At 72.3% G+C, this 57671-nt stretch carries 39 protein-coding genes; 27 read left to right on the top strand and 12 right to left on the bottom strand.

What is annotated here, in order from left to right:
* The first annotated feature begins 678 nt into the window (after positions 1-678).
* The 9 genes from ACFYX4_RS34990 (at position 679) to ACFYX4_RS34950 (ending at position 23687) form a co-directional block, all read left to right on the top strand.
* Positions 679-2364 (top strand): ribonuclease J, encoded by a 1686-nt coding sequence (locus ACFYX4_RS34990; protein WP_389342233.1) that lies wholly within the window; start codon positions 679-681, stop codon positions 2362-2364.
* 1028 nt (positions 2365-3392) lie between these two features.
* Positions 3393-5312 (top strand): RiPP maturation radical SAM C-methyltransferase, encoded by a 1920-nt coding sequence (locus ACFYX4_RS34985; protein ID WP_389342406.1) that lies wholly within the window; start codon positions 3393-3395, stop codon positions 5310-5312.
* Positions 5309-6253, top strand: a complete 945-nt coding sequence (locus ACFYX4_RS34980; RefSeq protein WP_389342230.1) for a TauD/TfdA family dioxygenase — start codon at positions 5309-5311, stop codon at positions 6251-6253. The genes ACFYX4_RS34985 and ACFYX4_RS34980 overlap by 4 nt, the downstream gene beginning before the upstream one ends.
* Positions 6254-6275: 22 nt before the next feature.
* Positions 6276-7595, top strand: a complete 1320-nt coding sequence (locus tag ACFYX4_RS34975; protein WP_389342227.1) for an MFS transporter — start codon at positions 6276-6278, stop codon at positions 7593-7595.
* Entirely contained in the window at positions 7573-7827 is a 255-nt protein-coding gene (locus ACFYX4_RS34970; RefSeq protein WP_389342224.1) for an MbtH family protein, read from the top strand. Before ACFYX4_RS34975 ends, ACFYX4_RS34970 begins: the two co-directional genes overlap by 23 nt.
* 49 nt (positions 7828-7876) lie before the next feature.
* Positions 7877-11320, top strand: a complete 3444-nt coding sequence (locus ACFYX4_RS34965) for an amino acid adenylation domain-containing protein (protein WP_389342221.1) — start codon at positions 7877-7879, stop codon at positions 11318-11320.
* Entirely contained in the window at positions 11317-18279 is a 6963-nt protein-coding gene (locus ACFYX4_RS34960; RefSeq protein WP_389342218.1) for an amino acid adenylation domain-containing protein, read from the top strand. The genes ACFYX4_RS34965 and ACFYX4_RS34960 overlap by 4 nt, the downstream gene beginning before the upstream one ends.
* On the top strand, positions 18276-22214 hold the full coding sequence (locus ACFYX4_RS34955; protein WP_389342215.1) for an amino acid adenylation domain-containing protein: 3939 nt from the start codon (positions 18276-18278) through the stop codon (positions 22212-22214). Before ACFYX4_RS34960 ends, ACFYX4_RS34955 begins: the two co-directional genes overlap by 4 nt.
* A gap of 366 nt (positions 22215-22580) precedes the next feature.
* Positions 22581-23687: an NAD(P)/FAD-dependent oxidoreductase gene (locus ACFYX4_RS34950; protein WP_389342212.1), complete on the top strand. Its 1107-nt coding sequence runs from the start codon at positions 22581-22583 to the stop codon at positions 23685-23687.
* Positions 23688-23695: 8 nt separating this feature from the next.
* Here the strand turns inward: ACFYX4_RS34950 and ACFYX4_RS34945 are convergent, their stop codons facing one another.
* Positions 23696-24265 (bottom strand): MarR family winged helix-turn-helix transcriptional regulator, encoded by a 570-nt coding sequence (locus tag ACFYX4_RS34945; RefSeq protein WP_389342209.1) that lies wholly within the window; start codon positions 24263-24265, stop codon positions 23696-23698.
* 126 nt (positions 24266-24391) lie between these two features.
* On the opposite strand from ACFYX4_RS34945, the gene ACFYX4_RS34940 reads away from it, so the two are divergent.
* The 9 genes from ACFYX4_RS34940 (at position 24392) to ACFYX4_RS34900 (ending at position 34402) form a co-directional block, all read left to right on the top strand.
* Positions 24392-24907 carry a YceI family protein gene (locus ACFYX4_RS34940; RefSeq protein WP_389342206.1) on the top strand — a complete coding sequence of 172 codons (516 nt, stop codon included), beginning with the start codon at positions 24392-24394 and terminating at the stop codon, positions 24905-24907.
* A 120-nt stretch (positions 24908-25027) separates the two neighbouring features.
* Positions 25028-25417 carry a cell division protein SepF gene (locus tag ACFYX4_RS34935; protein WP_389342203.1) on the top strand — a complete coding sequence of 130 codons (390 nt, stop codon included), beginning with the start codon at positions 25028-25030 and terminating at the stop codon, positions 25415-25417.
* A 109-nt stretch (positions 25418-25526) separates the two neighbouring features.
* Entirely contained in the window at positions 25527-26702 is a 1176-nt protein-coding gene (locus tag ACFYX4_RS34930; protein ID WP_389342200.1) for an ATP-binding protein, read from the top strand.
* Positions 26699-27025, top strand: coding sequence for a nucleotide pyrophosphohydrolase (locus tag ACFYX4_RS34925; RefSeq protein WP_389342197.1), 327 nt, complete (start codon positions 26699-26701; stop codon positions 27023-27025). The genes ACFYX4_RS34930 and ACFYX4_RS34925 overlap by 4 nt, the downstream gene beginning before the upstream one ends.
* Positions 27026-27227: 202 nt before the next feature.
* A complete protein-coding gene (locus tag ACFYX4_RS34920) occupies positions 27228-27689 on the top strand; it encodes a DUF6099 family protein (RefSeq protein WP_389342194.1) in 462 nt (153 codons plus the stop codon).
* A 491-nt stretch (positions 27690-28180) separates the two neighbouring features.
* Positions 28181-29104 carry an LLM class F420-dependent oxidoreductase gene (locus ACFYX4_RS34915; protein WP_389342191.1) on the top strand — a complete coding sequence of 308 codons (924 nt, stop codon included), beginning with the start codon at positions 28181-28183 and terminating at the stop codon, positions 29102-29104.
* Between the two features lie 156 nt (positions 29105-29260).
* Positions 29261-30277, top strand: a complete 1017-nt coding sequence (locus ACFYX4_RS34910; RefSeq protein WP_389342188.1) for a DUF4232 domain-containing protein — start codon at positions 29261-29263, stop codon at positions 30275-30277.
* A 106-nt stretch (positions 30278-30383) separates the two neighbouring features.
* The gene (locus ACFYX4_RS34905) at positions 30384-31853 is read left to right on the top strand and encodes a 3' terminal RNA ribose 2'-O-methyltransferase Hen1 (protein ID WP_389342185.1); all 1470 of its coding nucleotides are present in this window, start codon (positions 30384-30386) and stop codon (positions 31851-31853) included.
* Positions 31850-34402 carry a polynucleotide kinase-phosphatase gene (locus ACFYX4_RS34900; RefSeq protein WP_389342181.1) on the top strand — a complete coding sequence of 851 codons (2553 nt, stop codon included), beginning with the start codon at positions 31850-31852 and terminating at the stop codon, positions 34400-34402. The genes ACFYX4_RS34905 and ACFYX4_RS34900 overlap by 4 nt, the downstream gene beginning before the upstream one ends.
* Positions 34403-34481: 79 nt before the next feature.
* Here the strand turns inward: ACFYX4_RS34900 and ACFYX4_RS34895 are convergent, their stop codons facing one another.
* Together ACFYX4_RS34895 and ACFYX4_RS34890 are read right to left on the bottom strand one after the other, a co-directional pair.
* Positions 34482-35384 (bottom strand): hypothetical protein, encoded by a 903-nt coding sequence (locus ACFYX4_RS34895; protein ID WP_389342178.1) that lies wholly within the window; start codon positions 35382-35384, stop codon positions 34482-34484.
* The gene (locus ACFYX4_RS34890) at positions 35381-36625 is read right to left on the bottom strand and encodes an SPFH domain-containing protein (protein WP_389342175.1); all 1245 of its coding nucleotides are present in this window, start codon (positions 36623-36625) and stop codon (positions 35381-35383) included. The genes ACFYX4_RS34895 and ACFYX4_RS34890 overlap by 4 nt, the downstream gene beginning before the upstream one ends.
* Before the next feature lie 138 nt (positions 36626-36763).
* Here ACFYX4_RS34890 and ACFYX4_RS34885 point away from each other — a divergent pair, with 138 nt between their 5' ends.
* The 3 genes from ACFYX4_RS34885 (at position 36764) to ACFYX4_RS34875 (ending at position 40787) form a co-directional block, all read left to right on the top strand.
* Complete coding sequence (locus ACFYX4_RS34885) at positions 36764-37987, top strand: arginine deiminase (RefSeq protein WP_389342172.1); 1224 nt, start codon at positions 36764-36766, stop codon at positions 37985-37987.
* A gap of 140 nt (positions 37988-38127) precedes the next feature.
* A complete protein-coding gene (gene argF, locus ACFYX4_RS34880) occupies positions 38128-39135 on the top strand; it encodes an ornithine carbamoyltransferase (protein ID WP_389342169.1) in 1008 nt (335 codons plus the stop codon).
* A 134-nt stretch (positions 39136-39269) separates the two neighbouring features.
* Positions 39270-40787: an amino acid permease gene (locus tag ACFYX4_RS34875; protein WP_389342403.1), complete on the top strand. Its 1518-nt coding sequence runs from the start codon at positions 39270-39272 to the stop codon at positions 40785-40787.
* On the opposite strand, the gene ACFYX4_RS34870 is transcribed toward ACFYX4_RS34875, so the two are convergent.
* The gene (locus tag ACFYX4_RS34870; RefSeq protein ID WP_389342166.1) at positions 40741-41196 is read right to left on the bottom strand and encodes an ATP-binding protein; all 456 of its coding nucleotides are present in this window, start codon (positions 41194-41196) and stop codon (positions 40741-40743) included. The two genes, ACFYX4_RS34875 and ACFYX4_RS34870, sit on opposite strands and share 47 nt — an antisense overlap.
* A gap of 333 nt (positions 41197-41529) precedes the next feature.
* Between ACFYX4_RS34870 and ACFYX4_RS34865 the strand changes: the two genes are divergently transcribed.
* Both ACFYX4_RS34865 and ACFYX4_RS34860 read left to right on the top strand, forming a co-directional pair.
* Positions 41530-42357, top strand: a complete 828-nt coding sequence (locus tag ACFYX4_RS34865; RefSeq protein ID WP_389342163.1) for an enoyl-CoA hydratase family protein — start codon at positions 41530-41532, stop codon at positions 42355-42357.
* A 218-nt stretch (positions 42358-42575) separates the two neighbouring features.
* The gene (locus ACFYX4_RS34860; RefSeq protein ID WP_389342160.1) at positions 42576-44855 is read left to right on the top strand and encodes a bifunctional salicylyl-CoA 5-hydroxylase/oxidoreductase; all 2280 of its coding nucleotides are present in this window, start codon (positions 42576-42578) and stop codon (positions 44853-44855) included.
* 1 nt (position 44856) lies between these two features.
* Here ACFYX4_RS34860 and ACFYX4_RS34855 read toward each other — a convergent pair whose 3' ends face one another.
* Positions 44857-45681: a PaaX family transcriptional regulator C-terminal domain-containing protein gene (locus ACFYX4_RS34855; RefSeq protein ID WP_389342157.1), complete on the bottom strand. Its 825-nt coding sequence runs from the start codon at positions 45679-45681 to the stop codon at positions 44857-44859.
* A 15-nt stretch (positions 45682-45696) separates the two neighbouring features.
* Entirely contained in the window at positions 45697-47364 is a 1668-nt protein-coding gene (locus ACFYX4_RS34850; protein WP_389342154.1) for an AMP-binding protein, read from the bottom strand.
* Between the two features lie 169 nt (positions 47365-47533).
* Here ACFYX4_RS34850 and ACFYX4_RS34845 point away from each other — a divergent pair, with 169 nt between their 5' ends.
* A complete protein-coding gene (locus ACFYX4_RS34845) occupies positions 47534-48778 on the top strand; it encodes an acyl-CoA dehydrogenase family protein (RefSeq protein ID WP_389342151.1) in 1245 nt (414 codons plus the stop codon).
* Positions 48775-49182 carry a RidA family protein gene (locus tag ACFYX4_RS34840; RefSeq protein WP_389342148.1) on the top strand — a complete coding sequence of 136 codons (408 nt, stop codon included), beginning with the start codon at positions 48775-48777 and terminating at the stop codon, positions 49180-49182. The genes ACFYX4_RS34845 and ACFYX4_RS34840 overlap by 4 nt, the downstream gene beginning before the upstream one ends.
* Here the strand turns inward: ACFYX4_RS34840 and ACFYX4_RS34835 are convergent, their stop codons facing one another.
* Positions 49183-49392 carry a DUF5999 family protein gene (locus ACFYX4_RS34835; protein WP_389342145.1) on the bottom strand — a complete coding sequence of 70 codons (210 nt, stop codon included), beginning with the start codon at positions 49390-49392 and terminating at the stop codon, positions 49183-49185. It lies immediately after the preceding gene.
* Between the two features lie 228 nt (positions 49393-49620).
* On the opposite strand from ACFYX4_RS34835, the gene ACFYX4_RS34830 reads away from it, so the two are divergent.
* Positions 49621-50064: a DUF6299 family protein gene (locus ACFYX4_RS34830; protein WP_389342142.1), complete on the top strand. Its 444-nt coding sequence runs from the start codon at positions 49621-49623 to the stop codon at positions 50062-50064.
* Between the two features lie 75 nt (positions 50065-50139).
* On the opposite strand, the gene ACFYX4_RS34825 is transcribed toward ACFYX4_RS34830, so the two are convergent.
* From ACFYX4_RS34825 to ACFYX4_RS34810, 4 genes are all read right to left on the bottom strand, one after another.
* Positions 50140-50934, bottom strand: a complete 795-nt coding sequence (locus ACFYX4_RS34825) for a M23 family metallopeptidase (protein ID WP_389342139.1) — start codon at positions 50932-50934, stop codon at positions 50140-50142.
* A gap of 84 nt (positions 50935-51018) precedes the next feature.
* Positions 51019-51939, bottom strand: coding sequence for a C40 family peptidase (locus tag ACFYX4_RS34820; RefSeq protein ID WP_389342136.1), 921 nt, complete (start codon positions 51937-51939; stop codon positions 51019-51021).
* A 219-nt stretch (positions 51940-52158) separates the two neighbouring features.
* Positions 52159-52797: an RNA polymerase sigma factor gene (locus ACFYX4_RS34815; RefSeq protein WP_389342133.1), complete on the bottom strand. Its 639-nt coding sequence runs from the start codon at positions 52795-52797 to the stop codon at positions 52159-52161.
* Between the two features lie 101 nt (positions 52798-52898).
* Entirely contained in the window at positions 52899-53558 is a 660-nt protein-coding gene (locus ACFYX4_RS34810; protein ID WP_389342130.1) for a M15 family metallopeptidase, read from the bottom strand.
* Positions 53559-53936: 378 nt separating this feature from the next.
* Here ACFYX4_RS34810 and ACFYX4_RS34805 point away from each other — a divergent pair, with 378 nt between their 5' ends.
* A complete protein-coding gene (locus ACFYX4_RS34805) occupies positions 53937-57158 on the top strand; it encodes a BTAD domain-containing putative transcriptional regulator (RefSeq protein ID WP_389342127.1) in 3222 nt (1073 codons plus the stop codon).
* Positions 57159-57218: 60 nt separating this feature from the next.
* Here ACFYX4_RS34805 and ACFYX4_RS34800 read toward each other — a convergent pair.
* Positions 57219-57671, bottom strand: a 453-nt coding sequence (locus ACFYX4_RS34800; protein ID WP_389342124.1) for a transposase, incomplete at its 5' end; no start/stop codon positions are given.

Raw genomic sequence — 57671 nt, 5'->3', positions numbered from 1 at the left:
CCCACCCATTTAGGTGGCTGGACACATAAATACCGTAACAGCAAACATGTGGCTAGCCAAGTATTTGCTGCCGCTCGAGCTGCGCAAGATCGGTAGCGACCGCGTCGGTCTCCTCGGAACGGTGGTCGAGGCGGGAGGCGCCCCGCCGGAGCGCGCCTTGCGCGGCCAAGGGCTTACCTCGACCGGAAGCTGGACGACCGGGCCGGACCGGAAGCTGGACGACCGGGCCGCCCAGACCCCAGCGGTCCGCGGCCCGCTTGTGCCGGCTGCCTGGTCACCGCGGCCTTGGACGTCATGGAGTCGAGTGGCAGCGCGCCTTCACGGACGCCGTGATTACCGCCCAGCCGAGGGGCGGCGGGCACCCGGGCAACATCGGGCGCACCTCCCGCACAGTGCCGACGGCGCTCGGGCACAGCTGTACACCGAGTGGCCCAGCGGCGAGGCGCACCAGGAGGCCGCGGAGGCCGGCCACCACGACGGGGGCACGAGATCTTCGCCGGCGCCACCGGGCGCACGGCTGACCCACCGAAGGCGGTACCGCCTTGACCCCTCCCTGTCCGGCCGCCGGCGTCATCGGATCGTCCCCGGTAACCCGTTGTGGTGCCCCGACCCTGTCGGGAGGAAGAGATCGCACAGGTAGTGGATCACCCTGTCCCGCTCTCCGGGTACCGTCAGGGTATGAGTCATCCGCACCCCGAGCTGAAAGCCGCACCGCCCCTTCCCGAAGGAGGGCTGCGGGTCATCGCCCTGGGCGGCCTGGGTGAGATCGGCCGCAACATGACCGTCTTCGAGCATGCGGGCAAGCTGCTCATCGTCGACTGCGGCGTGCTGTTCCCCGAGGAGACCCAGCCCGGCGTGGACGTGATCCTGCCGGACTTCACCTCGATCCGGGACCGGTTGGACGACATCGTGGCCGTGGTCCTCACCCACGGCCACGAGGACCACATCGGCGGCGTGCCGTACCTGCTGCGCGAACGGTCCGACATCCCCGTCGTCGGCTCCAAGCTGACGCTGGCGTTCCTGGAGGCCAAGCTCAAGGAACACGGCATCCGGCCGCGCACGGTGCGGGTGCGGGAGGGCGACCGGCGTGGCTTCGGGCCCTTCGACTGCGAGTTCGTGGCGGTCAACCACTCCATCCCCGACAGCCTCGCGGTCGCGATCCGCACCCGGGCCGGGATGGTGCTGCACACCGGCGACTTCAAGATGGACCAGTTTCCTCTCGACGACCGCATCACCGATCTGCGGGCTTTCGCCCGTCTCGGCGAGGAGGGCGTGGATCTGTTCCTCACCGACTCCACCAACGCCGAAGTACCCGGCTTCACCACCTCCGAGCGTGAGCTGAACCCGGCGATCGAGCAGGTGATGCGCACCGCGCCACGCCGGGTCATCGTCTCCAGCTTCGCCAGCCATGTGCACCGCATCCAGCAGGTCCTGGACGCCGCCCACCAGCACGGCCGCAAGGTCGCCTTCGTCGGCCGGTCGATGGTCCGCAACATGGGCATCGCCCGTGACCTGGGCTATCTGAAGGTCCCCTCCGGTCTGGTCGTGAGCACGAAGGAGCTGGAGAAGCTCCCGGACCACAAGATCACTCTGGTGTGCACCGGCTCCCAAGGCGAACCGATGGCCGCGCTGTCACGGATGGCCAACCGCGACCACGTGATCCGCATCGGCAAGGGCGACACCGTCCTGCTCGCCAGCTCCCTCATCCCCGGCAACGAGAACGCCATCTACCGGGTGATCAACGGACTCACCCGGTGGGGCGCCCACGTGGTCCACAAGGGCAACGCCAAGGTGCACGTATCCGGGCATGCCAGCGCCGGCGAACTCGTCTACTGCTACAACATCGTCAAACCCCGCAACGTCATGCCCGTGCACGGCGAATGGCGCCACCTGCGGGCCAACGCCGACCTCGCCATCCGTACCGGTGTCGACCCCGAGCGGGTCGTCATCGCCGAGGACGGCGTCGTCGTCGACCTGGTCGACGGGCGCGCATCCATCACCGGCAAGGTCCCCGCCGGCAACGTCTACGTGGATGGCATGGAGGTCGGCGGCGCCACCGAAGCGTCCCTCAAGGACCGCCTCGCCCTTGCCGCCGAAGGTGTGGTCACGGTGGTGGCGATCGTCGACGCGGACACCGGCGCCCTCGCCGAGGCCCCCGACTTCCTGGCCCGGGGCTTCGTCCACGACGACGCCACCTTCGAGCCGGTCGTCCCCGTCATCGAGAAGACCCTGGCCACCGCCGCCGAGGAAGGCGTCGGGGACGCACGCCAACTCGAACAACTCGTCGCCCGCGCCGTGGCGAACTGGGCATTCCGCACCCACCGCCGCAAGCCCCTCATCATCCCCGTCATCATCGACGCCTGAGCCACACCCGGGCAGGCGTCCGGGGGGCGGACGCCGATGTGCACGAGGTGAAACTCGGCGACGAGTCGGTCCTGATGTCCAGCCTCATCACCGGCCCACCGTGTCGGCCCGTACGAATCGCGCCCGGGTTTCGCCCGGACGCGTCCGGGGCGGCCCGGTGGCGAGCGCTGCGCCGGGCATCCCGCAGCGCCTCCAGCGGCTGACCAGCCGGCCGAGCAGCAACATGACGGCCACGGGGATCAGAAACCCGGACAGCCCGGTGTACCGGGCAAAGGAGGAGAGAGAGTCCGTCAGACACAGATTCTCCCGTCCACATACCTTGTGACGGGTTCCCGATGACGCATCATGTGGAGTGCGTGGCGATCCTGGAGCCGGTGACGAAGGGCGACCGCAACTCGCCGGAACCCAAGGGACACCCAGTCAATTACCGCCTCCGACATACGGGTTCACTGCTGGAACACGGGACCGTGACGGCACAGGTCAGGACGCGCAGAGACTGCCCGTGCCACGTCGGGCATCGCTGTGCCGGTCGAGCCCATCAAGACGGAGAAGTCGGACTCTTCGGCGAACGCGCACCCCGGGATCGTGGGCTTTGTCGGCGTACGCGGCTCGCGCCAGGACCCCTCGCCCCGACGGTCGACTGACGAGGACCTGCCACGCCGTACTTCACGACGCCCGCTTCCGCGACATCGTCCACTGTGCGCTGACGAGGCGTACGTCCAGAGGTCGGGCCTCCCATCCGCTGGCGCAAGCGCTTGTTGCACATGGCCAGATCATTACCCCCGCCCCGACCGCGTCATCCAGCGTGAGGTCCAGCCGCCACGCCCGCGAAATCTTCGGCGAACACACGTCGGACCACTGCGAACGCATCTGTGCGGCAGCAGGAAAAGAACCCGAGTCCATCCGGACCCCGTCCCGCGCCCGTCGGAATCCCCGTTGGCCTGAACATCTCTGCCGACTAAAGCCATGGCGCACTAGACTCGGAACGAACGATCACGGGGAGGCCACAGTTGTTGCATGTCGCTTTAGTGAACATGCCATTCGCCGACTGGAATCGTCCGTCATTCGCCCTGGGGCAGTTGTCGACTCTCGTTCACCGGGAGTTCGCCGACCGGGTGCAAGCGCACGTGTGCTATCTCAACCAGGACATGGCCGAGTTCTTCGGGACACGACTGTACGAGGCCCTCTCCGTGAGTCACGATCATGTGGACACAGGGATCGGGGACTGGCTGTTCCGGCACATTGCCTTTCCAGGCGAGGCCGACACTGCCACCGAGTACTTTCAGCGCTACTATCGGGGTGCCCGGTGGGCCGACTTCCGTGAGCAGATCCTCTCGGCGCGGGACGGACTTCGGGAGTTCTGCGAGGAACTGATTGGCCGATACCGGCTTGACGAGGCCGACATCGTGGGGTTCAGCTCGATGTTCGCCCAGCATGTGCCGAGTATCGCCCTGGCGTGGCTGATCAAGGAACGCAGCCCCCAGACGCTCGTCGTGCTCGGTGGGGCGAATTGCGAGGCGCCCATGGGCTCGGTGGTCGCCGAGCATGTGCCGGCCGTCGACTTCGTCTTCTCCGGGCCCGCGCTGAACACTTTTGGCGAGTTCCTGCGGTGTGTCCTCGACGAGGATCTGGAGCGCGCCGATGCCGTTCCAGGAATCCTTTCCGAGCGGAACTGCGGAGACCCGCGCTTCCGCAAGGCAATCGGCGCGGAACGCGATATCGACGACTTTTTCCTGCCCGACTACGACAGTTTCTTCGAGGCGCTGGAGGGCCATCCGGAACTGCGGCGCACGGGTACCAGCAAACCCATGCTGTTCTTCGAGACGTCCCGCGGCTGCTGGTGGGGACAGCGTTCGCACTGCACCTTCTGCGGGCTGAACGGCGAAAGCATGGCTTTTCGGGCCATGGCTCCGGACCTGGCAGTCAAGCAGTTCGAGTGGCTATTCGGCTTCGCGCCTACCTACACCTCGCTCTTCTGCACGGACAATGTGATGCCACGCAATTACTCGCGTGAGGTATTCCCTCGACTCGACCCGCCGCCGGGGGCCGAGATCTTCTACGAGGTCAAGCTCCCCCTGAGCCGTCAGGACCTGCGCGCCATGACGGACGCGGGCGTCACCGTCGTCCAGCCCGGCATCGAGGCGCTGTCCTCCTCGACGCTCAAACTGATGGGCAAGGGCACGACCGCGTTCCAGAACCTGCAGTTCCTCAAGAACTGTGAGGAGTTCGGGATCAAGCCCGAGTGGAACCTGCTGATCGGCTTCCCCGGCGAGGACCCGACGGTCTACCGCAAGTACGCCGAGGAACTGCGCGACTTCGTCCACCTGGTGCCGCCGCACGGCGTGTACATGGTGCGCTTCGACCGCTTCAGTCCCTACTTCAAGCGGAGCGACGAGTACGGGCTCGTCCTGAAGCCAGTGGACTATTACTCCCTCACGTATCCCTTCGAGGAGTCAGCGCTGGCCGATCTCGCGTACTTCTTCGCCGACCAGAACCTGGCGCCGTACATGCTCGACGCGGTCGAGTGGCACGACGAGTTGAGCGGGCTGGTCACCCAGTGGCGTGCAGCCTGGTACGAGGAGGACGGAGCGGCCCGTCGCGAGCTGCGGCTGGTCGCCGATGACGACGGCCGGCTCACGGTCCGTGATTCCCGTTCCGGGGCTCTCCGGACGCACCCGGTCGACTCGGTGACCGGTCGGCTGCTGCGTCGACTGTCCTCGCCGGCCAAGCCCGAGCAGCTGGCCCGGGACTGGCCGGAGGGGCCAGACGATCTGCGGCAACGCCTGGGCACGCTGACCGAACAGCGGTTCCTCTTCGCGGAGAACGGCCGGGTGATGAGCCTGGTGCTGACCGGAGCGGACGGTGAGATCGAGGAACCCGCGCGGGAGGAGCGCGCCACGTCCGGCGCCCGGCGGCTGCTGCCGCTTTTGTCGGAGGCGCCGCGATGACGGTCGAGACCACCCCGATGCTCCCGCTGGTCCTCGAGGGACACGGCGAGTCGGCCGTCGAACGGCTGCGCGCCCGGAGGGAGGAACTCCGGGCCGCGCTGCGCGAACGCGGTGCGCTGCTGCTGCGCGGCTTCGACGTCGGGGGAGCCGACGGCTTCGCGGACGTCGTCCGCGCGCTCTCCGGCGAGCCGCTGCCGTACACCGAGCGTTCCTCCCCCCGGAGTGTGATCAAGGGGAACGTCTACACGTCCACCGACTACCCGCCCGGTGAAGAGATCTTCCTGCACAACGAGAACTCGTACCAGGCGAGTTGGCCGCTGACCCTGTACTTCCACTGTGTGCGCCCGCCGCTGACCCGGGGCGCCACGCCGCTGGCCGACACCCGGCGGGTGCTGGCCGCCATCGACGACGAGGTGCGCCGGGAGTTCGACCGGCGCGGCTGGACGGTCGTACGCAACTACGGCGACCTGGTCGGCCTGCCGTGGCAGGAGGCGTTCGCCACCGAGGACCGCGCGGAGGTCGAACGGTACTGCCGGGAGCGGGACATCGAGGCACAGTGGCTGCCCGGCGGCGGGCTGCGCACCCGGGCGGTACGGGAGGTCGTGCACCGGCATCCGGTGACCGGCGAGCCGGTGTGGTTCAACCACGCGACGGTCTTCCACGTCACGACGCTGGCGGAATCAGTCCGGCTCGGGCTGCTGGAGATGCTGGGCGAGGAGAATCTGCCCAGCCAGACCTACTACGGCGACGGCGGACCCATCCCGGACGCCGTCATGGACCATCTCCGGGCCTGCTACCGGGCCGCGGCGACCCGTTTCGACTACCGTGCGGACGACGTCCTGGTGATCGACAACATGCTGGTCTCGCACGGCCGCGAGCCGTTCACGGGGCCCCGCCGGATCGCGGTCGCCATGGCGGAGCCGTACACCCCCGACCGCTAGCCCCAGGACGGAAGACCCTCGCATGGTCGCGCGTTCACTCTGGTCCAACCGGGACTTCTCCGTCTTCTGGGCGGTCCAGGCGCTGTCCGAGGTCGGCAACGCCTTCTCCCTGGTGGCGCTTCCGCTGCTGGTGCTGCACACCACCGGGTCGGCGGCTCAGATGGGGCTGCTCACGGCCGTCGCCGGCGCCACCTCGTTGCTCACCGGTCTGGTCGGCGGCACCTGGGCCGACCGCTTCGACCGGCGGCGCCTGCTGATGCTGTGTGATGCCGCCCGGCTGGTGCTGTACGGCGCGATCCCGGTCTGCTGGGCCCTGAGCCCGCAGATCTGGCTGCTGTACGTGGTCATGGCGCTGGCCTCGCTCTTCGAGATGCTGTTCAAGATCACATATGTCACCGCCGTGGCGAACCTCGTCGACAAGGAGCAGATCGTCGCGGCGAACGGCCGGCTGGAGGCGACGAACGCGATCGCGTACATCGCCGGCCCAGCCCTGGCCGGTGTGGTGGCCGGGTTCTTCGGGCCGACGGCCGCCGTCGCGATCAATGCGGGCAGCTTCGGGATCTCTCTGGTGGGCCTGGCGTTCATCAGGTTCAGGCCCATCGCGCGGCCGCCGGCCAACGAGGCCGAGAGCAAGGCGGCCCGGGCCCAGGACCTGCGCTCCGGCTTCCGGGTCGGCGCCGCGTTCCTGTGGCGCACGCCGGTGCTGCGGGCGCTCACCGTGCTGCTGACCGTCACCACCTTCCTCAGCCTGGGCATGACCGACGTCTTCATCTACCACCTGCGGCACGGTCTTGGCCAGGACGAACGCACGGTGGGCTACGTCCTCGCGCTGGCCGGGACAGGCACCTGCGTGGCTGCCGCCGCGACCGCCTGGCTGCGCCGCTCCTGGGGGTTCGGCCCCTGCTGGCTCGGCGCGATGAGTCTGTGCTCGGTGTCGGTGCTGGTGCTGGGCGGCACCGGGCAGGTGTCCGTGGCGGCCGTGACGATCTGTCTGTACTCCTTCGGCATGGCGCTGGCGGGCGTCTGCTCGATGTCCCTGCGGCAACAGGTCACGCCGGACCATCTGCTCGGCCGGGTCACCTCTGCTTTCTGGACGATCCACGGCAGCCTCGCGCCCCTCGGCGCGGCTCTGCTCACCGCCCTGGTCGGCCGGCTGGGGACACGTGGGCCGCTGACCGCGGTGGCGGTCGTCTTCCTGGCCGTGGTGGTGGCCGCCGCCTTTACTCCCATTCGACTGCGCCGGCCGGAGCAGACCGCCGTACCGCTCCCGCAGACGCGGCCCACTGATGCGCCGCTACCACGAGAGGAGAGTCACGGGGATGACGCCGAAGCCCGACGATGACGACCGGCTGTACAAGGTCGTGGTCAACCATGAGGAGCAGTACTCCGTCTGGCCCGCCGATCGGGACAATCCGGCCGGATGGTCGGACGCGGGCAGGACCGGCCCGAAGTCCGAATGTCTCGCTCATATCGAGGACGTGTGGACCGACATGCGTCCGCTGAGCCTGCGCCGTCGCCTGCGGGCGGGCGAACAGGACGCACCGGTGGCGGAGGGCTCCGACCGGGCGGGCTGACCCTCGGTCCGTCACCGCACCCCCGTACCGCGAACCAGGGAAGGCCATCGTGCACGACGACCTGGAAACACGACCGACGGCCCGCTCGGCGGGGGCGCCCCGGCTGCCGCTCTCCCACGGCCAGAAAAGACTGTGGTACCTGGAGCAGATCGCCGTCGCCGCCCCGGTCCACCACGTGTCCTCCGCCACTCTGATCAAGGGCCCGCTGGACGCCGGTCAACTGGAGTCTGCCCTGCGGGACTGTGTCTCCCGCCACGAGCTGCTCCGCAGTACCTTCGACGATCGTGGGGACGGGCCGCGCCGTACCGTCCGTGCGACGGCCGACGTGCCGCTGCGGCACCTGGACCTCAGAGCAGGATCCACGCCGGGGACGAACGCCCGGAACGGATCCGTGCCCGAGGCGGAGCTGCGCGGTGCACTCGCCGAGGAGAGCGGTCGGCCCTTCGCCCTCGGCAGCGGGCCCGCACTGCGTGCCACCCTGGTGCGCACCGACGAGGAGCGGCACGTGCTGCTGCTGACAGCGCACCGCATCGTCGCCGACCGGGCGTCGCTCACCGTGCTGGAGCATGAACTTGCCCGCCGTTACGCGGCATCGAGCGAGGGCCCGGCGCAGCTCCCGCTCTCGCACGCGGAGCGGACGCCCCTGGACCGGACGCCCCTGGACCGGGCGGTCCTGGAGCGGGAAGTCCGGGATGAGGTGCTGCCGTACTGGAAGCGGCGGTTGGCGGGTCTCCCGCCGCTCGACCTGCCGGTCGACCGGATGCGGCCGAGGACACCGACTCACCGGGCGACGGGCCGCGGCCTGCTCCTCGACGCCCGGCACGCCGAGGCCCTGCGGCGGCTCGCCCGCGAGGAAGGCGTACCGGCGTGGACGGTGCCGGCGGTCGCCTTCACCGTGCTGCTGGCGCGCTGGACGGGTCGGCACGACGTGGTGTTCGGTACCCCCGTGGACCGTCGCCCGCCGGAGTCCACGCGGACAGCGTTCGGGCCGTACGAGGATCTGCTCCTGCTGCGGGTCGACCTGGCGGGCCGTCCCTCATTACGAGAAGCGGTGCGTCGCGTCGCACGCACCCGGGACGAGGCGGAGCGGCACGCTGATGTCCCCTTCGGACGGCTCGTCCAACTTTTCGGTCGAGAGCAGGACTTGAGCCGCCACCCGCTCTGCCGGGCGGTCTTCGCCGTGAGGGGGGCGCGGCGTACGGGCTTCACCGCCGCGGGACTCACCACGTCCGCGCTCACCCTGGACGACGCGACCGTCCCCTACGACCTGCAGTGCACGGTGACCGATGGCGATGACGACCAGCGGGGCGACCTCGCGATCGAGTTGCGTCTCGCGTCCGACCTGTGGCTGCCGGAGTCGGCCGACCGCATGGCGACCGCCTTCCGCGCGCTGCTCACCGCCCTCGCCGAGACTCCCGACCGTCGGATCGGGGACATTCCGGTACTGTCGCCCGAGGACCGGGTTCAGATCGACGCGTGGAACGCCACCGACCGTCCCCTGCCCGAACCGGCCACCGTGGACGGCCTGTTCCTGGCTTGGGCGGACTGCACCCCGCAAGCCGTCGCCCTCACCGACCGCACCGGAACCTGGACGTACGCACGGCTGCGGGAGCGGGCCGAGCGTGTCGGTCGGACCCTGATCGCGGCCGGCGTCACCCCGGACTCCGTCGTCGCCCTGCACATGCCGCGCTCCGCCGACCTGGTCACGGGCATGCTCGGCGTACTCCTGGCCGGGGGCGCCCCCCTCGTCCTGGACCCCGGCCACCCCGAGGAACGACTGTGGTTCATGGCCGGCGACGCCGAGATCTCGGCCGTCGTCAGCCGCGCCGAACCCCCTGCCTGGCTGCACGGTCTGGGCGTACCCGTACTGCGACTCACCGACGCCGAACACGACAGCGCCGATACGACCACCCCGCGGCGGCGGGGGCTCCCCGCGGCGGGCCCGGCACACGACACGCCTGTGGCAGGTGGCCCGGAGCACGTCAGGCAGGGCCGCCACAGCATGCTTCCGCGGTCCCGCTCCCACCCCGTCGGGCTGGCCGCCGTGGTGCACACCTCCGGGTCGACCGGGCGGCCCAAGGCTGTGGGGATACCCCATCGGGCCGTCGTGCGACTGATCACCGCGACCGACTACGTGTCCATCGGCCCCGGCGACGTCCTGCTGCACCTTGGCGACCCTGCCTTCGACATCACCGCCTTCGAGGTGTGGGGGGCGCTGTGCAACGGCGCCCGGGTGGACGTGCTGCCCGGCGACGAACCCCTCGGGCCCGACGAGGTGCTGGCCGCGCTGCGTGAGCTGCGGCCGACGATCGTCGCCCTCACCGGCACCCTCTTCAACCGGGTGGCCGACATCGACCCGAGGGCCTTCGGCGGGCTGCGCCACCTGTTCGTCGTCGGAGAGGTGATGGACCCCCGACGCACGCGCGCGGTGCTGCGCGGCGGCGCGCCGCCCGGGCACCTGCACAACGGTTACGGCCCGAGCGAGAACGCGACGTTCTCCACGACCCACCTGGTGGACCGGCTGCCCGAGGACACCCCGAGCGTGCCGATCGGCTCCGCCCTCACCAACACCACGCTGCACGTGCTGGACCAGGAACTGAGCCAAGTACCGATCGGGGTGACAGGCGAGTTGTACGTCGGCGGGCTGGGGGTCGCCCGGGGCTATCTGGGCCGCCCGGGCCACACCGCGGAGCGCTTCTTGCCGGATCCGTTCGCCTCCGGGCCAGGGGCGCTGATGTACCGCACCGGAGACCTGGTGCGAAGGCTCCCGGACGGGGCGCTGGACTTCCTCGGCCGGGCCGACCAGCAGGTGAAGATCCGTGGCTACCGCATAGAGCCGGGGGAGGTCGAGGCGGCGCTGCTGGACCGCGACGACGTGCGCGAATGCGTCGTGCGGGCGGTCGACGTCGCCGGGGACCGGCGGCTCGTCGCCTACGTGGTCCCCGGGCCGGGGCGCCGGCCGTCCCCGCCGGAGGTGCTGGGTGGGCTGCGGGACCGGCTGCCGTCGCACATGGTGCCCGGCCATGTCGTCCTGCTCGACGAGCTGCCCACGACGCCCAGCGGGAAGATCGACGGACGGGCGCTGCCCAGCATCGCCGAGGGCGCGGCCGGCCTGCCGGACGCCGACACCGTGCCGCCGAGGACGGCGACGGAGCACGCCCTGTGGGAGATCTGGGCGGATGCCCTGCGCGTGCGGTCCTTCGGGGTGCACGACAGCTTCTTCCTCATAGGCGGTCACTCGCTGCTGGCCTCGGTGGTGCGCACCTCGGTCCGCGAACGACTGGGCGTAGCCCTGCCGTTGCGCACCCTGTTCGACGTACCGACCCTGGCCGGCCTCGCCGTCGAGGTCGAGCGGGCCGCCGACGAGGCGGCGGCCGTACCGGCGTCCGCGCGAGCGGACGGCGACTCGGAACAACTCGATGGCCTGGTGGCCGAACTGGAGCGGCTAGCCGAGTCCCGGCGCGCCGAGGGACGAGCAGGGGGAGCCGCATGACGCGCACCACGAAGACGGCCGACGCGATCGACGCGGATCTGCGGGGCAGGATCGAACGCCTCCCTGCCGGGCAGCGGGCCCTGCTGCGACAGCGTCTATGGGAGAAGGGCGCCCCGACCGGGCTGCCCGCCCTGGACGACGACGGGGAGGCCCCCGCCTCCTTCACCCAGCGACGGATGGCGTTCCTGTCCGGGCTGGATCCGGACAGCCCGGCCTACCACAGCCCCGTCGTGCACCGCCTCACCGGACCACTGGACGACACCGCCCTCGAAGCCGCCCTCAACGACCTGCTGCGCCACCATGCCGTCCTGCGCACCGTCCTTCCGGTACGGGACGGCCGAACGGTGCAGCGGGTTCTGCCGCACCGGCATCGCGCGCTGCCCGTCGTCGACCTGTCCGAGCTGCCCGGGCACGACCGGCAGGCGGAGGCCGAGCGACTCGCGCGGGCGGACGCCGAGGAACGGTTCGACCTGGCCGAGGGACCGCTGATGCGGTTCCGGCTGCTCCGCCTCGCCGCCGACGACGCGGTCCTGGTACTCACCTTCCACCACGCGGTCGTCGACGGCTGGTCGCTGGGCGTCCTCCTGAGCGATCTGGGCACCGCGTACGGGGCGCGCCTGGACGGGCAGGCGCCCGAACCGCCCGCCCACACGGTGCAGTACGCCGAGTACGCCCGCTGGCAGCACGAGTGGGCCGAAGGCGCCGAGGCCGCAGGCCAGTTGTACTACTGGGAACGCCAGCTGGCCGGTGCTCCGGACCCGATGCCGCTGCCCGCCGACCGTCCCCGGCCCGAGCGCCCCCAGGGGCGCGCCGAGTCCACGGTGTTCACCGTTCCCGCGCCCGTGACCGACGAGTTGCGGAAGATCTCCGCGCGCACCGGCAGCACCCTGTTCATGGTGCTTCTCGCGGCGTTCCAGATCGTGCTCGCCCGGTACGGCGGCCACGACGACGTGGTGGTCGGCACCCCGGTTGCCAACCGGCGCTACCGCGGCTTCCACGATCTGGTCGGCTTCTTCGCCAACTCGGTCCCGCTGCGCTCGCGGGTCGCACCGGAGGCGTCCTTCGAGGACTTCCTGGCCGAAGTCCGCACGACGTGCCTGGAGGCGTACGAGAACCAGGACGTGCCCCTCGACCTGATCGCCCGGCGGCTGCACCCAGAGCGCAGCCCTGGCCGGAACCCGATCTACCAGGTCAACTTCACCCTGCACAACACGCCGCCGCGTCCGGTTCGTACCCTGCCGGGCGGGATCGAGCTCGTTCCACTGGACCACCTGGACCACGACGCCGCCCGCTTCGACCTCGACCTGAACATCTGGGAGACCGACGCCGGACTGGAGGGCCGGCTCATCCACGCCACGGACCTGTTCGACACGGCGACCGGTGAGCGGCTCGCCCGATCGCTGGGTGTCCTGCTCGACGCCGTGACCGCCACCCCCGACACACGGATCGATGAACTGCCGCTGCTGACGCCCGTGGAGAGCGAGCAGGTCCTGCGCGAAGGCCATGGCGCACCTGCCGACCGCCCCGAGGACGCGCGCGTGGACCGGCTCTTCGCCGAGCGGGCTCGCACCGCGCCCGACGCGGTGGCCGTGTCGGCGCAGGGACGCGCCGACCTGACCTTCCGAGACCTCGACCGCCGCGCCAACGGCCTCGCCCACCGGCTGCGTGGCCTCGGTGCCGGGCCCGGCCGCGTGGTCGCGGTGCTGCTGCCCCGCACGCCCGAAGCACTGGTCGCGCTGCTCGCCGTCCTGAAGAGCGGCGCCGCGTACGTGGCGCTCGACCCGGCCTATCCGAAGGCCCGGCGCGATCACATGCTGCACGACAGCGGGGCCGTGCTGCTGGTCACCGACGCACGACCGGAGAACCCGGCGGTCCCGGACATCCCGACCGTCGTGCTGGACATGGACCGGGTGACCGAGGAGGCGACCGGGGCCCCGCCGGAAGGTGACGGCGGGCCCGACGACCTGATGTACCTGATGTACACCTCCGGCTCGACCGGCGGGCCCAAGGGCGCCATGCTCTCCCACCGTCAGGTCGCCAACTACCTGCTGTGGGCGGTGGAGACCTACCTGCCGCCCGGGGCGGACGGCGCTGTCCCCGTGCATTCCTCGCTCTCCTTCGACCTGACCGTGACCAGCCTCTTCGCCCCGCTGCTGGCTGGTCGGCGCCTGCTGCTCGCCGACGACTCCGGCACACCCGGCGAGGCCCTGCGCGCCTCGGCCGAGGCGGACACCGGCCTCGCCTTCGTCAAGCTCACCCCCTCCCACTTGAAGATGCTGGAGGGCTCCACGGCCCCCGCGCGTGCCGGGGCGTGGACCCGCACCCTGGTCGTCGGCGGCGAGGAACTGCACGAGGAGCAGCTCGCGGCCTGGCGCACGGCCAGCGGAGCGCCCCGGATCGTCAACGAGTACGGCCCGACGGAGACCGCCGTGGCCTGCGCTGCGTACGACAGCGCGCACCCGGCCGGCGGCTTCGGCCGCGTGCCGATCGGCAGGCCCGTGCACCACGTCCGGCTGTACGTGCTCGACGAGGCGATGAACCCGGTGCCACCGGGCGCGCCCGGAGAGCTGTACGTCGGCGGGGCGGGTGTATGTCACGGCTACTGGAACCGCCCCGGCCTGACGGCGGAGCGCTTCGTCCCCGATCCCTTCGGCGGCGAGCCAGGCGGACGTCTGTACCGGACCGGTGACCGGGTGCGCCGGCCGGCCGGCGGAGACCTCGAATACCTGGGCCGCCTCGACGACCAGGTGAAGATACGCGGTCACCGGGTCGAGCCGCAGGAAGTGGCCGCCGAGCTGGCCCGGGATCCGGCGGTCCGGGAGGCCGCCGTGATCGCACACGGTCCCGCCCCCGAGTCCCGGCAGCTGGTCGCCTTCGTCAGCCCCGACACCGAGGCCGGCGCACCGCCCGACGCGGCGGCCGAGACGGACTGGGTGAGCCGCTGGCAGACGCTGTACGAGGACACCTACGGCTGCGCGGAGCGCCCCGCCGACCCGTCGTTCGACCTGGCCGGCTGGAACAGCAGCTACACCGGCGATCCGATCGAGGCCGACGCGATGCGCGAGTGGCTCGACACCACGGTCGACCGCATACGCACGCTGCGGCCGAACCGGGCCCTGGAGATCGGCTGCGGCACCGGCCTGATCCTCGCCCGGGTCGCCCCCGACTGCGACTTCTACCAGGGCGTCGACCTGTCCGAGCAGGTCATCGAACGGCTGCGGCGTGAGATCGGCACCACCGTCGCCCCCGAGCGGATCGGGCTGCGGGTCGGCCCCGCCCATCTCGCGATCCGCCCGGGAGAGACGTACGACACCGTGATCCTGAACTCCGTCGTCCAGTACTTCCCGTCCGTGGACTACCTGTTGGCGGTGCTGGAGCGGGCGATCGACGCGCTGCCCGCCGGCGGCCAGGTGTTCCTCGGCGATCTGCGCAACCTCGCCCTACTGGACGCCTTCCACGCCTCCGTCGCCGCCCACCGGGCGAAGCCGGGCACGCCCGACGCCGTCCTGCGCGCCGAGACCGCCTGGCGCGTGGAGACCGAGAACGAACTATGCCTCGATCCCCGGTTCTTCGGCGGACTGACCGCACGGTGGCCGCGGGTCGGCTCGGTAAGGGTCCTGCCGAAGCCGGGAAGGGCCGACAACGAACTGACCCGCTACCGCTACGACGTCGTGCTCACCGTCACCGGCGAGCGCACGGCGGACGACGGCCGCGGGGCCGGGCCGGCCGGGTCACCGCCGGAGCGGGACTGGCAGGCGGAGGGTCTGGATGCCTACGGCCTGGACGCGCTGCTCGGCGCCGAACGCCCCGATCGGCTCGTGCTGCGCGGCATCCCCAACGCCCGGCTGGCGGAGGACCTGCGGTTGCTGGCCCGGCTCTCCGGCGCGGCACCGGACGCCGTACGGCCGGGCGACGACCCGGAGGAGCTGTGCCGCCTGGCCGGGCGCCACGGGTACGAAGCCGAACCGAGCTGGGCCGAGGGGCGGCCCGACGGCTCCTACGAGTTGCTGCTGCACCGCCGGGGAACGCCGCCGGCGGCCCTACCGCCTGTCGTCACCGCGGCGGAACCGCACCGGCTCGCCACCGCACCGCTGTGGCGCCCCGCGGCTCTTGCCGCACTGCCCGGGATCGAGTCCCGGCTCGCCGAACGCCTGCCCGGTCCCCTTCTCCCCGCCCGCTACGTCGTACTGCGCCGGATCCCGCTCAACGCCAACGGCAAGGTCGACCGCGCCGCGCTCACGGACCTGCTGCTGACAACCGAGGACGAGGACGGCACCGCGGACTACGGGGTGCGGCAGCCGGAGGCCGAACTCACGTCCACGCAACGGCGGATGGCCGCCATCTGGAGCGAACTGCTCGGCCGCGACGGTATCCGTGCCGAGGACGACTTCTTCGACCTTGGCGGGCACTCCCTGCTCACCTTCCGCCTCGTGTTCCGGCTGCGGGAGGAGTTCGAGGTGGAGGTGCCGATCCGCGGGCCGTTCGACGCCTCGACGCTCGGCGCACTGGCCGCCCTCGTCGACGGCCTGGTCACCGAGAAGAACCGGCCCGTACTGCCCGCTCTGGCCCCCGCCGAACGGGACGGGACCGTACCGGCCTCCTTCGCCCAGGAACGCCTGTGGTTCCTCCACCAGATGGACCCAGGCACCGCCCAGTACAACTTCCCGGTCCTCGCCCGGCTGACGGGCGAACTCGACGTCGGCCTGCTGCGCCGGGCGGTCGCGGAGATCGTACGGCGGCACGAGGTACTCAGGACCGTGATCACCGCCCGCGACGGGCAGCCGTTCCAGACCGTACTGCCCGCCGAGCCTCCCGCGCTCCCGCTCACCGACCTGACCTTCTACCCGCCGGAGCGACGGGAACCGGAGGCGCGGAGGCTGGCCAGGGAGCAGTACGCCGAGCCCTTCGACCTGGCCACAGGGCCCGTACTGCGGGCCGGGCTGCTCCGGCTGGGCGCGGAGGACCATGTTCTGCTGCTGACGGCCCATCATGTGACGGTGGACGGCTGGTCGGCCGCCGTCCTGCTGGACGAGCTGGCTGAGCTGTACACGGCGGGCCGCGAGCACCGAGCGCCCCGCCTGCCCGAACTGCCCGTGCAGTACGCCGACTACGCGGTCTGGCAGCGCCGGCTCGCCGAGGCCGGCCACTTCGACCGTCTGGTGGATCACTGGACGGCACGCCTGAGGGGCATCCTCGACCTGCCGGGGTTGCCCGTGGACCGGCCGCGCCCGGCGCACCCCGAAAACCGGGGCGAGAGCCTGCGTTTCCGTATCCCGGCCCCGACCACGGACGGGATACGCACGCTGTGCCGGGAGGAGGACAGCACCCTGTTCATGGCGCTGCTCGCTGCCCTGTACGCGGTGGTGAATCGGCGGACCGGGGAGACCGATCTCGTGGTGGGCTCGGACGTCGCCGGCCGCTCCGACAGCAGGACCGAACCGCTGATCGGCTTCTTCGTCAACCAGATCGTGCTGCGCGCCGACCTCACCGGTGCTCCGACCTGGCGCGAACTGCTGGGCCGCGCCAAGGACGTGGCGTTGGACGCCTACGCGCACCAGGACCTGCCGTTCGAGGAGGTCGTCAAGGCGCTCAGCCCGCCCCGCACCCGCAACCAGAGCCCGCTGTTTCAGATAAAGCTGGTCCTCAACAGCAACCGGCGGGCTGCCGACGCCATGGCCGGCCTGCGGCTGAGCCCGTTCACGCTGGACCTCATCGACACCAGCCGCTTCGACGTCACCCTCGTCCTGGAGGAGGACGACGACGGGGTCGCCGGGTTCCTCAACTACGATCCCGACCTCTTCGACGCGTCGACCATGGAGGAACTGCGCGAGCAGTACGTCGCGCTGGTCGCGGACATGGCCGCCAGGCCGGACGCCTCGATCGCCGAAGCGCCCCTGCCCACGACGGCTCCCACGGCCCGTTCCGCTCCGGGCCGGGTCAGGCGGCGCGGCCCCGGGGCCCTGCGCGGGATCAAGCCCACCAAGGTCGCCGTGGCCTCGGACGACGTGGTCGTACGGGAGCCGCTGCGGGACGGCGCCGACCTGCCGCTCGTGCTGCGCCCGGGCCGCCCCGACGTCGACCTGGTGGCCTGGGCCCGCTCGCACCGCACCCGGCTCGACACCGACCTGGAACGGCACGGCGCCCTGCTGTTCCGGGGCTTCGCCGTCACCGACCCGGACGCCTTGGAACGCTTCGCCTCCGTGTTCGTCGACGACCTCTTCGGCGAGAACGGCGAGCACCCGCGAGCCGCACTCAGCGGCAACGTCTACACGCCGGTGTTCTTCCCGCCGGAGGAGAAACTGCTCTGGCACAACGAGAACTCCTTCAACGACGAGGGCCCGACCCGCATCTGGTTCTGCTGCGCCCGCCCGGCCGCCTCCGGCGGCGAGACACCCCTGGTCGACAGCCGCGCCGTCCACCGAAGGCTGGACCCGGCGGTGCGCGAGGAGTTCACCGCCAAGGGGGTCATGTACGTCCGCAACTACGGCACCGGACTCGGCCTCGACTGGCGGGACGTCTTCCGGACCGGGGACCGGGCCGAGGCCGAGGCCCGCTGCGCCCGACAGGGACTGTGCTACGAGTGGCACGGCGACCGGTTGCGCACCACCGCTGTACGGCCCGCCGTGCTGCGCCATCCGCGCACCGGCGAGTGGTCCTGGTTCAACCAGGCACAGCACTGGCACACCGCCTGCCTCTCCGCGGAGGTACGGGAGTCGCTGCTGTCCACCATGGCCCTGGAGGAACTCCCGCGCAGCTGCCGGTTCGGCGACGGCACCGAGATACCCGACGAGGCGATGCACGAGATCATACGGGTCTACCAGGAGCTGGAGGTCTCCTTCCCCTGGGAGCGCGGTGACGTGATGCTGCTGGACAACATCCTCACCGCCCATGCCCGTAATCCCTTCTGCGGCGAGCGGGAACTCCTCGTCGCCATGGGCGACATGGTGAGGTACCAGTGACGGCGGAGGCGGAGCAGGCGCCGCAGGTGGAGGGATTCCGGCTGTCGTTCCGGCAGCGGCGGCTGTGGGAGCTCGTAGAGCGCGGCGTGCTGTCCTGGGCGCAGGTGCTCGTCACCGTCGACGGCGAGTTGGACACGGACCGGCTCACGGCCGCGCTGCACGACACGGTGGCCCGGCACGAGATTCTCCGCTCGGTCTACCGGCGGGTGCCGGGCGCCCGCAACGCGCTGCTTGTGGTCGACGACGCGGACCGCCTGGGTCCCCGCTGGTTCCACGCAGAGCTGAGCCACCTGGATGAGACGGGGCGCCGCCGCAGGATCGACGAGGAGGTCCGGGCCCGGCGGAAGCTGCCGCACGGTGGGCCGGACGACCCGGTGCTGCGGGCCGACCTCTTCGCCCTCGGCCCCCGCCGGCACGCGCTGCTGCTCACCACCACCGCCTTGGCCGCAGACGGTCACACGCTGCGGCTGCTCGTCGACGAGCTGGCCGAGCGGTACGCGGGCACACCGCCCACCGACGAGGTGCTGCAATACAGCCAGTTCGCCGAGTGGCAGCACCAGGAGTTCGGCGAGGAACCACCGCACCCGGCACTGGGCGGACCCACCTCACGGCTGTCCTTGCCGCTGCGTCGGCCTCCCGGCTCCGGCCGACCGGAGCGCCGTACTGTCACCGCGCCCCTGCCGGACGCCGTCACGACGGCCGTCCACGACTACGCGCGGCGGCGGCGCGTGCGGCCGGGGGCTGTGCTGCTCGGCTGCTGGCAGACGCTGCTGGCCAGGATCGGCGGACAGCGCAACATCACCGTCGACGCGCTGCTCAGCGGCCGGGAGTTCGAGGAGACGGCCACCGTCCTCGGCCACTTCGCCCAGTGGGCGGAGATCACCGCTCGGATCGACCCCGGTCTGGTCCTCGACGCCCTCGCAGCCCGCGCGGAACGCGCCCTGTCCGACGCCGAGGAGACCCAGCAGGACGCCCCGTCCGCCGGTGCCGCGGATCAGGCGGGGCGCGACATCGGTTTCGTCTGCGTGGACACCCCGGCACTGCGGTGCGCCAACGGTGTCACCTTCGCCGTGGCCTGGGACGACGTCGAGGCCGAGTCCCACGCCCTGCGGCTGACCTGCGCCCTGGGCACGACGGAAGGCCGCACGACCTGGCACTACGACAGCCGGCAGTTCGACGACGCCTATGTCCGGGTGCTCGCCGACCAGTACGTCATACTGCTCGCCGAGCTGCTGGCCACGCCCGCCACCCCCGTGCGCGAGGTGAGCCTGCCTCCCGCGGCTGGCGCTGCCCAGCTGCGGTCCCGCCCCCCGAGGACGGCGGACGGCCGGTGTCTGCACGGCCTCGTCGAGCAGCAGGCCCGACGTTCCCCGGATGCCCTCGCCGTCGTGGCCGGAACCGATCGGCTGACTTTCCGGGAACTCGACACGCGGGCAGACCGGTGGAGTGGCGTGCTGCGCGCCCGGGGCGTCCGCGTCGAAACCCCGGTGGCGGTGCGGGCAGCCCCCTCGACCGCGCTGGTCGTGGCCCTGCTGGCCGTGCTCAAGGCCGGAGGGACGTATGTGCCGCTCGATCCACTCCTTCCGCCCCTGCGGACCCGGGAACTGCTGGAGCGGGCCGGATGCCGCACGCTGCTCACCGACCGTCCGGACGAGGCGGTGGCGGCCGAGGGCGTCGCGTGCTTCGACCTGCGCAACCTGCCACCCGCCAGTACGGACGCGGGAGCCGAATCCGGACGGTCGTGCGAGGCAGGCCCGGACAACCTCGCGTACATCATGTTCACCTCCGGCTCCTCCGGGACACCCAAGGGGGTGATGCTGCCCCACCGGGCCGTGTGCGATTACCTGTTGTGGAGCGCTCGAACGTACCTCGCTGCGGGTGCCGTTCGCGACGGCGGCGAGGACGGCAGCCAGGGCGACGGCGCGTACGGACGGGGCGGCGAGGGCGGAGCGATGGCGCACTCCTCGATCGGCTTCGACCTCACCGTGACAAGTCTGTTCCTGCCGCTGGTCACCGGTCGCCCCGTCCTCCTCGACCCCGCCTGGCGGGACGCCCTCGCCCTCTCCGCGGACCTGGCCGACCGGACCGGCCTGGACCTGCTCAAGCTGACCCCGTCGCACCTCAAGGTGGTCAACCAGTCCGTGGAACCACGAGACATCACCGGTACCACTGGCTCCCTCATCCTCGGCGGTGAGGCCCTCGACAGGAGTGCGGTCGACACCTGGACGGCACACGCCCCGGGGACGAGGATCTTCAACGAGTACGGGCCGACCGAGACCGCCGTCGGAGTGTGCGTGCACGAGGTGGGCGCCCACGACGGCCCCGGCCCCGTCCCCATCGGCCGGCCCATGGACCACGCCGAGGTCCTCGTCCTGGACGAGGACCTCGCCCCCGTGCCGGTGGGTGTGCCGGGTGAGATCTACATAGGCGGCACGAGCCTCGCCCGCGGATATCTGGGCGCCCCGGCCGCCACCGCCGAACGGTTCGTACCGCATCCCTTCTCACCGGAGCCCGGACGCCGTCTCTACCGCTCTGGCGACCTCGCCTGCGTCGGCCCGGACGGCCTGATCCGGTACCTGGGGCGAGTGGACGACCAGATCAAGGTCAACGGGGTACGGGCGGAACCCGAGGAGATCCGGGCCGCGCTGCTGCGGCACCCCGGTGTGCGGGACGCCGCAGTCGTCCTGGTCGCGGACGAGGAATGCGGCGACCACCTGGCCGCCTGCATCGTCGCCGACGACGTCCACACCACGGCGACGCAGGCCCTACGCACTCACCTGGCCGAGCGGCTGCCGGCCCAACTGGTACCGACCACGTATGCCAGGACCGAGGCGATACCCCTCACATCGAACGGCAAGGTGGACCAGGCCGCGGTGCGATCCCTCGTCCAGGCCGGCCCCACCGGGTCCCCGGTCTCGTCGGCGGACGGGGCCGACACACCGCCGGCCGACCCGGTGGAGGCCGCCGTGGCCCGGGTCTTCGAGGAACTGCTCGGTGTCGCCCCCGTCGGCGCGGACGACGACTTCTTCACGCTCGGCGGCCACTCCTTGCTGGCCGTACGGCTGATCGCACGGCTCAACGGGGAGTTCCACGCCGAGCTCCCGGTCCCCGTGCTCTTCTCAGAACCGGAGGCGAGGCCGGGGCCGGATGACGAGGTGGGGCGGCTCGGAAGGGCGGCCACGCCGAAGTATCTGGCCCGGCTGCTCAAGGCACGCAACACCGTCCCGCACACGCTTCCGGACGACATCGTGGCACTGCGATCCCGGGGCGAGGGCGCCCCGCTGTTCTGCGTCCACCCGGCAGGCGGCGAGGCCACCGGCTTCCGCCATCTCGCCGCCTGTCCCGAGCTGCGCGGCCCGCTGTACGCCCTCCAGACATCGGCGGACGGTGCCGACCACGAGGATCAGAGCGTCGAGGCGCTGGCCGCCCGCTATCTGGCGGCCGTACGCGCGGTGGCGCCGACCGGCCCGTATCTGCTGCTGGGCTGGTCCATGGGCGGGCTGGTGGCCTTCGAAATGGCCCGGCTGCTCGAACTGCAGGGTGAGCGCACGGAGATGGTCTTCCTCGTCGAGAGCTACCTCTCCGCACAGCTCCCGGAGTTGGACGAGGACGACGAGCGGGAGAAGCCCGGTCCCGTAGCGGAGGAGGACATGAGCGCCGCCGAGTTGCTCCGGCTGGACCTCCGGCGGCGCGCCAACCGCGCCCATCTGCGGGCCGCCCGGGCCTACCGCCCGTCGCGGTACGCCGGCCCGGTCGCACTCGTCCAGGCCGACAAACAGGATGCGGACTTCCGGCGCACCGCGATCCGCTCCTGGTCCTGTGTCTGTGCCCCCACCCGGCTGACCCACCACGTCCTGGAAGGAGACCACCTGACCCTGTTCGAGCCACCGTACGTCACCGAACTCGCCCGCCTGATCGACCGGACGACGCAGTAGTCCACCGGCCGCAGGAGCGTCGTTCTCATCGGCGCCGACGCTGTGGCCGTCGGCTTCCGGTCCACCGCGGCTGACGCGAGGTAGTCCATGGCCGTGTCCTCGGTGATCCCGAAGACCGGCATCAGGTGAACCGGATCGGCGTCGCCCGGGCCTCGTCCACGGGTGCGCCGATGGCGCGGTTGTGCCCACTCGTCGTTCTGCTCGGCCGGCACCGCGCCGACCAAGGTTCGTGGCATCGCTTCACAGAACGCACACAGATCCCCAGTTGAACTTTAAAGTTCAAGCGCTACGCTCGTTCACGGTCGAGTGCCGGGGGAAACCCACGCCTCCCGGCACTCGCGTCCTCACCAGACACGGGAGAGTCATGTGCGCGACGCCGACGTAGTGGTGATCGGTGGCGGATACGCGGGCGTTCGTCTGGCGAAGCGGCTGGACGCGACGGCGCGGGTCACCCTGGTGGACCGCAAGGAGATCTTCTTCCACCGCGTCGCCTCCCTGCGCGCCGGGGTGCGCCCGGAGTGGACGGTGACTCCGTTCATCCCCTACGACCGGCTGCTGCGCGACGGCCGGGTGGTCCTGGGCAAGGCGGTCCGGATCGACACCGTCGAGCGGCAGGTCGTGCTGGCCACGGGGGAGCGGCTCCCGTACGACGTGGTGGTGATCGCCACCGGCGCCGACTACCCCGAACCCGCCCGCTTCCTCGGCACCACCGCCGAGGAGGCGGTCAAGGCGTTCACCGCGCACCAGCAGAAGATCGCCGCCGCCGAGCACGTCCTCGTCGTCGGCGGCGGCCCCTCCGGCGTCGAGCTGAGCGCCGAGATCCGCCTCGCCCGGCCCGACGCGCGCATCACGCTGGCCCACTCCGGGCCGGCGCTGCTCGACTCCGCGGGGAGCGAGAAGGCCTCGCGCAGGGCGCAGGCCTGGCTGGAGGCGCACGACGTGGAGGTGCGGCTCGACTCCTTCATGTCGCCCGGCCACGACTTCGGCGCCTACCGCGACGCCCGCGGCGGCGTCATCGAGGCCGACCTCTCCTTCTGGGCCACGGGCACCACCCCCAACACCTTCTGGCTGCGCCTGGCCGGCCACGGCGACTGGCTGAACGCGGCCGGGCACATCAAGGTCGACCGCACGCTGCGGGTCGAGGGGCGGCTCGACGTGTTCGCGGTCGGCGACGTCAACGACGCGACCGAGCTCAAGATCACCCCCGCCGCGCTCGCCCAGGCGGACCTCGCCGCCTGGAACATCCGCACCTACCTGAGCAGTTCCGGCCGGCACCGCAGGGAGCCCCGCCTCTACCGGCCCATCCACCGCACCCCGGTCATCGTGCCGTTCGGGCACGCCGACGGGCTGACCATGCTGCCCGTGCCGGGCGGTGAGACCGCGGTCCTCGGCGGCCGTACGTCCGTGCTGGCCAAGGCGAAGACCCTTATGACCCCGTACATGAGGCGTCAACTCGGTTACACCGCGACCTGACGATCCGGTCACACCGTGACCTGAGGCGGCTCCGTATCCGGTGCCAGTGCCGGTGGCGGTGCCGATTCCGGTTCCGTCTTCTCCCCGGACGTCATTCCCGGCAGCAGTCCGCACACCGCCGCCCGCTGGTCCGGGCCCATGACGTGGGCCAGGGCCTCGGAGACCGTCGAGGCCAGGGCGGCCGACGCCTCCCCGAGCAGACGGCGGGCCTTGTCCGTGAGGGCGACCTCGACGCCCCGCCGGTCCCCGCACACCGACCTGCGGCTGACGAGGCCGGCGTGCTGGAGGCAGGCGATCTGGTAGGTGAGCCGGGTCTTGGGGCGGCCCAGGAGTTCGGCGACGCGCGTCATGCGCAGGCCCGCCCGGGGCTGTTCCGCCAGCAGGCACAGGACCAGGAACTCGTCGTGCGAGACCCCGAGCCGTTCCTTCACGACCGAGTGCAGCCGCTGCTCCACCGCTCCCGTCGCCGCCAGCAGCAGCATCCAGGCGCGCAGCTCGGCCGGCAGCAGGCCGGTGCCTGCGCCTTGCGCGGACGGGCATTCGGGCAGGTCGTGGGCGTGCTCCTCGGGGTCGGCCATGGTCCGAGTGTATCCGTTGTCCAATTTTGGAGGACGGACGGGCGAAAGGGTTGTTCAGATTTGGATGACCGGCTAGCGTTGAGTCATCCAAATTTGAATCACTCGTCCGCTCATCAGGAGAGAACCATGACCGTCGCCGTCGAAACCGGGCTGTGGCAGCTCGACGCGGGCGCCTCCACCGTCGCCCTCCGGCACAGGACGATGTGGGGCCTGGTCACCGTCAAGGGCGCCTTCGCCGCCGTCGCCGGACAGGGCGAGGTGCGGGCCGACGGATCCGCCGTGGGGACCCTGACCCTGGACGTCGCCTCCCTCGACACCGGAAACGCCAAGCGGGACACCCACCTCCGTTCCGCGCACTTCTTCGACGCCGACCAGCACCCGGAGGTCACCTTCGCGGCCCGCAGCGCCGAACTCCGCGACGGTGACGCCGTGCACGTCGTCGGTCAGTTGACCGTGCGCGGCATCAGCAGGCCGCTGTCCTTCACCGCGCGCCTCGTCAACGCGCGCGCCGACGCGCTCACCCTCGACGGGGAGTTCACCGTGGACCGCGCCGCGTTCGGCATGGGATGGAACCAACTGGGCATGATCAGGGGTCTCACCTCGGTGACCGCCTCTCTCCGCTTCACCCGAGTCGGGGGTTGACAACCGGCCTCGATCGGGCTTGACCGGTCGCGGACCGTGTCGCTGTTGGGCCGAACGGGTGACTTGGCGTAAGAATTGGCTGGTGCAGGCATTGAGTGCGAGTCAGTTCTGGGGGTCCCGGTGAACCGCTACGACGTCACCGATGAACAGTGGGAAGGGCTCGCTCAGGTCGTTCCGCTGCGCGGCCGGGACGCGTGGCCGTCGGCGGTGAACCACCGTTCGCTGCCCGAGGCGGCGACGGAGACCCGTCGCCGGTTCGTCGTGCTGCGGGTCAACGTCTTCGCGGACGCCCGCGACGTCGCGGAGACGCTGATGGCCGGGATCCCGGTCCTCCTCGATCTGACGAGCGCGGAGACGGAGGTCGCCAAGCGCGTCCTGGACTTCTCCACGGGCGTCGTCTTCGGCCTGGCCAGCGGGATGCACCGGGTCGACCGGAACGTGTTCCTGCTGACCCCGCCCGGGACGGAAGTGAGCGGGATCATGGAGGGGGCGGGGATTCCCGGGGTGTGAGCGGGGCCCGTCCGGGGGTGAGCAGTCGTCAGCGGGCGGGGTCGCCCGTTCGTAGGAAGCTGGCGAGGGTGGAACGGTTCGCCTGACGGCGGAGTCCTACGGTCCGCTTATGCCCGTGCCGTCTGCGTCTGCGTCTGCGTCTGCTTCGTCTGAGTCCGTATCGCGTCCCCGTCCTACCCGTCCCTGTCTCACCGAGCTGCGCCTCTCCGCCTTCGCGCGGCATCGGCGGGCCGGGTTCCCGCTGGGGCCGGTGACGCTGTTCGCCGGGGTCAGCGGCAGCGGGAAGACGAGTGCGCTGCGGGCGTACGAGGCTCTGGCCCGGCTCGGCGGCGGGGCCGGGCTCGACGAGGTGTTCCCGGACCCGGTCGCCTGTGTGCCGGAGGGGGCCCGGCCCGACGCCCAGCGGCGGCGCGGGTTCCGGATCGGCTGCACGGCCGACGGGCCCGCCGGCCCGGTCCGGCTCGACGTCGCCGTCCAGGCCGAGCCCGAGCTGCGCGTCGTGGGGGAGCGGCTGAGCGCGGGCGGGCAGGTGCTGCTGGAGACGGCCCTGTGCGATCCGGCGCGGCGCACGGTGCAGGCCGCCTGGCGCACCGCCGGATCCTCGCTCTTCACCCACGCTCACCTGCCCGACGACCGTCTCGGCACCGCGCTGCTGCCGCTGCGCGTGGCCGGCCGGACCGAGGCCCAGCGCCATGTGCTCGCCGCCGCCGAACAGATGCTCGTGGCCCTGCGCTCCGTCTTCGCCTGCGATCCCCGGCCGGACCGGATGCGCGCCCCGGTGCCCGTCGGTCCGGGCCGGCTGCTCGGCGGCTGCGACAACCTGGCCGACGTGCTGTGGCGCACCCGCACGGAGTGCGTGCGGCGGCACGCGCTGCTCATCGCCGCGGTGCGGGCCGGCTGTGCCGGGCCGGTGACCGACGTGCTCGCCGAACCGGTCGGCGACGGCACCGTACGCGCCCGGCTCGACCGGGGCACGGGGCCGGGGCCGGAGCTGGCCCGGCTCGGCGACGGCGAACTGCGCTACCTCGCCCTGGCCCTGGTGCTGTTGACCGGGCCCGGCGTCCTGGACGTCGACCCGCCCGGCGAGGTGCCCGACGCGATGCGCGCCCTCACCGTGCTCGCCGACGGCTTCGACCGGGCGCTCGACGCACGTCAGCGGCGTGAACTGCTGCGGCTCGCGGTGCGGATGGGCGAGCGCGGGCACATCCGCTGTGTCGGGGCGGTGAGCGACGCCTCCTGGGCCGCCGGGACCGACGGCGTCACGGTGGTACACCTGGACGCGTGACAGAACATCTCGACGTGGCGACGTTGCAGCGCAGGCTGGCCGAGTTCGCGGCCGCGCGCGACTGGCAGCCGTACCACACCCCCAAGAACCTCGTCTCCGCGCTCAGCGTCGAGGCCTCCGAACTGGTCGAGATCTTCCAGTGGTTGACCCCGGAGGAGTCGGCCCGCGTGATGGACGAGCCGGACACCGCGCACCGGGTGACGGACGAGGTCGCCGACGTGCTCGCCTATCTGCTGCAACTGTGCGAGGTGCTCGGCATCGACCCGCTGGCGGCCCTGGACGCGAAGATCGACCGCAACGAACGGCGGTTCCCGGCGTCGTAGGTCGCGTGGGCCGAGTGGGTTGACGGGGAACTCGGCACTCCGATATCACTCTCCGGAGTCGTTCGAGGGGTCGAAACAGATTTGTTGTCCACAGATTTCCCCCTTCCTCTGGCTTTTCGCCCCACACGCCTTCACTCTGGGTAGTGGACAAGGGAGTTCGGGCGGACGTGCGAGAAGCACGTCGGGACAGACGGGGGCGGCCATGGACGCGGTGCGGCTCATCCTGACGAGCAGACGTGCTCTCACAGGCGGTGACGACGGGTCTCGGACACTGGAGGAGGTATGGCAGGCGCAGGCGTTGGCCCAGGCGATCGGCAGTCGGCTCGCGGTCTCGGGGCCGCCCGAACTGCGCGGTGAGGCACTGGGGTTGACCGAGCTGGCGGGCCGGGGCTGCGGGGTGCTGGACGCCCCCGACCTAGACCCCGGCGATCTGCGCGCCGCCCAGCTCACGGAGCTGGACGACGCCCGCGAGGCGCTGCTCTGCCTCGGCGTGCTGCTCGCCGAGGTCGGCATCGCCCTCGTCGGCATCGCCAGCGCGGCGGCCGACGAGGGCACGTACTGGCAGTGCATGGAAGCGATCGACGCGGCAGACGAGTCCAGAGACCGAGTCCGAGAGATGCTGCGCAAGCTGGCGGCGAGGGAGGGCGCACTGCCGGAGAGGTGAGCGGGGCCCTGCGGGGCTGGGGCGGCGGTCCAGCGGGCCCCGGCGGGGCAGGAGCCCGGCGGGGCAGCCGGACCCGACGGGGCAGCGGCCCCCGGCGGGGCAGGGGATCGGCGGGGCAGCGGCCCCCGGCGGGGCAGGGGATCGGCGGGGCAGGGATCGGCGGGGGGACCGGCGGGGCGGCTGGACCCGGCGGGGCAGGGGGACGGGCGGGCGGGGCAGCGGGCCCCGGCGGCGCAGCGGAGCGCGGCGAGGCAGGGGGGGGCGGCGGGGCGGCGGGCCCGGGTGGGGCAGCGGGCCCCGGCGAGGCGCCGGCCCTCGGTGGGGCAGCGGCCCCCGGTGGGGCAGGGGGCGGCGGGCCCCGGTGGGGCAGCCGGACCCGGTGGGGCAGCGGGGCGGCGGGGCGGCGGGGCGGTGGCCCCCGGCGAGGGCAGGGGGCGGTGGGGCAGGGGGACCGGTGGGGGTGGTGGGGGTGCGGGTGCAGGATGGAGGGCATGGATCTGCGTATCTTCACCGAGCCCCAGCAGGGCGCCACCTACGACACCCTCCTCACCGTGGCCAAGGCCACCGAGGATCTCGGCTTCGACGCCTTCTTCCGTAGCGATCATTACGTGAAGATGGGCGACGTGGACGGGCTCCCCGGGCCCACCGACGCCTGGATCACCCTCGCCGGTCTCGCCCGGGAGACCAGCCGCATACGCCTCGGCACTCTGATGACCGCCGCCACCTTCCGGCTCCCCGGCGTCCTCGCCATCCAGGTCGCGCAGGTGGACCAGATGTCCGGCGGCCGGGTCGAACTCGGCCTGGGCGCGGGCTGGTTCGAGGAGGAGCACACCGCGTACGGCATCCCGTTCCCGAAGGAGAAGTTCGGCCGCCTGGAGGAGCAGCTGGCGATCGTCACCGGCCTGTGGGGCACCGCCGCCGGCCAGAACTTCGACTTCCAGGGCGAGCACTACCAGCTCAAGGACTCGCCCGCGCTGCCCAAGCCCGCGCAGTCCAGGATCCCCGTCCTGGTCGGCGGCACCGGCGCGAGCCGTACGCCGCGGCTCGCCGCCCGCTACGCCGACGAGTTCAACATGCCGTTCAGCTCGGCCGAGGACAGCGAGCGGCAGTTCGGCCGGGTCCGGGCCGCCGCCGAGAAGGCCGGCCGCCCGGCGGACGCGATCACCTACTCCAACGCCCTCGTGGCCTGCGTCGGCAAGGACGACCAGGAGGTCGCCCGCCGCGCCGCCGCGATCGGCCGCGAGGTCGACGAACTGAAGGCCAACGGCCTGGCCGGCAGCCCCGCCGAGGTGGTCGAGAAGATCGGCCGCTACGCCGAGGCCGGCTCGCAGCGCATCTACCTCCAGATCCTCGACCTGGACGATCTGGACCACCTGGAGCTGATCTCCGCCCAGGTGCAGTCGCAGCTGTCGTAACCCTTCCCGCGCCGCCGCCCGCGTGCGGGACGCCGGACGGCCCTCGCCCGGCGTCCCGCACGCAGCACACCCCCCCCGCCTCTCTGTGACAGTCCTGTGACCGGAACTATGGCTTCCGCCACAGTCGGTGGCCGGGTGCCCTGATGAGGTGGCCGGATGCGCAGACCCGCACCCCTCCTGCTCCCGGCCCTCGCCGCCGCCTTGCTGCTCTCGGCGTGCGGATCGGAACGCGCCGACGATCAAGGCGGCGGTTCCGGCGCGGCCTCCTCGCCGTCCCGGATCCAGGTGACCGACCCCGTTGTCGACGGCGTCCGGATCACCTCGCTGACGCTCCCCCCGCCCTCCTCGCCCTCCTCGTCTCCCTCGTCCTCCCGGCCCCCGTCCGCCGCCCCCTCCGAACCGGGCGACTTCACCGTCACCGCCGACAGTCTCGACGGCTTCGACGAGCCCGCCCGTTCCGGAACCTCCGGCGTCTCCGCCGGCTCGGGCGTCTCCGCCGCCTTCGAGGTCACCAACGAAGGCGCCGAAGCGCTCACGTACACCATCCTCTTCGACTTCACGACCGGCTCCGGCGAGGTCATGGCCAACAAGCGCGAGACCGTGCGCTCGGTCGGCCCCGGCCGGACGGTGCGCGGGACCGTGCAGCTGGGCGAGCTGCCGCCCGGCGCGTCCCCCGTGACCCGGGTGAAGGTCGCCGAGGTCGACAAGGTCCCCGCGGGCGAGGCCCCGGCCGCGGCCGGCGACTGCCCCGCCTCCGGCATCCGCGTCTGGGCCGACGAGGGCGACGCCGCCATGGGCCTGCGCGTCGTCGGACTGCATCTGGAGTACTGCGCGAAGAGCGGCCGTTACACCGTCGACGGCTACCCGCTGCTGGAACTGCTGGACGACGCCCGCGAACCCGTCGACGGCGTGCGGATCCTCCAGGGCAGCAAGGAGATCACCACCGGCATCAGCACCGACGGGCCGCCCCGGCCGGTCGCCCTGAAGCCCGGCGAGAAGGCCGTCGCGCACCTGGTGTGGCGCAACACCACCGAGTTCGGCACCCCCGTGAACGTCCCCTACGTACGGGTCCGCGCCAAGGCCGGCGCCGACCCGGTGACGGTGAACCCCCGCCTCGACCTCGGGACGACCGGCAAGCTCGGGGTCACCCCCTGGACGCGGCCGAAGGAGTGAGGCGGAAATTCCGGGGTGCCGCCGCCCGGTTCTCGGTACGTTGGTGAGGCGCACAAGCGCACGACCAGCGCTTTCGCTTCTTCCGAACCCTTTCGAGGCACCCACCGTGTTCCTGACGATCAGTACCACAGGCACTCCAGAACGCCCCGCCACCGACCTGGGCTACCTGCTCCACAAGCATCCCGACAAGGCGCAGGCGTTCTCCACCTCCTACGGCACGGCGCACGTCCTCTATCCCGAGGCCGACGCCGAACGCTGCACGGCGGCGCTGCTGCTGGAGGTGGACGCCGTGGCGCTGGTCCGGCGCGGCAAGGGCAAGGGGCGCGGAGGCGCTCCCGACGCGGCGCTCGCGCAGTACGTCAACGACCGCCCCTATGCGGCCTCTTCGCTGCTCGCGGTCGCGCTGAGCGCCGTCTTCACCAGCGCCATGCGCGGGGTGTGCACGGCCAAGCCCGAACTCCCGGCGCAGACGCGCCCGTTGCGGATCGAGGTGCCCGCGCTGCCCGCCCGCGGCGGCCCGGACCTCGTACGGCGTCTGTTCGAGCCGCTCGGCTGGGCGGTGGACGTCGAACCGGTCGCCCTGGACGCCGAGTTCCCCGAATGGGGCGACTCGCGGTACGTGCGCCTCGTCCTGGAGTCGGAGGCGCTGACCCTCGCCGAGTCCCTGCGCCACCTGTACGTGCTGCTGCCGGTCCTCGACGACGCCAAGCACTACTGGGTCGCCCCCGACGAGGTCGAAAAGCTGCTGCGAGCCGGCGACGGCTGGCTGCCCGAGCACCCCGAGCAGAAGCTGATCACCAGCCGCTACCTCTCGCGCCGCTGGTCGCTGACCCGGCAGGCGATGGAGCGGCTGGAGCTGGTGCGGCTCGCCGAGGCCGACGACAGCGAGGTCGAGGAGATCGACAACGCGGTCGAGGCGGAGACGGAGACGGAGGAGAAGCCGACCCCGCTCGCCGTGCAGCGCCGGGACGCGATCCTCGCCGCGCTGGGCGCGACCGGGGCCGCCCGTGTGCTCGACCTCGGCTGTGGACAGGGCCAGTTGGTGCAGGCGCTGCTCAAGGACCCGAAGTTCACCGAGATCGTCGGCGTCGACGTGTCGATGCGCGCGCTCACCATCGCCTCGCGCCGGCTGAAGCTGGACCGCATGGGCGAGCGGCAGTCGTCCCGCGTCAAGCTGATGCAGGGCTCCCTCGCCTACACGGACAACCGGCTCAAGGGCTATGACGCGGCCGTGCTCAGCGAGGTGATCGAGCACCTCGACCTGCCCCGACTGCCCGCCCTGGAGTACGCGGTGTTCGGCGCGGCCCGCCCGCGCACGGTCCTGGTGACCACCCCGAACGTCGAGTACAACATCCGCTGGGAGTCCCTCCCGGCCGGACACGTCCGGCACGGCGACCACCGATTCGAGTGGACCCGCGAGGAGTTCCGCACCTGGGCGCACTCCGTGGCCGAACGGCACGGCTACGCGGCCGAGTTCGTGCCCGTGGGACCGGACGACCCCGAGGTCGGACCCCCCACGCAGATGGCCGTGTTCACCCTGGACAGCAGCAACGAGAAGGAGGCGAAGGCAGCATGACCGACACTCAGGTATCCCCGAAGCAGGGTCGCGTCCTGCCCGTCACCGACCTCTCCCTCGTGGTGCTCATCGGCGCCTCGGGCTCGGGCAAGTCCACCTTCGCCCGACGGCACTTCAAGCCGACCGAGGTCATCTCCTCCGACTTCTGCCGCGGCCTCGTCTCCGACGACGAGAACGACCAGGGCGCCACCCGGGACGCCTTCGACGTCCTGCACTACATCGCCGGCAAGCGGCTCGCGGCCGGGCGGCGCACGGTCGTCGACGCCACCAGCGTGCAGCAGGAGTCCCGACGGCAGCTGATCGACCTGGCCAAGCAGTACGACGTGCTGCCCATCGCGATCGTCCTGGACGTGCCGGAGGCGGTGTGCGCCGAACGCAACGCCGGCCGCAGCGACCGCGCCGACATGCCCCGCCGGGTCATCCAGCGCCACACCCGCGAACTCCGCCGCTCCCTGCGGCACCTGGAGCGCGAGGGCTTCCGCAAGGTGCACGTCCTGCGCGGCGTCGAGGACGTCGAGCACGCCACCGTCGTCACCGAGAAGCGCTTCAACGACCTGACGCACCTCACCGGCCCGTTCGACATCGTCGGCGACATCCACGGCTGCGCCGCCGAACTCGACGCGCTGCTCGGCAAGTTGGGCTATGTGGACGGCGTCCACCCCGAGGGCCGCACCGCCGTCTTCGTCGGCGACCTCGTCGACCGCGGCCCGGACAGCCCCGGTGTGCTGCGCCGCGTGATGTCGATGGTGAAGTCGGGCGACGCGCTGTGCGTCCCCGGCAACCACGAGAACAAGTACGGCCGTTACCTGCGCGGCCGCAAGGTGCAGCACACGCACGGCCTCGCCGAGACCATCGCGCAGATGGAGGGCCAGAGCGAGGAGTTCCTCGCCGAGGTGCGGGAGTTCCTCGACGGCCTGGTCAGCCACTACGTGCTGGACGGCGGCAGGCTGGTCGTCTGCCACGCCGGTCTGCCCGAGAAGTACCACGGCCGCACCTCCGGCCGGGTCCGCTCGCACGCGCTGTACGGCGACACCACCGGCGAGACCGACGAGTTCGGGCTGCCGGTGCGCTACCCGTGGGCGGAGGACTACCGGGGCCGGGCCGCGGTCGTCTACGGCCACACGCCCGTCCCGGAGGCGACCTGGCTCAACAACACCATCTGCCTCGACACGGGCGCCGTGTTCGGCGGCAAGCTGACGGCGCTGCGCTGGCCCGAACGGGAGCTGGTCGACGTACCGGCCGAGCGGGTCTGGTACGAGCCGACGAAGCCGCTGCGCGCTGAGGCGCCCGGCGGGCGGGACGGGCGGCCGCTGGACCTCGCCGACGTGCAGGGCCGGCGGGTCGTCGAGACCCGGCACCAGGGCCGGATCTCGATCCGGGAGGAGAACGCGGCGGCGGCGCTGGAGGTCATGAGCCGGTTCGCCGTCGACCCCCGGCTGCTGCCCTACCTCCCGCCGACCATGGCCCCCACGCCGACCAGCGACGCCGACGGCTACCTGGAGCACCCGGCGGAGGCCTTCGCGCAGTACGCGCGGGACGGCGTCGAGCGGGTCGTGTGCGAGGAGAAGCACATGGGCTCGCGGGCGGTCGCCCTGGTGTGCCGGGACGCGGAGGCGGCGCGCGAGCGGTTCGGCGCGGACGGGCCGACGGGTTCGCTCTACACTCGCACCGGCCGTCCCTTCTTCGACGACGAGTCGGTGACCGAGGAGATCCTCGGGCGGCTGCGCACGGCGGTCGGCGAGGCGGGACTGTGGGCCGAGCTGGACACGAACTGGGTTCTGATCGACGCCGAGTTGATGCCGTGGTCGCTGAAGGCGTCCGGGCTGCTGCGCTCGCAGTACGCGGCGGTCGGCGCCGCGTCCGGCGCGGTCTTCCCGGCCGCGCTGTCCGCCCTGTCCGGCGCCGCCGCGCGCGGTGTCGACGTCTCGGGGCTGCTGTCCCGCCAGCGTGAACGCGCCTCGGACGCCGCCGCGTTCACGGACGCGTACCGGCGCTACTGCTGGACCACGGACGGCCTGGACGGCGTACGCCTGGCGCCGTTCCAGATCCTGGCGGTTCAGGGCCGCAGCCTCGCCGGGATACCCCACGACGAACAACTGGCCCTCCTGGACCGGCTGGTGGAGCACGACACCACCGGGCTGCTCCAGACCACCCGTCGTCTGTACGTCGACACGGCCGACCCCGAGTCGGTGCGCGCCGGCGTCGACTGGTGGCTGGAGATGACCGGACGCGGCGGCGAGGGCATGGTCGTCAAGCCGATCGGCGCGCTGGTGCGGAGCGGCGAGGGACGGCTCGTCCAGCCGGGGATCAAGTGCCGGGGCCGCGAGTACCTGCGGATCATCTACGGTCCCGAGTACACCCGCCCCGACAACCTCGCCCGCCTGCGGCAGCGCTTCCTGAACCACAAGCGCTCCCTCGCGATCCGCGAGTACGCCCTCGGCCTGGAGGCCCTGGACCGCCTGGCGGAGGGCGAACCCCTGTGGCGCGTCCACGAGGCGGTATTCGGAATCCTGGCCCTGGAATCAGAACCAGTGGACCCTCGCCTGTAACGTCCCCTCACGGACAGACACCCACCGACGGGACGGGGGCGGGGGTGCGTGAGCCGGGTGCGGCTGCGGTCGGTGGGAGTCAGCCCACCAGCCGCAATCGCTCCTCGCACACCCCCACCGTCACCCGTTGTCCCCACGTCAGCTCCACCGCGTCGCTCTCGATGCCGTCGCCGAAGGCGATGAGGCGTTCTGACTCGACGGTGAGGCTCAGGCGGTGCGTGGCCGACAGTTCGCCCGCCACCAGGGACGTCCCGGTCGCCGGGGACGGCCATGCCTCGCGGACGAACCACAGGAGCCGCCGCTCCGACGGGGCCGGCAGGTCCAGGCCGTCGCCTCCCCGCTCCTGCCAGACCGAGCGGATCCAGCCGGTCGCCCCCGTGCCGGTGCCGACCAGCACTCCGGAGGAGGCCTGGGCCTCGGCGACACCCCCGTCGCCGTCGAGGCCCAGGCGGTACCGGGCGGTCTGGTGGCCGGCCGCGCCGAGATAGATCTCGTTGAGGGCCACCAGCCGTTGGGTGTCGTCGGCGACCGCCTCGACCATGGTCAGCTCGGACATCCCCGTGCCGGCCGCCAGCACCGACGGCAGCAGGACAGCGGCGTCCCGCGGACGGTGGCGGACCAGGACGCCCGGATTGCGTCCGGGGTCGGTGTCGATGCCCACCACCGGCTGTCCCGCGAGGTACTTGGCGACGTTCGCCACCAGCCCGTCCTGGCCGACCACCACGACCACGTCCTCCGGGCCGAAGAGGAAACGGTCCAAGTCAGCACGCTCCAGCGACGTCTGACGCCAAGTCAGAGGAATCGCCGCGGTCACCTCCGCCAGCGCCCGCCGTGTGCGGCGGTGGCGTTCGGCGACCTCCTCGATGTCCCGGCCCCGTGAGGCGAGGAAGAAGGCGGCCTGGCCGTGCGTGCCGTGCCGGGCCACCAACTCCTTGTACTCCGTGGTCCGATGGACCAGCACGGCGCGCGGGGCGAGGCTCACGCCCGGTCCCCGGCGCCGAGCCTGGCCAGCAGACCGGTCAGCACGTCCGGCGAGATCGTCACGCTGTCGATCTGCGGCAGGCTCTCCGCGAGCCGTGCCGCCGCGTGCGCCTGAAGGGTGGCCACGCCGTCGACCCCGGCGTCCGCGTGCACGCGCAGCCAGGCCGCCTGGGCCTGCGCCCGCGCCTCGCCCACCTCGCGCGCCGCCTCCGCCTCCGCGCGGGCGAGCCGTACCGAACGGGCCGCCTCCGCGTCCGCGAGGACCACCGTGCGGGCGGCCTCCGCCTCCGACAGCCGCTGGGTGCGCCGCGCCTCGGCGTCGGCGAGCCGGAGCTGCTTGTCCGCCTCCGCCTCGGACAGCTTCACGGCCCGCGCGGCCTCCGCCTCGGCGAGCCTGACCGACCGCTCCGCCTCGGCCTCCGACAGCTTCACCGACCGGGCCGCCTCGGCCTCCGCCAGCCGTACCGTGCGCGTCGCCTCCGCCTCGGCCCGCACCTTGTCCGCCGCCGCGCTCTCCTCCGCCTCGCGGCGCGTGTTGGTGCCGCGCTGCTCGACCAACTGCTCCTCACGGCGGGCGAGTTCGATCTTGCTGGCCAGTTCGTTCTCGGCGATCGTCCGCTCCCGCTCGACGGCCACCGCCCGCCGCTCGTACGTCGCCCGGTCGGCCTCCTGCTGGATCTGCTCGCGGGCCGGGGTGCGCAGCGCCCGCTCCACCTCCGGCTCGGGCCGCAGCGCGACCACGCGCACGGCGACGATCTCGATGCCGGTGGCGGGCAGCCGCGGCTCCGCCGCCAGCCCGGCCGCCACCCGCTCGCGCACCGACGTCACCCCGTCCACCAGCGCCGCCGACAACGGCGTACGGGCCAGGACGTCCAGCGCGTGCTGCTGCGCCGTCTCCGTGAGCAGCGTGCCGAGCTGCTCCAGCGGCGCGCCCCGCCACACGCCCGTGTCCGGGTCGATGGAGAAGTCGAGCCGGGCGGCGGCCACGGCCGGGTCGCTGACGCGGTAGGTGACCGTCGCCTGCACCGCCACGTCCTGGAAGTCCGCCGTACGGGCGTGGAACGTCATGGCCAACTCGCGGTCGTCGACCGGCACTTCGGAGAGCGCGGCGCTCAGCGAGCGGAACCAGAAGCTGAGTCCGGGACCGTCGTGCGCCAGCTTGCCGGAGCGGTGGTGACGGATGTGCGCCGTGGGCGCGCCCCGCAGATGGCGCCAGCCAAGGCGCCGGGTGATGTCGGCCATGGAGTCCCCTCGGGCGAACCGTTCTCGTCAGTGCGACGATAATCGATCGGCCGTTTGTCGTCAAGAAGACGAAAACAAGCTCGGTCGGAATCGGTCCACAAGCGGGTGAAGGCGGTCCCCGACGGCCAGGATGGAGGCATGGGATTCCACGTCGACTCCGAAGCCGGGCGGCTGCGCCGCGTCATCCTTCACCGGCCGGATCTGGAGCTCAAAAGGCTCACCCCCAGCAACAAGGACGCCCTCCTCTTCGACGACGTGCTCTGGGTGCGCCGGGCGCGCGCCGAGCACGACGGCTTCGCGGACGTCCTGCGCGACAGAGGCGTCGCCGTCCACCTCTTCGGCGACCTGCTCACCGAGACCCTGGAGATCCGGGCGGCCAGATCGCTCGTCCTGGACCGGGTCTTCGACGAGAAGGAGTACGGGGTGCTCGCCACCGACCACCTCCGCGCCGCCTTCGAGAACCTGCCCGCCCCCGAACTCGCCGAGGCCCTCGTCGGCGGCATGACCAAACGGGAGTTCCTGGACGAGCACCCGGAGCCGACGTCCGTGCGCTTCCACGTCATGGAACTCGACGACTTCCTCCTGCCGCCCCTGCCCAACCACCTCTTCACCCGCGACACCTCCGCCTGGATCTACGACGGCGTCTCCATCAACGCGATGCGCTGGCCCGCCCGGCAGCGCGAGACCGTGCACTTCGAGGCGATCTACCGGCACCACCCGCTCTTTCGCGCCGAGACCTTCCACCTCTGGTCGGAGGGGCAGGCCGACTACCCCTCCACCATCGAGGGCGGCGACGTCCTCGTCATCGGCAACGGCGCGGTCCTGATCGGCATGAGCGAGCGCACCACGCCCCAGGCCGTCGAGATGCTCGCCCACAAACTGTTCGACGCCGGCTCGGCGGAGACCATCGTCGCCCTCGACATGCCGAAGCGCCGCGCCTTCATGCACCTCGACACCGTGATGACGATGGTCGACGGCGACACCTTCACCCAGTACGCGGGCCTCGGCATGCTCCGCTCGTACACCATCGAGCCGGGCGTCGGCGAGAAGGAGCTCAAGGTCACCGACCACCCGCCGGAGCACATGCACCGCGCGATCGCCGCCGCCCTCGGCCTGAGCGAGATCCGCGTGCTCACCGCCACCCAGGACGTGCACGCCGCCGAGCGCGAGCAGTGGGACGACGGCTGCAACGTCCTCGCCGTCGAGCCCGGCGTCGTCATCGCCTATGAGCGCAACGCCACCACCAACACCCATCTGCGCAAACAGGGCATCGAGGTGATAGAGATCCCGGGCAGTGAACTGGGCCGGGGCAGGGGCGGGCCGCGCTGCATGAGCTGCCCCGTCGAACGCGAGCCCGTGTAGCGCGCGCCCGTGTAGCGCGCGCCGCTCGGAAGCGTCGGCGAAGGCGCTGTACAGAAATGCGGCCGGCGGAGCGCTGTATAGAAATGCCACTTGTCGTATAGACTTCCAGCGTCCTGTTCTCGTATCCCTGGAGCGCCCCCATGGCGACGTCCCCGACCGCCCTCGCCGGCCGCCACTTCCTCAAGGAGCTCGACTTCACGGCGGAGGAGTTCCGCTCTCTCGTCGAGCTGGCCGCCGAGCTGAAGGCCGCGAAGAAGGCCGGGACCGAGGTGCGCCGGCTGCGGGGCAGGAACATCGCGCTGATCTTCGAGAAGACCTCGACGCGCACCCGCTGTGCGTTCGAGGTCGCCGCCGCCGACCAGGGCGCCTCCACCACCTACCTCGACCCCTCCGGCTCCCAGATCGGGCACAAGGAGTCCGTGAAGGACACCGCGCGCGTGCTGGGCCGGATGTACGACGGGATCGAGTACCGCGGCGACAGCCAGGACAAGGTGGAGGAGCTCGCCGCGTACGCCGGCGTGCCCGTCTACAACGGGCTCACCGACGACTGGCACCCCACCCAGATGCTCGCCGACGTGCTCACCATGACCGAGCACACCGCGAAGCCGCTGCCCGAGATCTCCTTCGCCTACCTCGGCGACGCCCGCTTCAACATGGGCAACTCCTACCTGGTCACCGGCGCGCTGCTCGGCATGGACGTGCGGATCGTCGCCCCCAAGAGCTACTGGCCCGCCCAGGAGATCGTCGACCGGGCCCACGCGCTCGCCGAGACCAGCGGCGCCCGCGTGACCCTCACCGAGTCCCTCGCCGACGGCGTGCGCGGCGCAGACTTCGTCGCCACCGACGTGTGGGTCTCCATGGGCGAGCCCAAGGAGGTCTGGAAGGAGCGGATCACCGCTCTCGCCCCGTACGCCGTGACCATGGACGTCCTGCGCGCCACCGGCAACCCGGACGTGAGGTTCCTGCACTGTCTGCCGGCCTTCCACGACCTCGGGACCGAGGTCGGCCGCGGGATCCACGAGACGTACGGCCTGGACTGCCTCGAAGTGACCGACGAGGTCTTCGAGTCGGCGCACTCGGTCGTCTTCGACGAGGCGGAGAACCGCCTGCACACCATCAAGGCCGTGCTCGTCGCCACACTCGCCTGACCGGTCGGCCCACCTGACCCACCTGGCCTTATGCTGTCCGGCGGCCCGGAGCCACCCCTTCCGCGGCCGTCGCGCGACGTCACCCCGTCGCACCCGCACCACCAGAAACGAGCACCACCCGTATGCCCGCTCACCTGCCCGCCCGTCGCGTCAAGTCCCCCGCCCGCCTGGTGGCCGAATCCGGCGCCGACCGCGAGGGCCACGGACTGCGCCGCACGATGGGCCTCTTCCAGCTGGTCTGCTTCGGCCTCGGCGCGATCGTCGGCACCGGCATCTTCGTCGGCCTGTCCGACTCGGTCTCCCAGGCCGGCCCGGCCGTCGTCGTCTCCTTCGTCCTCGCCGCGATCACCTGCGTGTTCACCGCGTTCGCGTTCGCCGAGCTGGCCGGCGCGATCCCCGTCTCCGGCTCCTCCTACTCCTTCGCCTACGCGAGCCTCGGCGAACGCACCGCCTTCCTCGTCGGCTGGTGCCTGCTCCTGGAGTACGGCGTGTCGGTGAGCGCCGTCGCCGTCGGCTGGAGCCAGTACGTCGACGAACTCCTCGACAGCCTCATCGGCCTGCGTCTGCCCGCGGCGCTCTCCGCCGGACCGGGCGACGGCGGCGTGGTGAACCTCCCCGCCGTCCTCGTCATCGCCATGGCCGCCGTACTGCTGGTCCGCGGCGTCCGCGAGAGCGCCCGCGCCACCGCCGCGATGGCCGTGCTCAAGATCGCCATCCTCGTCGCGTTCTGCGCGATCGGCTTCAGCGCCTTCCGGGACGGCAACCTCACCCCGTTCACCCCGGCCGGCCTCGGCGGCATCGGCGCCGGCACCACCGCCGCCTTCTTCTCCTACATCGGCTTCGACGCGATCACCACGGCCGGCGAGGAGGCCAGGAACCCGCGCCGGGACGTGCCGGTCGCGATCCTCGTCTGCATGGGCCTGGTCACCCTGCTCTACTGCGCGGTCGCGCTCGCCGCGATCGGCGCCCTCGGCGCGGACGAGGTCGGCGGTCGTCCCGCGGCCCTCTCCCACGTGGTCGACCAGGTCACCGGCTCCTCGGTCGGCGGCGGGATCATCGCCTTCGGCGCGGTCGTCGCGATCGCCTCGGTCGTCCTCGCGGTGATGTACGGGCAGACCCGCATCCTGATGTCCATGGCCCGCGACGGACTCGTTCCGCGCGTCTTCGAGAAGGTCTCGCCCCGCACCGCCACGCCCGTCGCCGGCACCCTGATCGTGGCGATCGTCTTCGCGCTCCCGGCGGCCTTCGCCTCCCTGGACGCCGTGATGAACCTCTGCACCATCGGCACCCTCGCGATCATGGCCGTCGTCAATGTCGCGGTGATCGCCCTGCGCCGCCGCGAGCCGACCCTGGCCCGCACCTTCCGCGTCCCGCTCTTCCCCGTGGTGCCCCTGCTCGGCGTCGGCTTCTGCCTCTACCTGATGTACGAGACGGGCTGGACGACCTGGCTCCAGTTCGCCGTGTTCCTCGCGGCCGGACTCGTGCTGTACGCCCTCTACGGCCGCCGGAACTCGCGGCTCGCTGAAGGCGCGGACGACGAGGGCGTGGCCGACGCGGTCACGCCGGGTGGGGCCGACGCGGTCACGCCGGGTGGGGCCGACGCGGTCACGCCGGGTGGGGACGCCACTGCCGGGGAACGGCAGCCAGCCTGAACCACACGGCCTTGCCGGTCTCGGTCGGCCGGTGTCCGCACGACGAGCTGAGGGTGCGGATCAGCAGCAGCCCGCGCCCGTGCTCCTGCCACGGGTCGGGCTCGCCGGACGGGCGGGTCAGATCGCCGGGCGGCACCGGGTCGGGGTCGTGCACCTCCACCTGGCAGCCGCTCGGCTGCAACTCCACCACCAGCTCTATCGGCGCGTCCCCTGCGGTGTGCTCCACGGCGTTCGCCACCAGCTCGGCGGTGAGCAGCTCCGCCGTGTCGCTGTCCGCCCCGTTCTCCAGCTCCGCCAGCGCCGTACGGATCAGCGCACGCGCCACCGGCACGGCCGCGGCGGAGTGCGGCAGTGCGATGCGCCAGGAGGCGGGCGAGGCAGGACTTTCGTGCAAGGCGATTCCGTTCATGGCGCAGGGGTTCCTGTGCTCGACATCAGGCTGTCCTGCTCTCAGCTTCAGGAATGGTACGGCGGCCTCCGGCAGAGGCGCACGAGGGTCGCCGTTTGGGACCGTCGGCCCCGTTACCGGGCGGCTTACCCGGCACAACGGCCCCCCTCGCGTCCCTGCTCCCGTTGTTACCGCGTTATTGACGAGCGGTGACGCATGTGACGCGGACCGGTCACGCAGTGACACGCTCGTCGCATACCCGCTCCGCTTATCGCGCACTCCTGACGACAGTCACGTACAGGTGATAATTTCGAGGGGATCGTTCGAGGAACGCTCGTCGAGGAGGCCGCCCTCATGAGTCCCTTCACCGGATCCGCCGCTCGCACCGCCGACTGGCAGCATCTGCGCCTCACCCGGGACGACGGCGTCGCCACCGTCACCCTCGCCCGCCCCGAGAAGCTCAACGCCCTCACCTTCGGCGCCTACGCCGACCTGCGCGACCTGCTCGCCGAGCTGTCCCGGGAGCGGTCGGTGCGGGCGTTGGTGCTGGCGGGGGAGGGGCGCGGCTTCTGCTCCGGCGGCGATGTCGAGGAGATCATCGGCGCCACCCTCGCCCTGGACACCGCCCAGCTGCTCGACTTCAACCGGATGACCGGGCAGGTCGTGCGGGCCGTACGGGAGTGTCCCTTCCCGGTGATCGCGGCGGTGCACGGCGTGGCCGCGGGGGCCGGCGCGGTCCTCGCCCTGGCGGCGGACTTCAGGGTCGCCGACCCCACCGCCCGCTTCGCGTTTCTCTTCACCCGCGTCGGCCTGTCCGGCGGCGACATGGGGGCCGCGTACCTGCTGCCCCGGGTCGTCGGCCTCGGCCACGCCACGCGGCTGCTCATGCTCGGCGAACAGGTGCGCGCCCCCGAGGCGGAGCGGATCGGCCTGATCAGCGAACTCGCCGAGGACGGCGGAGCGGACCAGGCCGCCCAACGCCTGGCCCGCCGCCTCGCCGACGGCCCGGCCCTGGCCCACGCCCAGACGAAGGCCCTGCTGACCGCGGAACTCGACATGCCCCTGGCAGCAGCAGTGGAACTGGACGCAGCCACCCAGGCCCTCCTGATGACCGGCGAGGACTACGCAGAATTCCACGCCTCCTTCACCACCAAAAGGCCCCCAAAGTGGCAGGGCCGCTAACCGTGAGGGGGGAGGGACGGACGACGGCACCAGAGGCCAGTGCGAGCGAGGCGAGGCCGCCGGCGTCCGAGGCGCGGGCGGTAGCCATGCCGACGGACGCGACGACGCCGGCCTCGGGGAAGCCGGCGGCAGCCATTGCGGCCGACGTGACGGTACCCACCTCAGGGGCGCGGGGAACTGCGCGGCCGGCCCCCACCGGCCCGCAGCCGCGTGACGAGATGAACCACCCCCGTCGCATCGCGATCGTCGGCGGCGGCCCCGCAGGCCTCTACGCCGCAGCCCTGCTGAAACACCGCGACGCCCACCGCGAGGTGACCCTCTGGGAGCGCAACGCCCCCGGCGACACCTTCGGCTTCGGCGTCGTCCTCTCCGACGAGACCCTCGGCGGCGTGGAGAACGCCGACCCCGTCGTGTACGCCGCCCTGGAACGGGAGTTCACCCGCTGGGACGACATAGACATCGTCCACCGCGGCCTCCGCCAGACCGCCGGAGGCCACGGCTTCGCGGCCGTCGGCAGAAAGAAGCTCCTGGAGATCCTCCAGGACCGCTGCCGCGCCCTGGGAGCGGACCTCCGCTTTCACACCCCCGCCCCACCCGCGGAGCGCCTCGCCGAGACGTACGACCTCGTCATCGCCGCCGACGGCGTGCACAGCACCACCCGCGACCACTACGCCCACGCGTTCCGCCCCCACGTGGTGAACCACCGCTGCCGGTACATCTGGCTCGCCGCCGACTTCGCCTTCGACGCCTTCCGCTTCGAGATCGCCGAGACCGAGCACGGCGTGATGCAACTGCACGGCTACCCCTACGCACCCGACGCCTCCACGGTGATCGTCGAGATGCGCGAGGAGGTATGGCTCGCGGCCGGCTTCGGGGAGCTGGGGGAGGAGGAGTCCGTCGAACGCTGCGCGAAGATCTTCACCGACGCCCTGGGCGGACGCCCGCTGCGCTCCCACCGCTCCGCGTGGACGACCTTCCGCACGGTGGTCAACGAGCGCTGGTCGCACGGCAACACGGTGCTGCTCGGCGACGCCGCCCACACCGCCCACTTCTCCATCGGCTCGGGCACCAAGCTCGCCGTCGAGGACGCCCTCGCCCTGACCGCGTGCCTGGAGGAACAGCCCTCGCTGCAACAGGCGTTGAGCGCCTACGAGGAAGAGCGCCGCCCCGTCGTCGCCTCCACCCAGCGCGCCGCCCGCGCCAGCCTGGAGTGGTTCGAGGACCTCGCCCGCTACACCGACCAGCCGCCCCGCCGCTTCGCCTTCAACCTCCTCACCCGCAGCCGCCGCGTCACCCACGACAACCTGCGACTGCGCGACGCCCGCTTCACCGACGGCGTGGAGCGGGAGTTCGGCTGCCCGCCCGGCACACCCCCGATGTTCACCCCGTTCCGGCTGCGCGGCCTGACCCTGCGCAACCGGGTCGTCGTCTCCCCGATGGACATGTACTCGGCGGCCGACGGCCTCCCCGGCGACTTCCACCTCGTCCACCTCGGCTCCCGCGCCCTCGGCGGGGCCGCGCTGGTGATGACGGAGATGGTGTGCGTCAGCGAGCAGGGCCGGATCACCCCCGGCTGCACCGGCCTCTACACCGGCAAGCAGGTCGAGGCCTGGCGGCGGATCACCGACTTCGTGCACACCCGGGCCCCGGGCGCGGCGATCGGCGTCCAGCTCGGCCACTCCGGCCGCAAGGGCTCGACCCGGCTGATGTGGGACGGCATGGACGAACCGCTGCCCGACGGCAACTGGCCGCTGGTGGCCGCCTCCGCGCTCCCGTACAAGCCGGGCAGCCAGACACCGCGCGAGCTGACCCGCGCCCAACTCACCGACCTGCGCGAACAGTTCACGGCAGCCGCCTGGCGGGCCGCCCGCGCCGGCTTCGACCTGCTCGAACTGCACTGCGCGCACGGCTACTTGCTGTCCGGCTTCCTCTCCCCGCTCACCAACCGCCGCACCGACGCCTACGGCGGCTCGCTCGCCAGGCGGCTCCGCTTCCCGCTGGAGGTCTTCGACGCCGTACGCGGGGTGTGGCCCGAGGAACGGCCGATGACGGTCCGGATCTCCGCCACCGACTGGGCCGAGGGCGGCACCACGGCTCAGGACGCCGTCGAGATCGCCCGCGCCTTCGCCGCGCACGGGGCCGACGCCATCGACGTGTCGACGGGCCAGGTCGTCGCCGAGGAGAAGCCGGAGTTCGGCCGGTCGTACCAGACGCCCTTCGCGGACATGATCCGCAACACGGTGGGCCTCCCGGTGATCGCCGTCGGTGCGATCTCCTCCTGGGACGACGTCAACTCACTGATCCTCGCCGGCCGCGCCGACCTCTGCGCCCTGGCCCGCCCCCACCTCTACGACCCGCACTGGACCCTGCACGCCGCCGCCGAGCAGGGCTACGACGGCCCCGGCGTCGTCTGGCCGGCGCCGTACCGGTCGGGCAGCCGGCCGCCCCGGACCGGCCGCACCGACGCCCCCAAGCCCCGTCTGACGCTGGGCAGTTGAATCACGCCGGCGGTTCAACTCCGGCGAACTCGGCCCCCGCGTCCCGCAGCCGCTCGTGCAGACCCCGGAAGACGGCCGCCGAGCGGGTCCCCGGCCAGTCGGCGGGCAGCAGACGGTCGGGCAACCCGGGGTCGGCGTACGGGAGATGACGCCAGGCGTCCAGAGCGAGGAGGTAGTCGCGGTACGCCTCCTCCGGCGGGGTGTCCCCGCGCCGCTGCCAGGCGTGCAGCACGCCCGCGTGACGGTCGAGGAACCCCTCGTGCTGCTTGGCGACGGCGGCCAGGTCCCACCAGCGGCCGACGGCGTCGACGGTCGGCGCGAACCCCAGGTGCTCACCGCGGAAGAAGTCGACGTACGCGTCCAGCCGCAGCCGCTCCAGCGTGTGCCGGGTCTCCTCGTAGAGACGGGCGGGGGCGATCCACACGCCCGGCGCGGCCGTGCCGAAGCCGAGCCCGGCCAGCCGGGACCGCAGCACATGCCGTTTCTGCCGCTCCGATTCCGGCACGGAGAACACCGCCAGCACCCAGCCCTCGTCGCCGGGCGGCACGGCCGCGTAGATCCGCCGGTCACCGTCGTCGAGCAACTGCCGAGCCTCCGACGACAGTTCGTACCCGGCCGCGCCCTGCGCCGTACGGGCCGGCAGGAGCAGCCCGCGGCGCTTCAGTCTGGACACCGAGGAGCGCACGGACGGCGCGTCCACGCCGACCGCGGCGAGCAGCCGGATCAGCTCGGCGACGGGCACGGGGCCCGGCGCGAAACGGCCGTACGCGCCGTAGAGCGTGACGATGAGAGACCGGGGTGCGGGCTGGTCGGACACGTTGATCATCTTAGGTCGTCGGTATTACTGCTGGTCACCATGGGTGCCCGCATCGGCGTCGGCGCCGCTGTCGCCGCCCGTGCGCAGCCTGAACCGCTGGAGCTTGCCGGTCGCGGTGCGCGGCAGCGCGTCCAGGAAGACGATCTCGCGCGGACACTTGTACGGCGCCAACTCCGCCTTAACGAAGGCCCGCAGGGACTCCGCGTCCCGCCGCGCCCCCGCCCGCAGGACCGCGAACGCCACGACGACCTGGCCCCGCGCCTCGTCCGGCCGTCCGACCACCGCCGCCTCGACGACGTCCGGATGCCGCAGCAGCGCCTCCTCGACCTCCGGGCCGGCGATGTTGTAGCCGGCGGAGACGATCATGTCGTCGGCGCGGGCGACATAGCGGAAGTAACCGTCGCTCTCACGGACATACATGTCACCGGTGAGGTTCCACCCGTCGCGCACGTACTCCCGCTGCCGGGCGTCGGCCAGATAGCGGCAGCCGACCGGGCCGCGCACCGCGAGCAGTCCGGGCCGCCCGTCGGGCACGGGCTCGCCCCGCTCGTCCTGCACGCGCGCGTGCCAGCCGGGGACGGGGACGCCGGTCGTGCCGGGCCGGATCCGCTCGTCGGCGGCGGAGATGAAGATGTGCAGCAGCTCGGTGGCGCCGATGCCGTTGATCAGCCGCAGCCCGGTCCGCTCGTGCCAGGCACGCCAGGTCGCGGCGGGCAGGTTCTCGCCGGCGGAGACGCAGCGGCGCAGCGAGGAGAGGTCGTGCCCGCCGTGGCCGTCCCGTCCGTTGAGGTCCTCGAGCATCGCCCGGTACGCGGTCGGCGCGGTGAACAGCACGGACACCCGATGGGCGGCGATCGCCGGCAACAGCTGCTTCGGGCCCGCCTGTTCGAGCAGCAGCGCGCTCGCGCCGGCCCGCAGCGGGAAGACGAGCAGCCCGCCGAGGCCGAAGGTGAAACCGAGCGGGGGACTGCCGGCGAACACATCGTCCTCGTGCGGTCTCAGTACGTGTGCGGAGAAGGTGTCGGCTGTCGCGAGCACGTCCCGGTGGAGGTGCATGCACCCCTTGGGCCGCCCGGTGGTGCCGGAGGTGAAGGCGATCAGCGCCACGTCGTCGGCGGCGGTGTCCACGGCCCGGAACGGCGCGTGGGACCCCGGCCTGCGCAGCAGGTCGTCGGGGGCGTCACCGCCGTACGTCGTGATCCGCAGGCCGGGGATCTCCGCCTTGGCGAGGTCGTCGACGGCCCGGATGTCGCACAGGGCGTGCCGCACCCGGGCGATCTCGCACATCGTGCGCAGCTCCTGCGGGCGCTGCTGGGCCAGCACGGTGACCGCGATCGCGCCCGCCTTCAGCACCGCCAGCCAGCACGCCGCCAGCCACGGCGTGGTCGGCCCGCGCAGCAGCACCCGGTTGCCGGGGACGATCCCGAGGTCGCCGGTGAGCAGCCGCGCCAGCCGGTCGACGCGGGCGCGCAGCTCGCCGTACGTCCAGGCGGGGCCGGCGGGGGAGTGGAACACGGGACGGCCGTCGGCGGGGCCGGTCAGGAGCTCGGCGGCGCAGTTCAGCCGTTCGGGGTAGCGCAGCTCCGGCAGGTCGAAGCTGAGTTCGGGCCACTGCTCGGGCGGCGGGAGGTGATCGCGCGCGAAGGTGTCGACGTGGGCCGAGGCCTGCCCGGCGGGTCGCGGGACGTTCATGGTGGGTCGCCCCCTTGCCTTGGTGGGCGCCGAGAAGCGCCGTGGTGGGCGTCGTGGTGGGCTCGCACGCCGAGCGTATCGTGTTGGTGACGACAGTCAACGGCTCGCGATACCGTCGGGGAGGGGAACGAGCAGAGCCCGAGGGAGCCGTCGCAGAGAAGGGCCGACGATGTCCGCATTCTCGCTCGAACCGGAACAGGCCGCCTGGTGCGCCGAACTGCGCGCGCTGGCCGCCGACCGGCTGCGCCCCCTCGCGGACGAGGGCGAGCCCGGCCGCGTCAACCGGCCGCTCGTCGCCGAACTCGGCCGGCTGGGCCTGCTGTCCCGCCTGTTCACCTCCGGCGCGGTCGACCTCTGCCTGATGCGCGAGTCCCTCGCCTACGCCTGCACCGAGGCGGAGACCGCCCTCGCCCTCCAGGGCCTCGGCGCGCACCCCGTGCACGCCCACGGCACCGCCGCCCAGCGGGAGCGCTGGCTGCCCCGCGTCGCCGACGGCGGCGCGGTGGCCGCGTTCGCCCTGAGCGAGCCGGGCGCCGGCTCGGACGCGGCGGCCCTCAGCCTGGCGGCCGAGCCCGACGGACCCGACGGCTGGCGGCTGACCGGCGAGAAGTGCTGGATCTCCAACGCCCCCGAAGCCGACCTCTACACCGTCTTCGCCCGCACCGCCGAGGGCGCCGGGGCCCGCGGCGTCACCGCGTTCCTCCTCCCCGCGGACCGCCCCGGCCTGACCGGCTCCGCCCTCGACATGCTCTCCCCGCACCCCATCGGCGCGCTGCGCTTCGACGCCGTCCCCGTCACGGCGGCCGACGTGCTGGGCGAACCCGGCCACGGCTTCCGCGTGGCCATGACCACCCTCGACCTCTTCCGCCCCAGCGTCGGCGCGTTCGCGGTCGGCATGGCCCGCGCCGCCCTGGACGCCACCCTCGCCCACACCGACCGACGCCCGGCGTTCGGCGGCAAGTTGAGGGACCTCCAGACGGTCGCCCACCAGGTCGCCGAGATGGCCCTGCGCACCGAGGCGGCCCGCTTGATGGTCTACGCGGCGGCGAGCGCGTACGACGACGGCGACCCCGGCGTCCCGCGCCGCGCCGCCATGGCCAAGCTGCTCGCCACCGAGACCGCGCAGTATGTCGTCGACACGGCCGTCCAGTTGCACGGGGCGCGGGCGCTGCGCCGGGGTCATCTGCTGGAGCACCTGTACCGCGAGGTGCGGGCGCCACGGATCTACGAGGGGGCGAGCGAGGTGCAACGGGGGATCATCGCACGGGAGTTGTACCGGGAGCTGCGCGAAGGGCAGGTGCAGGAAGCGGAGTTGAAGACCGGCGGGGAGGCAGGCCTGGAGTCCGGCGTGGAGGCAGGCGCGGAGTCGGCCGGGGAGGCAGGCGCTCAGTCGGCCGCGAGGGCGGCGCGGTGAGCGTCGAGCGCGTCAACCCCCCGGAGTTGTCCCCGCCCACCGGCTTCTCCCACGCCGTCGTCGCCACCGGCTCCCGCGTGGTGTTCCTGGCCGGCCAGACCGCCCTGGACCGGGACGGCAAGGTGGTCGGGGATACGCTCACGGACCAGTTCGAGCGGGCCCTCGCCAACCTGTTGACCGCCCTCACCGCGGCCGGCGGCACTCCCGCGGACCTGGCGCGGGTCACGGTCTACGTCACGGACGTCGCCGCCTATCGGACCCGGGCCGCCGAACTCGGCTCCGTCTGGCGGAGGTTGGCGGGCCGGGACTACCCGGCGATGGCGGTCGTCGGGATCGTGCGACTGTGGGACGAGGACGCCCTCGTCGAACTCGACGGGTTCGCGGTCCTCGGTGACCGGTCCTGATCAGGCCGCGACGGCCAGCCGGTCGGCGATCGCGCGATGCGGCGCCACGACGCGGCCGTCGGGGAGCAGTTCGCCGGAGTCGTCGAAGACGATCGTCCCGTCGCACAGCAGGCTCCAGCCCTGCTCGGGGTGGGCGGCGACGACGTGCGCGGAGTGGACGTTCGCGGAGTGGACGTCGGCCGCGGCGCTCGGAGACTGGTGGGAACACATGGCGCACCTCCACGTCGGTGGGACCGGCCGTCCGGCGGGCCCCGTAGGACGACCATGCGCCCGCCGGACGGCCGCCGCCAGGGGCCGCCGCGGACCGTGACAGCACCGGGACGACTCCACGACCGTTCGCCGACGCCCGGTGCAGACTCGCCACCGAAGGGGTGACGGTCACCGGCGCGGGGGCGGTCGCCCGGTACCAGTGGAATCCCCCACAACCGGAGGCCATCCATGTCCTTGCGTCCCGCCCTCACCGCGGCCGTCGGCGCCGCCCTGCTCCTGCTGGCCGTCCCGGCCCCGTCCGCCGCCGCGGACCCCGCCCCCGCTGCCGCCGCCGAGACCGTCACCGTCGACGCGACCGGCAGCCTCGCCGCGGACGGCACCGTCACCCTCACCGGCACCTACCGCTGCCTCGAGGGCACCGGCCCGGTGTTCGTCAGCTCCTCCCTCGGCCAGGACCCCTCGTCCCAGAGCTACGGCATCGGCGGCACCCGCGCGGTGTGCGACGGCGCGGAGCACCGCTGGGCGAACACCGGCAGGCCGAGGCCGAGCTCGCTCAAGCCCGGCACGGCGCGCGTCGAGGCCACGCTGATGGAGCTCCGCCCGCAGGGCATCGTGCCCCTGCCCCACTTCCACGCCACGCACCAGCAGGACGTCACGCTGGTCGAGGCCTGAGCGCTCTCCGTGGCGAGGGGCGCCGCGGCCGGCCGGACGGCCCGCCGCGACGCCCCTCCCGTGCGGGAAGCGCGCTCAGCACTCCCGCACGCCCGGCAGCCAGGCGGCCGGGTGGTCGATGTAGATGTTGGTGATGTAACCGCCGAGCGCCGGGATGTAGGACCAGGCGTCGTTGCTGTAGCCCTCGGCGTTGACCAGGTCACCGCGCTTCTGGCACTCCACGTACACCGGCGTCGGCCCGGTCAGCGTGCGCACGACCGCCGCGTTCAGCCGCGCGTCCGCCCGCACCCGCACGGAGGTTCCCCAGGTGGTGAAGTTGGTCCCCGGCTGACCGCCGCCGCCCCCCGGGGTGCACGGCAGGCCCACGCCCCGCGCCGCCAGGTACGGCACCGGGTCCATGCCGCGGGTGCTGGACGTGGAGCTGTGCGCCTCGAAGTGCAGGTGGTTGCCGGAGGAGTCGCCCTCGGAGCCCATCCGGGCGATCAACTGACCGCTGCTCACCTGCTGGTTCACGGAGACCAGCCGCTCATACATGTGGCCGTACTCGGTGACGGTGCCGTCGTCGTGCCGGATGCGGATCCACTGGCCGTAGCCGCTCGCGGGCCCCGAGGCGATGACCGTGCCGGGGCCGGTCGAGTAGATCGGCGTGCCGCGGTTGTTGGCGATGTCGACGCCGTCGTGGCCGGAGTGCCACCACTGGGTGACCGTGCCGGCGGTCGGGCAGGAACCGGCGTAGTCGGCGGGCTTCGCGGGAGGGGCGGCGTCGGCGGCGCCGGCCGTGAGCGGGACCAGCCCCGCCGCGGCGAGCGCGGCGGTGAACAGGCCGGCGAACTGGGTGCGCTTGCGCTTGCTGTGGACGAGTACGCGCATGTCGGGTTCTTCTCCGTACGTGTGGGATCGGACAGAGCGGCATCGGGCGGAGCGGAGCCGGGTTCAGCAGTGGGGCACGCCGGTTCAGCAGGCGGGCACGCCGGGCAGCCAGGCCGCCGGGTCGTCGATGTAGATGTTCGAGATCCAGGCCTTGTACTTCGGCAGGTACGACCAGGCGTCGTTGCTGTAGCCCTCGGCGTTGACCATCTCGCCGTGCGTCTGGCACTGGACGTCCACGGCGGTGGGGCCGGGCAGGGTGCCGACCGGGGGCCTGCGGGTGCTGGGGTCCGGACGCAGGCTCACCCCGGTGCCCCAGGTCATGAACCGCTTCGTGTTCGGCGGCGGCTGCTCGTTCCCGCCGACGACGCGCAGGGCGCCCGCGTACTGGGCGTTCATCCGGACGTCGCTGACCATCACCAGCGTCCCGGACTCCCGGGCCTCGACCATCTTGCCGTTGCCGAGGTAGATGGCGATGTGGTGGACGCTGTTGAGGTTCGCCGGGTTCGATCCCCACAGCAGCAGGTCGCCCGGCTGCAACGGGGCGAGGCCGTCGGCCCGCGAGAACCGGGCCGTGGCGCCGCTCCACTGGGCCTGGTTCCAGGAGCCCTCGGGCAGGTGGATGCCGGCGCCCTGCCACGCCGCGTACTGCACGAGGTGCGAGCAGTCGAAGCCCCTGACCTGACTGTCGTGGGCGCCGGGGCCGCCGCCCGGGTAGTCCTGACCGTACGTCGGCCCGTGGATGGAGCCGCCGCCCCAGGAGTACGGCACCCCGATCTGGGAGCACGCGGCATTGACGACGGCCTGCGCTTGGGCCGACGCGCCGGTCAGCGCGCGGCAGTCGGCGGCGGCTGCCGCGGCAGCGGCCGTGGACGCGGCGGGCACGGCGGCCGTGGCGGCCGACGCGGTGCCGGTGCAGGCGAGCGCGGTCGCGAGGAGCAGTCCTCCGGCCGTCGCGAGGGTGCGGTGTGCGCGGTGCGCGTGGTGGGCGCGGAGTGTGCGGCGCATGTGGTCCCCGATTCAGGTCGTGCTGTGGCAGGTGATGGGTGATGGGTGATGGGTGATGCGTGGTGAACGGTGGCGTGCCGGATGCCGGATGCCGGATGCCGGATGCCGGATGCCGGGGCCGAGTCGTCGGGCGGTGCGGCGGGCGCACGCGGTTGATCAACGGACGAGGTGGGTGGAGGGTGAGGCACACGTACGGGTGAGGCAGGTGGTCGGACTGCCTCAGGCGCACGCCGCCGACGGGCGCCGGGCGGCTTCGTCGGCCTTCGTGGAGGAGACGGCGGTGGCGGCGGTTTCGTATGCGTCGAGCGCGGCGCGCATTTTGGCGAGCCCGCGCATGCGGTTGCGCTGGACGGTGCCGCGGTGCGCGCCGAGCCGTTCGCCCGCCATGTCGTGGGTCAGCCCCTCGATGTCGACGAGGATCACGGCGGCCGCCTCCTTGGGCGACAGCCCGCGCAGCAGCGAGGCCGCCGCCGTCTCCGCCTCCCTGACCGCGAAACCGCCGTCCCAGCTCCGCTCGGGCAGCCGGTCGGTGCAGTGCTCACGGCGCGAGGGGTGCCGCCAGGAGTCGCGCAGCAGGTTCAGCGCCGCCGCGCAGGTGTAGGCGTACGGCTGCTGCTGACGGGCCAGGGTGCGGGCCCGGGCCCGGTGGGAGAGCCGTACGTAGGTCTCCTGGAGCAGGTCGTCGGCGTCGTGCGGATCGCCGGTCAGCGCCAGCAGCCGGCGTCGAAGTCTCGGCATCACCGCGGTGAACGCCTCGTCGAACTCGGCGGCGGTCATGTGGTCGACGCCGCTGCCTTCCAGGGCGACTGCGGCGGTCGTGGTCGTCGGCGGTGTCGGCGTGATGTACGTGGTCTGCACGGTGTTCCCCCGGGTCTGTCGCACGGTGCTGTCGCTGTCGCTGTCGCTGTCGCTTTCCGCTTGCGCGTCGCGGTCGCCGTCGCTGTGGTGGTCGTGGCGGGCTACCGGCCGGGGCGGGCGGTGGGCCCGTACTCGGCCGCGGGCGCCTCGGTCAGCAGCGCCCAGTACCGGTCGCCGTACGACCAGTGCCACCACTCGGTCGGGTAGTTGACGAAGCCCGCCACCGTCATCGCCCGGTGCATCAGCAGGCGGTTGGCCCGTGCCTCGGCGTCGATGTTGGTCGCGGCGGTGCGGCAGCCGCCCTCGCTCTCCTCCGGGGTGGCGTTGACCTCGGTGCCGAGGGGGAGTTCCGTCCCGTCCTCGGTGCACAGGGTCAGGTCGACCGCGCCGCCGCTGACGTGCGGCGCGACCTCCGGGGGCGAGATGTAGGCGCTGGCCAGCTCACGGATACGGGCCGGTGAGGCGTCCGGGTGGGCGGAGCGCAGCGTGGCCGAGTACGCGTCGAAGTAGCTGCGCTGCAACGCCGGCGGCCGGAACCCCTCCACCAGCAGCAGGCGGACGCCCGAGGGCAGCGCGCCCTGGGCGAGCAGCAGACGGCGCAGGACGCCGGCCCGGACATGGGCGTACGAGCCGTCGGCGTCGGCCTTGCGGGCGTCGACGCGCAGGACGGCGACGTCCCGGGCGTCGACCAGAGGCTCGCCGTTCTCGACGACGGGAGTCTCGGCCACACGCCGATCCGAGAGCAGGATGAGTTCTGTCACGCTCACAGCGTCGGCGGGCCCTCTGCAGAAGCGATGCAGATCTTCTGCATGCCGCCTGCATGCCGTCTGCATCGCATCTGTAGAAGGCATGCAGCAGGACGTATTCCGGGAAATCGGCAGGGCGTCCGGCGCTCATACGGCGGCCCCTCCGGTTCCGTCCCCCACTGGAAGTCGGACAGTCTCTTTCTCCGATTGGGGGGAAATCCCACCGGACATCCGTCGAATTCCGGCCAAGCGCCGTTCACGCCGGTCTGCCGTGTGAAAAAGGGCAGTCCGGGATGAGGCATGCCTGTCTGCGGGCGCCGGTATCTTGTCCCCGACTGCGGAAACGCGAAAACGGGGGATGCGGTGGACGTTCGCCTTCTGGGCCCTGTCGAGGTGTCGAACGAGGGAAAGCGGATTCCGCTCAACGGCGCCAAACCGAAGGCCATACTGACGGCGCTCGTCATTCATCTGGGTGAAGTTCTCTCCGCCGAGCGTCTGGTCGACCTGGTGTGGGAGGAGGAGCCGCCCGCCACCGCGCGGGCGCTCGTCGCCACCCATGTGTCGGGTCTGCGCCGCGCGCTGGCGGGCACGGCGGGCGACGGCGTGATCGGCACCCGGTCGCCGGGATACGTGGCGGACCTGCCGCCCACCGCCGTCGACGCCCGCCGCTTCGAGGCCGCGTACGCCGCCGGCCGGCAGGCGGCGCTGGACGGCCGGGCCGAGGAGGCCGTCGACACCCTGGAGGCGGCGCTGCGGTTGTGGCGCGGACAGGACGCCCTCGAAGGCCTGAGTCAGTCCTTCGCCCGCGTCGAATCCATGCGCCTGCGTGAACTCCGGCTGGAGGCACAGGAGTTCCGTTACGCCGCCGAACTCGACCTGGACCGCCGCACGGACCTCGTCGCCGAACTCGTCGCCCATGTCGCCGCCCACCCGCTGCGCGAGCGCCCCCGCGGCCAGTTGATGACCGCGCTGTTCCGCACCGGCCGGGTCGCCGACGCGCTGCGCTCCTACGACGAGGGCCGCCGCCTCCTGCGTACCGAACTCGGCATCGACCCGGGGCCGGAACTGCGCGCCCTGCACCAGGCGTTGCTGCGGGCGGACACCGCCGTGCTCGGCGCTCCCGGCCGGCGTCGTCCCGCGCCCGCCGCCCGTACGCCGAACTTGCCGGCGCAGCCCGCGGACCCGCCGCGCGCCGCCGGCGACGACGACCCCCCGCTCCCGCACCCGCGGGACGGCGACGAACCGCCCCACGACGCGACGGGCCGACGTCCCGCACCCTCCCAACTCCCCCCGGACGTATCCGACTTCGCCGGACGGTCGGAGCAGATCGCCTGGGCGACGGCCGTGTTGGAACGGGTACGGGACCCGCAGCGCACCGCGCCGCCCATCGGCGTCGTCTCCGGCCGGTCGGGCACCGGCAAGACCGCGCTCGCCGTCCACGTGGGCCACCGCACCGCCGCGCTCTTCCCCGACGGGCAGCTCTTCGTCGACCTGCGCGCCTCCGACCTGGAACCCGTACGGACCGCCGACGCCCTCGCCCGGCTGCTGCGCGCCCTCGGCGTGGACCCCGACACGCCCGCCGGCGACGAGGAGGACCTCCTCGGGCTCTACCGCACGCACATCGCGCGCCGCCGGGTGCTGCTGATCCTCGATAACGCTGTCAACGAGGCGCTGCTGCGCCCGCTGCTGCCCCCGGGCGGCGGCTCCGCCGTGCTGATCACCAGCCGCCGTCGGCTGGTCGCGCTGGAAGGCGCGGCCCACCTCGACCTCGACGTGCCCTCCCGGGCGGAGGCCCTCGACCTGCTGGCCCGCGTGGCCGGCCCGGCCCGGCCCACCGTGGACCCCGCGCAGGCCGCCGAGATCGTCGCCCTGTGCGGACGGCTCCCCCTCGCCGTCCGTATCGCCGGGGCCCGGCTGGCCGCGCGCCCGCACTGGACGCCGTCCCGGCTCGCCGCCCGGCTGCGCGACGAGCGCCGCCGCCTGGACGAACTCCAGGCCGGCGACCTGGAGGTGCGCGCGAGCCTCGGACTCGGCTACGCCGACCTCGGCGCGCAGGAGCAACGCGCCCTGCGCCGACTGGCGTTGCTGGATCTGCCGGACTTCGCCGCCTGGGTCGCGGGACCGCTCCTCGACGTCACCGCCGACGAGGCGGAGGAGGCGGTGGAGCGGCTCGTGGACTGCTACTTCGTGGAGGTGGTCCGCACCGACGAGACCGGCAGGACCCGTTACCGCATCCACGACCTGGCGCGCGAGCACGCCCGCGAGCGCTGTCTCGCCGACGAGGACGGACCGGACCGCGAGGCCGCGGTGCGCCGGCTCGTGGACCGCTGGCTGGACATGGCGCGCAGCGCGGCGGCCCGCGGCCCCGGCGGCGCGTCACGCCTCTTCCCGCTCCCGACCGGCACGGCGCACGACTCGCTCTACGAGACGCTGAACCTGGCCTCCCGTTCGGCGTCGCCCTTCTCGCCCCGTCCGGCGGACCGGGCGGCCCACCCGGCCGCCGAGCCCACCGCCTGGTTCGCCGCCGAACAACGTTGTCTGCTCGCCGCGGTGACGCACTGCGCGGAGCACGGCATGCTCGACGCCGCGCGGGAACTGGCAGCCGCCCTGATGGCGGCCTCCGCCGCGCTCTACAACCGCTTCGACGCCTGGTCCCGCTCCCACGACGTCGCCCTGGAGGCGGCACGCCGCGGCGGCGACGTGGAGGGCGAGGCCTGGCTGTTGCAAGGTCTCGGCCAACTCCGCCTGGAACAGGACCGTTTCGACGACGCGTACGCCCTTTTCGCCGCAGCGCTGCGCCTCTTCGAGGACCGGGACGTACCGCGCGGGCGCGCGGAGACCCTGGCCGGCATGGGCGCGGCACGCCGCGAACAGGCCCGCTTCGAGGAGGCGTTGACCTTGCTGGCGGCGGCCCTCGCACAGCACCGGGAGGCGGAGGACGACGCCTTCACGGCCCATGTGCTGTACGGCATGGGGTGCGTGTACCGCGACCAGGGCCGCTACGAGGAGGCGTGGGACGTCCTGTCCAGGTCCCACCAGCTGTACGCGGCGGCACGCGACCGGCACGGAGTGGCCCTCACCCTGCGCGCCCAGGCCCTGTGCCACCGGGCGCAGGGCGACCTGGGCGCGGCGGAGTCGCTGCTGCGCGGATCGCTCGCCATCTTCGAGGAGACGGGCGACGCGTACGGCGTGATGTACGCGAGCCAGTCCCTCGCCAAGGTCGAGTTCCGGCAGGGCCGGATGGCCGAGTCCCGCGAACGCCTCGACCGCTGCCTGGACTTGACCCGCGAGCGCCAGGACATGTTCGGGGAGGCCCTCGTCCTGCGGACGCTCGGCGAATGGCACCTCGCCGCGTCCGACTGGCAGTCCGCGGCGGACGTCCTGCGACAGGCCCTCGGCCTCTGGGAGAAACTGGACCTCCCCCTGTGGCGCGCCCGCACCCTCCGCGACCTCGGCTCCGCCGAACACGGCAAGGGCGACACCCGCACGGCACGGCTGCTGCGTGAGGAGGCCGACCACGTCTTCCACGAACTCGCCAGCCGCGAGGCCACGGAGGACGCCGAGGCCCCCGAGGACGCCGGGGACGCCCCCGCCCCTTCTGCCGACAGCGACTAGAAGGCCGATGAAGATCTTGGTGAGGGGCTGTCCGGCCGTGAGGCCGGACAGCCCCTGCGGTCATGCACCGGCCGGTGCGATGTGCCAGGTGCCACTGGTGTGGGTGAGTCCGAGGTTGATCAGTCGGCGGAGGTTGAGGGCGGCGGCCCGGGTGTGGAGCCAGGTGTCGTTCTTGATGGTGCCGCGGTAACGCAGGCGCCGGTTGCCGTGGTGGACGAGCCAGGCGACGGCTCGTTCGACCGGGGGCCGCCAGCGGCGGTAGTCGGCCTGCCAGCCGGGGTCGGTGGCGGCCTGGTGGCGGGCGGCTGTCTGGAGGTCGTGGTGCGGGCGGATGGTCAGGATGCGTCCGGCCCTGGCTTTGGTGCATCGCTCGCGCAGGTGGCATCCGGTGCATAAGCCCCCGAAAGAGGCTTTGCGTTGGTGGTGCTGCCCGCCGGGGTCGGACAGGCCCACGGTGTGTCCGGCCGGGCAGGTCACGACAGCGTCTGCGGTGTCGATGGCGAAGTCGTCGAG

Origin of the sequence: Streptomyces sp. NPDC002328 (genome assembly GCF_042890065.1) — a bacterium.
Classification (GTDB): Bacteria; Actinomycetota; Actinomycetes; order Streptomycetales; family Streptomycetaceae; genus Streptomyces.
The sequence above is the reverse complement of the archived record's forward strand: the minus strand, read 5'-3'. Positions and strand labels throughout refer to the sequence as shown.

Bases quoted from the DNA above. Each gene is read 5' to 3' on its own strand.
- ACFYX4_RS34990 (WP_389342233.1), top strand. From the start codon at position 679: ATGAGTCATCCGCACCCCGAGCTGAAAGCCGCACCGCCCCTTCCCGAA.
- ACFYX4_RS34980 (WP_389342230.1), top strand. From the start codon at position 5,309: ATGACGGTCGAGACCACCCCGATGCTCCCGCTGGTCCTCGAGGGACAC.
- ACFYX4_RS34975 (WP_389342227.1), top strand. From the start codon at position 6,276: ATGGTCGCGCGTTCACTCTGGTCCAACCGGGACTTCTCCGTCTTCTGG.
- ACFYX4_RS34970 (WP_389342224.1), top strand. From the start codon at position 7,573: ATGACGCCGAAGCCCGACGATGACGACCGGCTGTACAAGGTCGTGGTC.
- ACFYX4_RS34960 (WP_389342218.1), top strand. From the start codon at position 11,317: ATGACGCGCACCACGAAGACGGCCGACGCGATCGACGCGGATCTGCGG.
- ACFYX4_RS34945 (WP_389342209.1), bottom strand. From the start codon at position 24,265: ATGGCCGACCCCGAGGAGCACGCCCACGACCTGCCCGAATGCCCGTCC.
- ACFYX4_RS34940 (WP_389342206.1), top strand. From the start codon at position 24,392: ATGACCGTCGCCGTCGAAACCGGGCTGTGGCAGCTCGACGCGGGCGCC.
- ACFYX4_RS34930 (WP_389342200.1), top strand. From the start codon at position 25,527: ATGCCCGTGCCGTCTGCGTCTGCGTCTGCGTCTGCTTCGTCTGAGTCC.
- ACFYX4_RS34920 (WP_389342194.1), top strand. From the start codon at position 27,228: ATGGACGCGGTGCGGCTCATCCTGACGAGCAGACGTGCTCTCACAGGC.
- ACFYX4_RS34915 (WP_389342191.1), top strand. From the start codon at position 28,181: ATGGATCTGCGTATCTTCACCGAGCCCCAGCAGGGCGCCACCTACGAC.
- ACFYX4_RS34910 (WP_389342188.1), top strand. From the start codon at position 29,261: ATGCGCAGACCCGCACCCCTCCTGCTCCCGGCCCTCGCCGCCGCCTTG.
- ACFYX4_RS34900 (WP_389342181.1), top strand. From the start codon at position 31,850: ATGACCGACACTCAGGTATCCCCGAAGCAGGGTCGCGTCCTGCCCGTC.
- ACFYX4_RS34890 (WP_389342175.1), bottom strand. From the start codon at position 36,625: ATGGCCGACATCACCCGGCGCCTTGGCTGGCGCCATCTGCGGGGCGCG.
- ACFYX4_RS34885 (WP_389342172.1), top strand. From the start codon at position 36,764: ATGGGATTCCACGTCGACTCCGAAGCCGGGCGGCTGCGCCGCGTCATC.
- argF (WP_389342169.1), top strand. From the start codon at position 38,128: ATGGCGACGTCCCCGACCGCCCTCGCCGGCCGCCACTTCCTCAAGGAG.
- ACFYX4_RS34870 (WP_389342166.1), bottom strand. From the start codon at position 41,196: ATGAACGGAATCGCCTTGCACGAAAGTCCTGCCTCGCCCGCCTCCTGG.
- ACFYX4_RS34865 (WP_389342163.1), top strand. From the start codon at position 41,530: ATGAGTCCCTTCACCGGATCCGCCGCTCGCACCGCCGACTGGCAGCAT.
- ACFYX4_RS34860 (WP_389342160.1), top strand. From the start codon at position 42,576: ATGAACCACCCCCGTCGCATCGCGATCGTCGGCGGCGGCCCCGCAGGC.
- ACFYX4_RS34855 (WP_389342157.1), bottom strand. From the start codon at position 45,681: ATGATCAACGTGTCCGACCAGCCCGCACCCCGGTCTCTCATCGTCACG.
- ACFYX4_RS34850 (WP_389342154.1), bottom strand. From the start codon at position 47,364: ATGAACGTCCCGCGACCCGCCGGGCAGGCCTCGGCCCACGTCGACACC.
- ACFYX4_RS34845 (WP_389342151.1), top strand. From the start codon at position 47,534: ATGTCCGCATTCTCGCTCGAACCGGAACAGGCCGCCTGGTGCGCCGAA.
- ACFYX4_RS34835 (WP_389342145.1), bottom strand. From the start codon at position 49,392: ATGTGTTCCCACCAGTCTCCGAGCGCCGCGGCCGACGTCCACTCCGCG.
- ACFYX4_RS34830 (WP_389342142.1), top strand. From the start codon at position 49,621: ATGTCCTTGCGTCCCGCCCTCACCGCGGCCGTCGGCGCCGCCCTGCTC.
- ACFYX4_RS34825 (WP_389342139.1), bottom strand. From the start codon at position 50,934: ATGCGCGTACTCGTCCACAGCAAGCGCAAGCGCACCCAGTTCGCCGGC.
- ACFYX4_RS34820 (WP_389342136.1), bottom strand. From the start codon at position 51,939: ATGCGCCGCACACTCCGCGCCCACCACGCGCACCGCGCACACCGCACC.